The organism is Shewanella sp. 10N.286.52.E4 (assembly GCF_041468785.1).
In the GTDB taxonomy this organism is placed as follows: domain Bacteria; phylum Pseudomonadota; class Gammaproteobacteria; order Enterobacterales; family Shewanellaceae; genus Shewanella; species Shewanella electrodiphila.
Map to the genome: position 1 here is coordinate 57,672 of NZ_JBFRJJ010000001.1, position 45,036 is coordinate 102,707.

28 protein-coding genes (1 of these 28 cut by a window edge) are annotated in these 45,036 nt (G+C 40.8%); 7 read left to right on the plus strand and 21 right to left on the minus strand.

Annotated elements, in window-relative coordinates:
* The 5 genes from AB4153_RS00225 to AB4153_RS00245 all read left to right on the plus strand — a co-directional run.
* A protein-coding gene (locus AB4153_RS00225; RefSeq protein ID WP_371995922.1) for a PfaB family protein crosses the window boundary here: on the plus strand, positions 1-2,057 show its 3' portion. Its footprint begins 175 nt before the window's first position; the window shows 2,057 of its 2,232 coding nt (coding positions 176-2,232); the start codon falls outside the window, past its left edge; the stop codon is at positions 2,055-2,057.
* On the plus strand, positions 2,012-8,116 hold the full coding sequence (locus AB4153_RS00230) for a beta-ketoacyl synthase N-terminal-like domain-containing protein (protein WP_408019746.1): 6,105 nt from the start codon (positions 2,012-2,014) through the stop codon (positions 8,114-8,116). Before AB4153_RS00225 ends, AB4153_RS00230 begins: the two co-directional genes overlap by 46 nt.
* A 10-nt stretch (positions 8,117-8,126) precedes the next feature.
* Positions 8,127-9,755: an eicosapentaenoate synthase subunit PfaD gene (gene pfaD, locus AB4153_RS00235; RefSeq protein ID WP_102527858.1), complete on the plus strand. Its 1,629-nt coding sequence runs from the start codon at positions 8,127-8,129 to the stop codon at positions 9,753-9,755.
* Between the two features lie 180 nt (positions 9,756-9,935).
* The gene (locus AB4153_RS00240) at positions 9,936-10,193 is read left to right on the plus strand and encodes a hypothetical protein (protein WP_102527857.1); all 258 of its coding nucleotides are present in this window, start codon (positions 9,936-9,938) and stop codon (positions 10,191-10,193) included.
* Between the two features lie 501 nt (positions 10,194-10,694).
* Complete coding sequence (locus AB4153_RS00245; RefSeq protein WP_371995926.1) at positions 10,695-12,272, plus strand: methyl-accepting chemotaxis protein; 1,578 nt, start codon at positions 10,695-10,697, stop codon at positions 12,270-12,272.
* A gap of 520 nt (positions 12,273-12,792) precedes the next feature.
* Here the strand turns inward: AB4153_RS00245 and AB4153_RS00250 are convergent.
* On the minus strand, positions 12,793-16,395 hold the full coding sequence (locus tag AB4153_RS00250) for an FG-GAP repeat domain-containing protein (protein ID WP_371995927.1): 3,603 nt from the start codon (positions 16,393-16,395) through the stop codon (positions 12,793-12,795).
* A gap of 583 nt (positions 16,396-16,978) precedes the next feature.
* Here AB4153_RS00250 and AB4153_RS00255 point away from each other — a divergent pair.
* Complete coding sequence (locus AB4153_RS00255; protein ID WP_371995930.1) at positions 16,979-18,460, plus strand: CotH kinase family protein; 1,482 nt, start codon at positions 16,979-16,981, stop codon at positions 18,458-18,460.
* Positions 18,461-18,580: 120 nt separating this feature from the next.
* The gene (locus AB4153_RS00260) at positions 18,581-18,685 is read left to right on the plus strand and encodes a pentapeptide repeat-containing protein (protein ID WP_371995932.1); all 105 of its coding nucleotides are present in this window, start codon (positions 18,581-18,583) and stop codon (positions 18,683-18,685) included.
* Between the two features lie 23 nt (positions 18,686-18,708).
* Here AB4153_RS00260 and AB4153_RS00265 read toward each other — a convergent pair whose 3' ends face one another.
* From AB4153_RS00265 to tssA, 20 genes are all read right to left on the minus strand, one after another.
* Positions 18,709-19,383 carry a 2OG-Fe(II) oxygenase gene (locus AB4153_RS00265; protein ID WP_371995934.1) on the minus strand — a complete coding sequence of 225 codons (675 nt, stop codon included), beginning with the start codon at positions 19,381-19,383 and terminating at the stop codon, positions 18,709-18,711.
* A 733-nt stretch (positions 19,384-20,116) separates the two neighbouring features.
* Complete coding sequence (locus AB4153_RS00270; protein ID WP_303512787.1) at positions 20,117-21,274, minus strand: lipase family protein; 1,158 nt, start codon at positions 21,272-21,274, stop codon at positions 20,117-20,119.
* A 23-nt stretch (positions 21,275-21,297) separates the two neighbouring features.
* Positions 21,298-21,789 (minus strand): DUF6795 domain-containing protein, encoded by a 492-nt coding sequence (locus AB4153_RS00275; protein WP_303512784.1) that lies wholly within the window; start codon positions 21,787-21,789, stop codon positions 21,298-21,300.
* A 95-nt stretch (positions 21,790-21,884) separates the two neighbouring features.
* Positions 21,885-22,736 carry an immunity 49 family protein gene (locus AB4153_RS00280; RefSeq protein WP_303512782.1) on the minus strand — a complete coding sequence of 284 codons (852 nt, stop codon included), beginning with the start codon at positions 22,734-22,736 and terminating at the stop codon, positions 21,885-21,887.
* 2 nt (positions 22,737-22,738) lie between these two features.
* The gene (locus tag AB4153_RS00285; protein ID WP_371995935.1) at positions 22,739-27,751 is read right to left on the minus strand and encodes an RHS repeat-associated core domain-containing protein; all 5,013 of its coding nucleotides are present in this window, start codon (positions 27,749-27,751) and stop codon (positions 22,739-22,741) included.
* 12 nt (positions 27,752-27,763) lie between these two features.
* Positions 27,764-28,702: a hypothetical protein gene (locus AB4153_RS00290; protein ID WP_371995937.1), complete on the minus strand. Its 939-nt coding sequence runs from the start codon at positions 28,700-28,702 to the stop codon at positions 27,764-27,766.
* On the minus strand, positions 28,699-29,868 hold the full coding sequence (locus AB4153_RS00295; RefSeq protein WP_371995938.1) for a hypothetical protein: 1,170 nt from the start codon (positions 29,866-29,868) through the stop codon (positions 28,699-28,701). Before AB4153_RS00295 ends, AB4153_RS00290 begins: the two co-directional genes overlap by 4 nt.
* A gap of 18 nt (positions 29,869-29,886) precedes the next feature.
* Complete coding sequence (locus AB4153_RS00300) at positions 29,887-30,177, minus strand: PAAR domain-containing protein (protein ID WP_102527847.1); 291 nt, start codon at positions 30,175-30,177, stop codon at positions 29,887-29,889.
* Between the two features lie 77 nt (positions 30,178-30,254).
* A complete protein-coding gene (locus AB4153_RS00305; RefSeq protein WP_102527846.1) occupies positions 30,255-30,608 on the minus strand; it encodes a hypothetical protein in 354 nt (117 codons plus the stop codon).
* A 2-nt stretch (positions 30,609-30,610) separates the two neighbouring features.
* Positions 30,611-32,491 (minus strand): type VI secretion system Vgr family protein, encoded by a 1,881-nt coding sequence (locus AB4153_RS00310; RefSeq protein ID WP_102527845.1) that lies wholly within the window; start codon positions 32,489-32,491, stop codon positions 30,611-30,613.
* 71 nt (positions 32,492-32,562) lie between these two features.
* Positions 32,563-33,042 (minus strand): type VI secretion system tube protein Hcp, encoded by a 480-nt coding sequence (locus tag AB4153_RS00315; protein WP_102527844.1) that lies wholly within the window; start codon positions 33,040-33,042, stop codon positions 32,563-32,565.
* A gap of 457 nt (positions 33,043-33,499) precedes the next feature.
* Positions 33,500-36,106 carry a type VI secretion system ATPase TssH gene (gene tssH / locus AB4153_RS00320; RefSeq protein WP_102529475.1) on the minus strand — a complete coding sequence of 869 codons (2,607 nt, stop codon included), beginning with the start codon at positions 36,104-36,106 and terminating at the stop codon, positions 33,500-33,502.
* Positions 36,107-36,125: 19 nt separating this feature from the next.
* Complete coding sequence (gene tssG, locus AB4153_RS00325; RefSeq protein ID WP_371995941.1) at positions 36,126-37,109, minus strand: type VI secretion system baseplate subunit TssG; 984 nt, start codon at positions 37,107-37,109, stop codon at positions 36,126-36,128.
* Positions 37,106-38,935 carry a type VI secretion system baseplate subunit TssF gene (tssF, locus tag AB4153_RS00330; protein WP_371995942.1) on the minus strand — a complete coding sequence of 610 codons (1,830 nt, stop codon included), beginning with the start codon at positions 38,933-38,935 and terminating at the stop codon, positions 37,106-37,108. The genes tssG and tssF overlap by 4 nt, the downstream gene beginning before the upstream one ends.
* On the minus strand, positions 38,932-39,417 hold the full coding sequence (tssE, locus tag AB4153_RS00335; RefSeq protein WP_241904026.1) for a type VI secretion system baseplate subunit TssE: 486 nt from the start codon (positions 39,415-39,417) through the stop codon (positions 38,932-38,934). Before tssE ends, tssF begins: the two co-directional genes overlap by 4 nt.
* Positions 39,418-39,425: 8 nt before the next feature.
* Positions 39,426-40,214, minus strand: coding sequence for a type VI secretion system accessory protein TagJ (locus AB4153_RS00340; protein ID WP_102529479.1), 789 nt, complete (start codon positions 40,212-40,214; stop codon positions 39,426-39,428).
* A gap of 12 nt (positions 40,215-40,226) precedes the next feature.
* Positions 40,227-41,762, minus strand: coding sequence for a type VI secretion system contractile sheath large subunit (tssC, locus tag AB4153_RS00345; protein ID WP_102529480.1), 1,536 nt, complete (start codon positions 41,760-41,762; stop codon positions 40,227-40,229).
* Positions 41,763-41,807: 45 nt separating this feature from the next.
* The gene (gene tssC / locus AB4153_RS00350; protein ID WP_371995945.1) at positions 41,808-43,301 is read right to left on the minus strand and encodes a type VI secretion system contractile sheath large subunit; all 1,494 of its coding nucleotides are present in this window, start codon (positions 43,299-43,301) and stop codon (positions 41,808-41,810) included.
* Positions 43,301-43,801: a type VI secretion system contractile sheath small subunit gene (gene tssB, locus AB4153_RS00355; protein ID WP_303512759.1), complete on the minus strand. Its 501-nt coding sequence runs from the start codon at positions 43,799-43,801 to the stop codon at positions 43,301-43,303. The genes tssC (AB4153_RS00350) and tssB overlap by 1 nt, the downstream gene beginning before the upstream one ends.
* A 34-nt stretch (positions 43,802-43,835) precedes the next feature.
* Entirely contained in the window at positions 43,836-44,942 is a 1,107-nt protein-coding gene (gene tssA, locus AB4153_RS00360; protein ID WP_102529483.1) for a type VI secretion system protein TssA, read from the minus strand.
* Positions 44,943-45,036 lie beyond the last annotated feature (94 nt).

Here is a 45,036-nt window from a genome sequence, read left to right on the forward strand (position 1 = left end):
TTGGTTTGTCAGCTATCGTGCTTGAAATTGATGTCTCATCGTTAGACGACACATCAGCCCCCGCAAACCAAGCTATCAGTTTTAGTGACTATTTAGCCCAAGCAATTGTTCATATAGAACAACAGCAAAGTGTGCTACTCAGCCACCCTGCTATGCCTTATCGTTTATTAATGATGCCAGCTATTGTTGCTGCTAAGCATCGCTGCCACCCCCATGCTTATTTAACAGGTATGGGCGATGATAGTAATGCAAAAACAGCAACCTCTAAGGCATTATCTCAAGCGAAACGCGCTCATATCAGCCCAATCCAAGTGGATGCGACTCATTGCAACAGCTATAAAGATAAGTTTGCTGAATTGATAACGCTGGTTGGCAACATTGCAGCGCGAAGCATGCCTGAAACGCCTGCTAACCTCACTGCAGACAGTTCAAAATACTGGTTCAGCGAAATGCATCAAAGCCGCGTGGCTTGCTTCAATATCACTGAAGGCGCTCATCATCATGCAGCTGTGTTAGTTCAAGGAACTGAGCTTGCCCAGGCAAAATCCATGCTGGATGAAAAGCGGATATTTATCCCTTTATCTGCAGATAATTTGCAAGCGTTCAAATTGCAATTAACAGACTTACACGCCCAACTTGATAGCATGAAATCGCAGTCAGATAACATCATGACTTTAATGCTCACTCAGCTTGAAAAGTTTGCTAACAATAACGCGTTATCGGCCGTGATCATGGCGAACTCGGCAGCTGCAGCTTTTACTGAAGCCGAAGCCATGCTATTGGCTGTTGAAACAGCATTAAATAACAACACAACAGAACTCGATTACAAAACGCCGTCTGGGAGCTGTTTACATACTTCATCCCTACAAAAAGATGCGCATAGTGGCGTCTGTTTTGTCTACCCCGGTGTAGGTACTGTTTACCCACAAATGTTTGCTCAATTACCCAGTTACTTTCCAACGCTGTTTTCACAATTAGAACGTGAAGGCGACGTCAAAGCCATGCTGCAAGCAGAAAGCATTTACGCTGAAAATGCCAAAGTATCAGATATGAGCCTAGATAAACTGGCCATTGCTGGTGTCGGTGTGAGTTATATTTTAACTAAGATATTAACCCAGCACTTTGCTATAAAACCAAATTTTGCCATGGGTTACTCTATGGGTGAAGCGTCGATGTGGGCCAGTCTTGATGTGTGGAAAACACCGCACAATATGATTGAAGCGACTCAAACCAATAGCATTTTCACCACCGACATTTCAGGTCGATTAGATTGCGTGCGTCAAGCATGGCAATTGAATCATGATGAAGATATTGTCTGGAATAGTTTTGTGGTTCGCGCTGAGCCAAGCATCATAGAAGCGGCATTAAGTGACTACCCTCGTGCTTATCTCGCCATCGTTCAAGGCGACACCTGCGTACTTGCTGGTTGTGAGCAAAGCTGTAAAGCGCTACTTAAGCAAATAGGTAAACGTGGGATTGCTGCGAATCGTGTTACTGCGATGCACACCCAACCTGCGATGCTAATACGCGACAATGTGCAAACATTTTATCAGCAACCGCTTCATGATCAGACAGTACTTGATGCACAAGCGGCGCAAATACAATTTATGAGCGCTGCCAGCACTATACCTGTTAGCGTCACCAGCGAAGCAATTGCAGACTCTATTGCTGATACATTCTGCCACCCGCTGAATTTTACGGAATTAGTAAACAATACACGTAAACAAGGCGCCAGTTTATTCGTTGAAATTGGTGCAGACAGACAAACCAGCACCTTAATCGATAAAATTGCCCGCACCACTGAAGCCCCCAATACAGTAATGAATTCAGCATGCCAAGCCATTGCAACTAATGCTAAAGGCGGCGATGACCTAACAGCGCTACTGAAATGTATTGCTCAACTTGTGGCTCACAACGTGCAGTTATCACTCAATTATTTAACTGATGGTTTAACCAACCTTTTGACTACGCAACTTATGAGTGCACAAAAAAGTCAAACTGCGATGAGTCAATCAAACTCTCAGTTAGCCTCACAATTAGAAGGAGAACAATCTTGAGTTCTCAATCGAATACACAACACGCGAGTTTGCCAAAAATTGCGATTGTCGGTTTAGCAACCCAATATCCTGATGCGGATACACCGGCAAAGTTTTGGCAGAATCTATTAGATAAAAAAGACTCTCGCACAACCATTAGCAGCCAAAAACTCAATGCTAACCCTGCTGATTTTACTGGTGTACAAGGTCAGTCAGACCGCTTTTATTGTGATAAAGGCGGTTATATTCAAAACTTCAGTTTTGATGCTAATGGTTACAAAATCCCAGCGGCGCAATTTGACGGCCTTGATGACAGCTTTTTATGGGCAACAGATACTGCCCGCAACGCATTAAATGATGCTGGCATTGATATTACAAACCCACAAAATGCAGCTAGCTTAAGCCGTACAGGGATTGTAATGGGAACCTTATCGTTCCCAACAGCAAAATCGAATGAGTTGTTTGTCCCGCTGTATCACAGCGCGGTAGAAAAAGCCTTACAGCATAAACTGCAGCAAGCTGATTTTACCCTGCAAGCTTTTGACTCTGAAGGCTTTGCAACGCAGGCGACACCGGCCTCGTTATCTAACGGTGCGATTGCTCATAACGCCTCAAAGTTAGTTGCTGACGCGCTGGGTTTAGGCGCTGCGCAATTAAGCCTAGATGCCGCCTGTGCAAGTTCAGTTTACTCGCTAAAACTTGCCTGTGACTACTTGCATACTGGCAAAGCTGACATGATGTTAGCCGGGGCAGTGTCTGGCGCTGACCCATTCTTTATTAACATGGGTTTCTCCATTTTCCACGCCTACCCTGACCATGGTATTTCAGCGCCTTTTGATAGTAATTCCAAAGGGCTTTTTGCTGGTGAGGGCGCAGGTGTTTTAGTGCTAAAACGTCTTGAAGATGCTGAACGCGATGGCGACCATATCTACGCGTTGGTTAGCGGTATTGGATTATCAAATGACGGTAAAGGTCAATTTGTATTAAGCCCGAATAGCGATGGCCAAGTTAAAGCGTTTGAGCGTGCTTATGCTGACGCAGCAATGCACGATGAAAGTGCTGGCTCTGAGCGTTTTGGACCAGACAAAGTGGAAGTGATTGAGTGTCATGCAACAGGCACACCTTTAGGTGATAAAGTTGAACTGACTTCAATGGAGCGTTTTTTCAGTGACAAGCTCAAAGGGAGCAACACGCCGCTCATTGGCTCTGCTAAGTCTAACTTAGGTCATTTACTGACGGCTGCAGGAATGCCTGGGATCATGAAAATGATCTTTGCTATGCGCCAAGGTATGTTACCGCCAAGTATTAATATTAGCGCGCCGATTGCATCTCCATCGGAGATGTTTGGCCCAGCCACATTACCCAATGATGTATTACCTTGGCCAGACAAAGCAGGCAATAAAGCCCGCCATGCTGGGGTATCGGTTTTTGGTTTTGGTGGCTGTAATGCCCATTTATTAGTTGAGTCTTACTTTGCTAAAAATAATGCTAATAACAGCACTAGCACCCCGTCACATTCAACGACTCATTCAACGACTCATTCAACGACAATCAATGCGCAATTACCTATGCATATTACTGGCATGGCATCGCACTTTGGCTCCCTTAGCACCATTAATGCATTCGCTAATGCTGTTGCAACTCAGCAAAATGCTTTTAGTGCATTACCAGCAAAACGTTGGAAAGGCCTTGATAAACACCCTGAATTATTAAGCCAATTTGGCATTGCAGAAACAGCGCCAATGGGCGCTTATATCGACCAGTTTGATTTCGATTTTTTACGTTTCAAAGTGCCGCCGAATGAAGATGACCGCTTGATTTCTCAGCAGCTGTTATTAATGAAAGTGGCAGATGAAGCGATACATGATGCCAAGCTTGAGCCAGGTAGTAAGGTAGCCGTGCTTGTGGCAATGGAAACTGAACTTGAATTGCATCAATTTCGCGGTCGAGTCAATTTGCATACCCAAATAGCAGCAAGCCTTAAGGCCCATGGCGTAAGCTTATCTGATTCTGAATACCAAGCACTTGAAACCATTGCCATGGACAGCGTGTTAGATGCCGCTAAGCTCAACCAATATACCAGTTTCATTGGTAATATTATGGCGTCGCGTATCTCATCGTTATGGGATTTCAATGGCCCAGCCTTTACGATTTCAGCGGGCGAGCAGTCGGTTAATCGCTGTATTGATGTGGCGCAAAACTTATTCTCGATGGAATCTCGTCAAGAGCCATTAGATGCAGTGATTATTGCAGCGGTTGATTTATCTGGCAGCATTGAAAACATGGTGCTAAAAACGGCCAACCTAGCAAAAGCACGGGCGAAAACAGCTCAGCAACAAACGCTTAATATTGGTGAAGGTGCTGGTGCAATTGTTCTGCAAACCGCCACACCAAAAGCTGTTAATGTCGAGTCGTTAGATTTAATTCATCAAGCCTTAGGCGCAGTAGAATCACCAATCACTGAACATGACACATCAATATTACTGCAAAATAGCTACGGTACAATTAATACGTTAGCCTTTGGTCATAGCGAACAAGTCAGTAGCATCAGCGATAACTTGTTAACCCCTGCTGGGTTAGCGGCTGAGCAGATTAATGCCCTGGAGCTTAACCAAGCACCAGATGCACAGGTATTGCCAAATAATATCAGTGCAGTGCAGCAGTTATCGCAAATGTTTAGCCAATCAAGCCCGAGCCAAGCGCAGCAGTGCATTGGCCATACGTTTGCAGCATCGGGTATTGCCAGCTTATTGCATGGCGTTTTATCACTTAAAACAGATTCAACAAGTCAAAATCTTGTTGTAGCCACAATGAGTGAAAACCAATGTTCGCAACTGCTCGTTAGTCAATCAGCGCAGCAATCAACAGCGCTTAAGACCCGAATAAACACAAATATTGGCCAGCAAACCGCCAAAAAACTGAGCTTAGTGAAACAAGTCAGCTTAGGTGGCCGCGATATTTATCAACATATTGTCGATGCACCTTTACCTGAGTTAGACAGTATTCGCGCTAAAACGGCCAAATTAACGCCAGTAGCTAAAAGCACTCCGTTAACGATGGCCGAGCGTAACCAGTTTATTGCGCCAGCAAATACAAATGCTGTGACAGCTGACACTACTCCCCCAATTTCAATGACAACAGAGACTTCTATGCCGTTTTCTGATCGTTCAACCCAGTTTAACCCTAAACCAAGCCAGTCAGCGCCGAAGCAAGTCGCTTCGCCTCAAACCGCCATCAGCCAAGTGCCACCTGCACACTTAACTGCGTTTGAACAAAATCAATGGTTAGCCCATCAAGCTCAGTTAGTATTTTTGAAGAGCCGTGAGCAAGGTTTAAAAGTGGCAGATGCCCTCTTAAAACAAGAGTTAGCCCATGCGAACGGTCAGCCTTATGTTGCCCAATCGATTGCACAAACTGTTGCACCTATCCAAGCAGCAAATGTGTTAGCTCAGCCAGTAGCAACTGCTCCAGTTTTGCGTCCAGATCATGCTAACGTGCCGCCATACACAGCGCCAGTGCCAGCAGATAAGCCATGTATTTGGAATTATGCTGATTTAGTGGAATATGCAGAAGGCGATATTGCCAAAGTATTTGGCCCAGATTACGCTGTGATTGATAACTACTCTCGCCGTGTACGTCTTCCTACAACAGATTACTTATTGGTATCTCGTGTTACTAAGCTCGATGCCACCATGAATCAATACAAGCCATGTAGCATGACAACGGAATACGACATCCCTGAAGATGCGCCGTATTTAGTTGACGGACAAATTCCATGGGCAGTAGCCGTTGAGTCAGGCCAATGCGATTTAATGCTGATCAGCTACTTAGGCATTGATTTTGAAAACAAAGGTGAGCGCGTTTATCGTCTTCTTGATTGTACGTTAACCTTCTTAGATGACTTACCTCGTGGCGGCGATACCTTACGTTACGATATTAAAATCAACAACTTTGCTAAAAATGGCGACACCTTATTATTCTTCTTCTCTTACGAGTGTTTTGTTGGCGATAAGATGATCCTCAAAATGGATGGCGGTTGTGCCGGCTTCTTTACCGATCAAGAGTTGGATGATGGCAAAGGCGTTATTCGCACTGATGATGAAATCAAAATCCGTGAAACAGCATTAAACAACCCGAACAAACCTCGTTTTGAACCACTACTACATTGCGCGCAAACTGAGTTTGATTATGGACAAATCCATCATCTACTGAATGCCGATATTGGTGGTTGTTTTAGTGGTGAACACCACAACCATCAACAAGCTTCGGGTAAACAAGACTCGTTATGTTTCGCTTCAGAAAAGTTCTTGATGATTGAGCAAGTTGGCAACCTGCAAGTTCATGGCGGCGCTTGGGGCTTAGGCTTTATTGAAGGCCACAAAACCTTAGCACCTGATCATTGGTACTTCCCTTGTCATTTCCAAGGTGACCAAGTGATGGCAGGCTCGCTAATGGCAGAAGGTTGTGGCCAATTACTGCAATTCTTTATGTTGCACATCGGCATGCACACCTTAGTTGAAAACGGTCGCTTCCAACCACTTGAAAATGCGTCGCAAAAAGTACGTTGTCGTGGTCAAGTACTGCCGCAACATGGCGAATTAACGTACCGCATGGAAATCACTGAAATTGGTACTCACCCTCGCCCATTTGCAAAAGCAAACATTGATATTTTACTCAATGGTAAAGCGGTAGTTGATTTCCAAAACCTTGGTGTGATGATTAAAGAAGAAGCCGAATGTACCCGTTTCATCGGCGACACTTCTGAGACAAGTGCTATCATTTCAAGCACAGTCCAAAACAACAATAGCCATAACACGCCTGCATCAGCAAATGCACCGTTAATGGCGCAAGTGCCTGACTTAAGCGCACCGACCAACAAAGGGGTTATCCCACTGCAGCATGTTGAAGCGCCGCTGATCCCTGACTATCCAAACCGCACCCCTGATACGCTGCCGTTCACTGCTTATCACATGTTTGAATTTGCCACAGGCAACATCGAAAACTGTTTTGGCCCTGACTTTAGTATCTACCGCGGCTTTATTCCACCACGTACACCTTGTGGTGACTTACAGTTAACCACTCGTATTATCGATATAGACGGTAAACGTGGTGAACTTAAAAAGCCATCATCATGTATCGCTGAATACGAAGTGCCAACAGATGCATGGTACCTTGCTAAAAACAGCCATGCCTCTGTAATGCCATATTCAGTCCTAATGGAAATCTCACTGCAACCAAACGGCTTTATCTCTGGTTACATGGGCACGACTTTAGGCTTCCCAGGTGAAGAGTTATTCTTCCGTAACCTTGATGGTAGTGGCGAGTTACTCCGCGATGTGGATTTACGCGGTAAAACCATTGTTAACGACTCAAAACTGTTATCTACCGTGATAGCTGGCAGTAACATTATTCAAAGCTTCACCTTTGATTTAAGTGTCGATGGCGAGCCTTTCTACAAAGGCAGCGCGGTATTTGGTTACTTCAAAGGCGATGCACTTAAAAACCAACTGGGTATTGATAATGGCCGCATCACGCAGCCTTGGCATGTTGAAAACAATGTTGCTGCCGATATCACCGTTGATTTACTGGATAAGCAATCTCGTGTATTCCATGCGCCTGCTAATCAGCCACATTACCGTCTAGCCGGTGGTCAGCTTAACTTTATCGACAAAGCTGAAATCGTTGATAAAGGGGGCAAAAATGGTTTAGGTTACTTGTCTGCATCTCGCACCATTGACCCAAGTGATTGGTTCTTCCAGTTCCATTTCCATCAAGATCCTGTGATGCCGGGTTCATTAGGCGTTGAAGCGATTATCGAGTTAATGCAAACTTACGCCATCAGTAAAGACTTAGGTAAAGGTTTCACTAACCCTAAATTTGGTCAGATTTTATCTGACATCAAATGGAAGTACCGTGGCCAAATTAACCCACTGAATAAACAAATGTCGTTAGACGTGCACATCAGTGCAGTTAAAGATGAAAACGGCAAACGCATTATTGTAGGTGACGCAAACCTAAGCAAAGACGGTTTACGTATATATGAAGTTAAAGACATCGCAATCTGTATCGAAGAGGCATAAAGGAATAATAATGACTATAAGCACTCAAAACGAAAAGCTTTCTCCATGGCCTTGGCAAGTTGCCCCAAGTGATGCCAGCTTTGACACTGCCACTATCGGTAAAAAATTAAAAGAACTGACTCAAGCTTGTTACCTGATTAATCACCCTGAAAAGGGCTTGGGTGTTTCACAACATGCCCAAGTGATGACTGAAAGTATCAACAGCCAACAAGATTTACCCGTCAGTGCATTTGCCCCTGCATTAGGAACACAAAGTTTAGGCGACAGTAATTTCCGCCGTGTGCATGGGGTTAAATACGCATACTACGCAGGCGCGATGGCGAATGGTATTTCATCAGAAGAGCTAGTGATTGCATTAGGTCAAGCTGGCATCTTATGCTCGTTTGGCGCAGCAGGATTAATTCCTTCTCGTGTAGAGCAAGCAATTAACCGTATTCAAACTGCGCTACCAAATGGCCCATACATGTTTAACTTAATCCATAGCCCAAGCGAACCCGCGCTTGAGCGTGGCAGTGTTGAACTATTTTTAAAACATAAAGTGCGCACCGTTGAAGCATCAGCATTTTTAGGGCTAACCCCACAAATTGTGTATTATCGCGCAGCGGGTTTAAGCCGTGATAGTCAAGGCGAAGTCGTTATCGCCAACAAGGTTATCGCTAAAGTGAGCCGCACCGAGGTTGCGATTAAATTTATGCAACCAGCCCCAGCTAAAATGCTGCAAAAGCTGGTTGATGAAGGCTTAATTACGCCTGAGCAAATGGAGCTCGCGCAGCTCGTTCCTATGGCTGATGACGTAACCGCTGAAGCAGATTCTGGCGGTCACACAGATAACCGTCCGTTAGTCACCTTACTACCAACAATTTTAGCGCTTAAAGATAAAGTGCAAGCTGAGTATCAGTACAAAACACCTATTCGCGTAGGTTGCGGCGGTGGTGTCGGCACCCCTGATGCGGCACTCGCCACCTTTAACATGGGCGCAGCGTATATCGTTACAGGTTCAATTAACCAAGCTTGTGTTGAAGCTGGAGCCAGTGAACACACTCGTAAACTGCTTGCAACAACAGAAATGGCCGATGTCACCATGGCTCCTGCTGCTGATATGTTTGAAATGGGCGTTAAACTACAAGTAGTTAAACGCGGCACGCTATTCCCAATGCGCGCAAACAAGCTTTATGAAATTTACACCCGTTATGAGTCCATTGAAGCCATACCAGCAGAAGAGCGTGAAAAACTTGAAAAACAAGTCTTCCGTTCAACCCTCGATGAGATTTGGGCAGGCACAGTAGCCCACTTTAACGAGCGCGACCCTAAGCAAATCGAGCGTGCTGAAGGAAACCCGAAGCGTAAAATGGCACTTATCTTCCGTTGGTATTTAGGTCTTTCAAGCCGTTGGTCAAACTCTGGCGAAGTTGGTCGTGAAATGGATTACCAAATTTGGGCAGGCCCTGCACTTGGCGCGTTCAATGAATGGGCAAAAGGCAGCTATTTAGATGATTATACCCAGCGAAATGCGGTAGACTTAGCCAAACACTTGATGCATGGCGCAGCGTACCAAGCTCGCGTTAACTTATTGACTGCTCAAGGCGTACCGCTTCCGGTTGAACTGCAACGTTGGAGCCCGCTTGATCAGGTAAAATAACCTGACTGCTAATCCGCAGTTGTTGTTTTACAATATGAGCCAGTTATCAGTTTATGGCAAGTTAGCGGTAAGTCATGTATCAAACAACAAATTGCGTTATCAGCCTATAACTTTGATCTAGGAATAAATAGTCAAGGAATAGGCTGATGATTTGAACAGTAAAGCGAATTAGGTATCAGTATGAGTGAAACACAAAAATTAGATTTTTCAGCGGTCAATGGCACTACGCTTGAGTCATTTAATCAGCAAAAAAATCTGATAAAACGCATGCTAAAAGGCAATAGTGCCCAGTGTAGTGAATGCAATAAACCACTGACACTGCAACTACCGCCTAACTCAGCTAAAGCGAAAGTAAGCACAAAACCCCCTGGTATATATTGCGCCAAAGGTTGTACCGATATTGAACTGGATATGGAAGCCGTTGCGTTGATGAAGTAAGACCAGCGATGTCATAACTGTCATATTATAAAGCACCTTAGGGTGCTTTTTTTGTATGCTTAGATGCTTATAATCTTAGTCAAAGGCCAGTTTATCAACTGTCGTCATGTAAAAAGGCGCAAGACTTTGCTTAGCTGAAATCTTAATGAGTGCATTACAAAGCAAGACATCAGCTTGCATTGAAGCTTGAAACTGCTAACAAAATTAGGAGTAATCCCCTGTTACCTCCTCCAATGGCGAGTATGTAAAGTTTCAATCTGGAATGTCTCTGCGTCACAAGCAGGTTTCAGTTTAAGACTTCAGTATACGTCGATACCAATAGCCCTCTTATTTAAGTGCTCTGTTATAAATGTTCAGTCATATGCGCTCTGTAACAAATCAGCACTATGTCGCACTTTTGCTAACAAAAATAATGCGTTAACAAATATTTGACCTATATCAACAATAAATAACATTAGCTAAGGCAAACTAACTCATTCTTTTTTATGTGGTTATATTTCTATGAGTCATAACAAGGCTAACAACAATATTGAACAACCCCTTACTGATGATTGTATTTTACTTTCTACCACTGACTTAAATGGAAATATAAAGTACGCCAATAAGGCTTTTGCCGATATTTCAGAATTCAGTGCAGAGGAGTTACATGGCAAGCCCCATAATATTGTTCGCCATCCTGATATGCCCAAAGCCGCCTTCAAGTCCCTGTGGGATAATGTAAAAGAAGGTAAACCATGGTGTGGCATTGTTAAAAATAAAACCAAAACTGGTAAGTTCTACTGGGTGAACGCCTATATATCACCCGTTTACGAAAATGGCCGCTTACATGAACTTCAATCTATTCGCCGTAAACCAAGCCGTGAACATATCGCTACAGCGGAAAAAATCTATCAACAACTCAATGACGGTAAGCAACCTGCAGAACTCAGCCCTCCTCTATTTAGTTTTACTGGTGCACTGTGTTTATGGGCTGTATTTATCTCGTTAATCGCCGCTGTCGCGCCCTTAGTTATGCCAATGCTTGTTGCTGCTATTTTTATTCCAATTCTTGCTGGTATTGGGATTTACTTCCTCACCCGACCATTAAAAGATCTTGAAAACAAAGCGACCCAAATAATTGATGAGCCGATTGCTTGTGGTGTTTTTTCTTCAAACCAAAACGAGTTAGGCAAAATTGATTTAGCTTTAAATTATTTAATTACTGAAATGGGTGGCGTGGTTGGTCGTATGGCTGATTCTGCCTCGTCAATCAGTGAAGAAAGCCAGCAACTCAATGACACGATTATTCAGACTCGCGAGCGAGTGCAAGAGCAAACCCAACAAACCAGCCAAGCTGCCACGGCGATGGAAGAAATGACCACCAGCTTTGCAGAAGTGAATGACAATACGCACAATACCGCCCAAGAAATTACCACCAGCCAGGAAGCTGCTAACCTAGGCCATAACAGCATGGTGAAAGTGGTTAACTCAATTGGTGAGCTCAGAAAAGAAGTGGTTCAATTTTCAACTGTGGTTAACACCATCGAGCGCGACAGTAAATCTATTGCTAGCGTGTTGAGTGAAATTAAAGGCATTGCAGAACAAACTAACCTACTCGCACTCAATGCAGCGATTGAAGCAGCAAGAGCTGGAGAAAGCGGCAGAGGCTTTGCGGTGGTTGCCGATGAAGTAAGACAATTATCGATTCGCACCAGTGAATCCACTGCAGAAATTGAACATATCGTGGCTAATTTCCAACAAAGCACTCAAAAAGCCACCCAAGCAATGGAAGCAGGTCAGCGCCAAGTTGATATTTCTGTATCACTAGCAGAAGAAGCCGATGGTGCTTTTGACCAGCTTTTATCATCGATTAATCGCATTCAAGATATGGCAGCGCTCAACGCAGCAGCAATGAGCCAGCAAACTCTAGTAGCGGAAGATATTAGTCGTTCGATTCAGCAAATTGATGAGCTTTCAAACCAAAGTCTAATCCAAACCGAAGATACGCAGAACAAATGTGAACAAATGGGACGACTGGCCAATAAAACCAGCCACCTTTCAAAGCAATTTTGGAAGCAAACTATTGAGCGGACTAAGTAACCTGAATTCAGGATAAGTAAAAACAGCCAAATATGAAAACCGCAATAACACCATTTTGCATATTGTTATTGCGGTTCTCACCTTCAAATAGAACTTGTAATCAGAACTTAAGAGAGTGTAACTAACTCTGTATAACTGCTTATCAAACAGTACTCTGTTCTGGCCTATGTAGATACCATCTCTCAGAACCGAGTACAAACCTAATTCAAAGCTAATGAAGACTGTACTAGCTCAGACCTGATTTGACAGCTAGCTGAACTTTGTCGCCGTTTTAGATCAAGATGCTCTTAGTATTAGAGTTTTAAAATTAGAAATCAGCAATTAGAAACCCAGATATCGCCATATTAATACATTATTTAATTGATGATATATAGAGCCTATGAGACGAACATAAAAAATCCGAACTCTGAAACAGAGCTCGGATTTTAAACTAAAGAATATACCGGCCAATCACTTATTTCATGCTAAGTGAACGGCATTACTGCGTATTGCAAGCTTTTATATACAGCATATAAATAATTTAATTGATGAGGTACATAGCAAGACCTGTTGCCAGTATCATTTGTGTACCATTAGCATCACTATGGCGTACTTTTAAGCTATGCTCGCTTGGTTTCCCGATTAAGCTAGGGCTGCGCCATATGTTATGTCCTGACGCGCTATGTTTCTCTAATAAATAGACATTATCGTCATCCCAATAACTGTCAGTCCCTTGCTGAGTTGTGAGGTAGAATTGCTGCTGATTTGACGTTGACTCATCAATAGCGATATCGATAATTCTACTTTGGTACTCATAATGTTCTTTTTCAACCAACGCATTGTCGTCAATGTCATAAATATAAATATCACTTTTATGGGTACTATAAGTATCACTCACAATACAAAGCACTTCATTGGCCGCATCAGTGTCGTAGTTAATTAGCTGTATCCGGTTACAATTTTGCTCTATAAATGATTGCTCAGATAGTTGACCATTGGTTAATGTCATTACGGACAAGGCTTCTTCTCGAGCAACAATTATATTGTCAGCTTGATTTATCTCAAAATCATTAATAAATGAATCAAAGCTATATTTAGCAATTATTTGCTCATTCTCAATATCGATTAAGTTTAACTTTGAACCATCAATATAAGCGGCATCAATATAACCATCGGCATTAATATCTTCGGCTTTAATCGTGCCAATATCCGAATCATAAGTCGCTGCAGTTTGCCACTGAAAGCTGTAATCAAAGAGTTGTATTACACCAAATGAACCATCATAAAGATCTGTTGTAGGTAGGAAAATGTCACCAAAACCATCTTGGTTATAATCTGTTGTTACTGCAACAGCACTTCTATCCCAATTGGTTGAAATGACATCGCTGATATCATATTCGCCTTGAGGGTCCATGGTTACAATGCGACTGCCGCCATACCCACTGCTTGATTTAGGGATAAAGAAGACTGCTTGCTCATTGTCTTCGGTAATTCGCGACCAACCCGCACCAGTAAATGTGTCTAGATTGATGGATGTAACATCTTCTTTAATCGTCACTGAGGTTGCGGTTAAATCGGCAACAACAAAGATGTTTTCACCTGATGAACCACTGCCACTCCCCCAATGTATTTCATCTTTTCCGTCATTATCTGAATCACCAATCACCACAGAGCTAGAACCATGATCTTGCATATTTACCGACCATAATTGCTCTAAGTCTGTTCCTTCAAGGTTATAAGCATGAATATCGCCCCATTGACAATCACCAATGATAAGTTCATCGGCAGCATCATTATCAATATTACTGACATTGATTGAGCAAGTATTAAAAGACTCTAGACTTGCAATCTGTGACTTATTTTGTGCAGAGAAAAGAGTGATATCTCCCCACGTATTAGCCCCTACAATTTCATTAATACCATCATAATCAAAGTCTCCAGTTGCTATATGGGCATCACTAAATTCCGTGCTACTGATCCATTTATTTACCCCTGTAACAGCATCATAAACAAGACCGTTGTTAGTGATAATTTCAGGACCTGCAGTATCATCCACATCAGCAAAGACCACTTCTCTTGCTTGTTCAACATCTATTGAAAGTAGTGTGTTATTAGGCTCGTTGTAACTAATCACTTCCAGAGTTGAATCATCGTAGTATTCTGATTCCTTATATAAATAACCAATATCTGCCACACCATCATTATCGATATCAGTAATCGCTGCAGAATGAATGGAACCATCGATTGCAAACAATGACGTTGCCAGTGAATTCACACCGTCTATCACACTTATTCCATGTTCAGTGACAACCAATATTTCTTCAAAATCATCATTATCAATGTCAAATGTGAGCAGCTGAATGATATTGCCAGCCGTTGGTAATGCAAATGGATACATCCACTTTTGGCTGTATTGGCCGTTTGACTCTGCTAATAAAAATACCCGATGTAAATTATCTGTAGCCAATACTTCATTATTACCATCATTATCAAAATCGCCTATCATCATAGATTGATTATTTGATGGCACTACAATCCCTGAGCGAGTGACAGGGAAAGCTTTATCAGAGGTAGCATCTATATTAACAACTTGCTGGTCAATCACTTCGCCACTGGCGTTGGTGATTGCAAAGGTAAATTCAAAAGTCTGTAGTGGGAATAAAAAGTCATCGCCAACCTCCCAAGTAACTAAGCCATTGCTGTCAATAGTTGCCCCGCTGGGCCCGGTAAGCAGTTGGCTGCTCTGTTGGCTATTTTGATTGTCAGGATCGCTGAATGTTGCGGTAAATTCAACGCTATCACCAGCATGAATACTGCTAGGCAAATTGGTTAATTCAACTTCAAGCGGGGCATCACCTATAGTAAAAGTGAAATAACTGCTTTCAACCGCTGTGCCGCCGTCAAACACCACCATGCTGACTTTGACATCATCACCATAAACTGCGATGTAAGCGGGTAAAATATTGCTAGTCTGATCTGGGACTATTTGGCCATTAATATACCATCGATAGCTTATTTGTAATTCTTCTATGGGAGTGTCGGGATCACTATAGCTGCCTTGATCTACCACCAGTGGGGTATAAGTAAAGATATTGTATGAACTTCCCCAAGGCGAATAGGCCACTGGCGGCAAAGATAAGCTGTTTAGATCAACCAGTAGTTTATCTGCTGCATTCCCCTGTAGTAGATCGTATAAATTAGAGAAATAAGTACCGACATCATGCAAGCCATCATTATCGTTATCTTGGCTGTATTTAATCAAATCACTGCCGATGTCATTATTAAAATCTAATGCTGTTTGATTACTGCCACTAAGGATAATTTTTCCACTGTAAAAATTAATCCCAAGTGCTTCAGTGTCAATACCGATCCTGCCAATGTCACTAACAAAGTAATCGCCTTGAAAACTTTCTGAAGACGTTTGATTATCATATTGAGTAACATTGGATATTTGATAAAGATATTGTTTTCCAGAAACGTTATAAACTAAATCAAGATCTACACTATATTGATATTCACCTGTATATTCGAAACTATCTTTAATCGCATAAAAACCTGTTAGTGATACAGGGGTTCCCTCTTGAGTCCAAGAGACATTGTCAAAGTAGACATCAAAGCTAAATTCATTATCAAGCATGCTTTTTATCGCTATGGCAAAGTTGCCGCTGGTAAATTTACCATCACTGCTTTGGCAGCGCTCAAATTCAATCGTGACATTACCCAAACCGTTACTATCAAGCTTACCCTTATAGTTAACACTGCCGCTCATTTCACAGGCAGATTTTCCATCAACATCACCATTAGTTGAAGTATAATTTTCTATATTTTCAAGGGTAAGATTGGGTAAAAGAATTCCTTCAGCATTAAAAACTTGCTTAAAAGCCGCTTGTGACTGAATGACATCAAGTTCAGCTGGTTGTTGATTGCCGGTATATTTTTGGCTAACTAATGACTTAGCTGCTGCTTCCAGTTGAGTTGCCGTGTATTGACTAGCATTACTAATTTTTTGCGAGTCAGGGTTGGTGTTGTCTACGGGGATCCCAGAACCATTGTCGGTTTTATCAGAGTCAGAAGATGACCCACCACAGGCGCTCAGTACCAGCGCTAGCCCACAAGCTAACGAAACTTTGGATTTCAATAACATTATTCATCCCTAATTAAATGCTAATTCAAAAACTTAAACTAATTAATTTTTTATAAGTGCTTATTTTTCAGCGCCTTATTTTTCTGCGCTAAGTCTATTAAACCCTACCCAACCAAGCAACCAAAAATTAACAAAAAGGCAATAATTATCCTACACCCTACACCCTACTCCCTACTCCCTACTCCCTACTCCCTACTCCAGAAGTATTGCCGTAACACCTTTTAGCTGATCATGCCAAGGCTGAGTATCATTATCTGAATTCTGAAGTGTTCGGCTTCAAACGTATTACGACAAATATATAACCTAATTAGCCATTAAATTGGATTTGAACTTAAAATCACGCGCTCAAAATTACACTTTTATAATCATGCGCTTAAAAGTATCGCTTACACTCATCATATAAAGTCATCGCTTAAAGTCGCATGTAGCAAGCCTTAGTCACCTGCATCAAATATCTAACACCTTAAATCCATGCTAACTCCTCAGTTTCTGCTCACTCTTTGCACACTCTTTAATTAAGCTATTCATTCGGCATCTTACCCAATGGTAATGGTTTCGAGTGGCTCGATTACAGGAGAGAATTATGTCCACACTAGATCGTTTTTTCGACGTTAATACCCCAAATAACAAACCATATTTATCTATTTTTATTGTGCTGTTGAGCAGCTTACTTTTGTTCACAGGTTGTGGCAGTAGTGATGATGACAGCACCAGTGAAGATACAGTCATCACAGTACCTGAAGAGACTGTAACCCCAGTTATCGATTACGATTCTGATTTCGAAGCAACCGATTGGACAGAAGCCACACACACCAAAGATGTCGATCCTAATTTTGACGAAGTGTTTGACGATACCCAAGTAAAACGCCTAGATTTTGTCGTCACCGAAGCTAACTGGCAAAGCATGCTAGATGACATGACAGCTCTTTACGGCACTTTTGGTCAATCAACGTCAAACAATGGCTTAACAGATACTGATGAAGACCCAATATTTGTCCCCGCCGAAGTATTTTATAACGACACTCAATGGTACCGAGTTGGGATAAGGTTCAAGGGAAATTCTTCACTGCAAACCAGTTGGCAACAAGGGATTTTAAAACTCTCGTTCAAGTTGGATTTTGATGAGTACGAAGATGACTATCCGCAAATTGATAACCAACGCTTTTATGGTTTCAAAAAATTTAGTCTTAAAAACAACTATAGCGACCCTTCTTTCGTGCGTGAAAAAGTCGCGGCTGATGTGTTCTACGATGCAGGACTTGCAGTGTCGCACACCGCATTTTATACCCTCTATGTTGACCATGGTGAAGGCCCTGAATACTTTGGTTTGTACACCTTAGTTGAAGAAGTTGACGGCGAAGTTCTCGACACTCAATTTAGCAGTGATGATGGTAATCTCTATAAGCCTGAAGACGATGGTGCCACGTTTGCTTATGGCAGTTTTGACGAAGAGAGCTTTGAGAAAAAAACCAATGAAGATGATGCTGATTGGTCTGATATCCAAGCATTATTCAGTGCATTACACGATGATACGGCCACCAGCGACCCACAAACTTGGCGGGCTAATTTAGAGGCAGTATTTAATGTTGATGCATATCTTAACTACTTAGCTGTTAATGGCATTATTCAAAACTGGGACTCTTATGGCGTTATGCCACACAACTATTATTTATATAATAACCCTGAAACGTCGCAACTCACTTGGATCCCTTGGGATCATAACGAAACTCTTCAAGATGGAAAAATGGGCGGCGCATTAGCGCTAGACTTCTCTGACTTAAATTCAGCAGATTGGCCACTCATTGGCAATATTTATGCGGATGAGGAATACAAAAATCGTTACAACGAGTACCTGCTTTCAGTGTCACAAACTGCATTTGAAACCAATCAAATACAAGCAAAGTATCAAGACTACCAAGCGTTAATTGAACCTTATGCGACATCTGAGCGGTCGGGGTATTCATTCTTAAACAACAGTAATGAATTTTACCAAGCGATAGATGAATTAATTTCTCATGTAGAAGAGCGTAATGATGCCGTTGAGCAATATTTGGATAATCAATAAACGATAGAATAGATCAACATTGATTAAAGTTTATAGCAAATGGATTAACACCAAAGCGCATTTAAAACCAAGTCACGTTAAACCTAATCGCCTTAAACTAAAGCTACTTAAACAAGCGCCTTGAATAAGAGTGACTTAAACCAAAGCAATTTAAACCAAAGCAATTTAAACAAGAGCAACTTAAACAAGAGCGCCCTAAACCACAGTAGATACACTGTGGTTTAAGGCGACTTAGTAACTAAGTCAAATTACACAGGTGGATCAACTTTATTAGCGACAGAAGTATTTACCCTAAACCAACCTGCTATCGAGCGCCTGTCTCGCTTAGCAGGTAATACTTCATGGGGAAATTCTTCACTTAAAAAAATAACCAAAGAGCCTAACAATGGCACAACCTTGAGGCCTTGTTTATCTTGCTCATTCATATAGAGCACTAACTCACCACCATCAGCACTGGTCCAGCCTGAATTAAAATAAGCGACAACAGAAAGCACCCGATTAGCTTCACCTTTAAAGGCATCACAATGGCGTTTGTAATAATCACCAGGCCCATAATGAGCAAAATGGCTTTCGAAAGAAAACAGCCCTAAGAATAACCGCCGATTCAAATAATCTTGTAACCTGGCTGTCCAATCAAGCCATTGATTAGCCGGTGTTGCGCCTTCTGTAATCCAACAGATTTCATCTGTTCTCACAAATTCATTCTGCAGGTATTTTTCACCGCGACCGATACCCGCACTTTTGAAAGCTTCAGCCTCAATAGATAGTTGATAGGTAAGTAATGATTGGGCTAGCGGTTCAGGCAGTGCACCTAGGCGAATGCTGTAACCTTTTTGTTCAAGATCTTGAGCTATCAGTGAGAAAAGCGTTTCGTCATATGAGCTATTAGCGCCATCTGACGCTAAATGATTAACTGCAACCAATTTTAATACCTTCGGTAAAACTTATATCCTCTTAACTAGAAACAACAAAAAAGAGTAATGCTCACCAAGCAAATCCGCCATCATTGGCATATCAGAGTACAAACGCTTAAGTTAAAAATGCTAACTACTTAAGGGTTTGAATATCCTTAATTAAAGTCGGTATTATCGATTCAGCTAAGTCATTTGAGTATACATCAAGTAATATTTTTATATTGAGAAACAGTTAATTATCATCTTGAGTTTAAAGGAGGAAAGTATCGAGAATCTAATAATTGATATAAATCATCGATGAAAGAAAGCTAAGTAATGTTGGTAAGTTTTCAGCTGAAATGAGCAAAACGTGATGGGTTAAATCTAGATATATTCACGACAGCGTCGTGATAACAACTGCCGCTTTATATATTTATGACTTAAAAATTTTTCACAACGCCCAAATATTCACATTCTTGTGAGTTAATAATATAAAATTTAATTTTTTCATTATGCTTCACTTCCCGCTATCAATGACTTTTGAAATGTTAATTGTGGGTGTTGCTGTTAATTTGAAGGTTAGAGAAGTCATGTTCTATATATTTAACATAATTCTACTTAATCAGTAATAGCAAGTTGAACTTAAAGTTGTTAAAGCTTAGCTAAAATAAAATGCAGTAACGTCATTCCTTTACAACTGCAAAACTAAAATTAAAGAAATTAAAAAAACTAAGCACCGAGCGATGCTTAGCAGTAGTTCAGATTACATATACATTGAAACAGCGGGAATAGCAGCACTAACAACAGTATTAAGCTTATTTAGCATCAATACTAATATATCTTTGATTAATTGGTATGTCATATCGACAATCTTTACGCCTGGTTTACCAACATAATTAAGAATATGACCCAAAATCCCTTTTGTATCCTCTGCATATCTAGACGACATTTGAGAGATTTCAACAAGGCCTCTTGCTAATGCATCATATATAGTTAGAGCACTTCCTACTGCTGCCTGAGTTAGAATACTGGTAATTTTTCCACTATCACGAAGCAAGGTAAGCAGCGCATCCCCTATTTTATCAGCCCAATGAGCATTGAAACTGGCTAAATGTCTTTCCTGATATTTTAATCTTACAATCGCAAGATTTTGGATAGAACCAAGTTGCATTTGTTTGTAGTCTGAATACTTCGATGCGGTGGCGATGTAACCAGGCGCATTACCCAACATCTTATGGGAAGACGCATTAAACGAAACACAAGTGCTTAGGCGATATTCATTACCAGCATGCACAAAGGGCCACACTGGTACCATAGGAACTGGATCGCTTCTATGCACAGCTCGATAGATCCCATTTAGTCTCGTTTCTGTTTGCAATGCAAAAGGGTTAAAACCTACTCTCGGAGCACCAAATGTATACAACTTAACAGGAACTTTATACTGTGATTTAATCCAATTTGCAGCTAAGGTTGCTAATGCACCACCGAGGCTATGCCCTACACAATGGACTGCTCGGTTACCTGCTTTATTAAGTAAAGAAGCTAGCTGAGGTTTTATAGACTCAAATGTCCGATTAAAACCTGCGTGAACAGCTTTATAGTTTGGCCCAACTGTCACTCCGCAATGCAAATCAGTCAAAGTATCAGCTAGCCCTGCAGTACCCCTAAAAGCAATGACTATATCCCCTGCAAATTGACCTTCATTTTTGCCTAAACCAAAAAAACCAAAGCCACTGGCGTGATTTAATAAATGCTCAGCAACTGTACCGCTAACACCATCTAACTTTGAATTTTTAGCGCTAAAAGCGAAGTTCTTATTAATCAACATGCTGGCATCTAGCGCGCCACTTTTATTATTTCTTAAACTTTTATAGGCAAATTCAGCTAGTTCCACAGCAAGGCTAGGAGATAAGATATTCATTACATTCCTTTGTATATATTGTTTTAAAAATTTTCGAAGTAATCGATTCCATCGTCTACTTCATAGATCTCAAAGTCTGTTTCCCAATGGCAAATTCCCGAGCCACTAAAATCTAAATTTCGATTTGTTAGATTAGGAAAAGAAAAGTGTACTTTTGAAGATAATAAATCACAGTCTAAACTTGCTAACTTATTTTTATACTCCACGAGCTCTGTAATGCCCCTTAAACTGGAATTCCAGAGTACGTAAGTTTCCCCATCGTAGGTGACAGTTATAAACTGAGAAGTTGTTTCATGCGAAAACATATCACCTGGGATTTTTGATTTGATATTTATAGCGGGTAAATAAAATTGCCCTTCGGAATCAGTTACTGTTACATCTTCTTTTTCAACTTTATAAGCAAACTCTAAGTTACGATTAATAACTGCACCGACTACAGGATTCCCGTCCAGTAATACAATGCCTTTCACTTCTGAGCACATATGTACATCAAAGCTTTTTATTAAACCAAACATTACACCCCCAAAAAACAGTAACATTGCTAAAAATAGCAATATTTTGTATGGCTTAGTTCAACGAAATAGAACAACCAATGATCTAAGATGCACACTTAAAGGTAAGTCCCTTCAATTAAAAATCGCGGCAATGAGTCGGATTCAACCGTCACGGTGTTGCCTTTGTCATGCCACATGCACGCCATACCTAAAAGCTCTATTGGTAAAAAAGAAGCAACTGGCACTACGTCTTTATCCGCGGCATTCATCCTATACTTTTCTTGATGCACAAGGTTTTTCGCCAGTACTTCATTAAAGTCGAAACCAATGTCGGTGGTTAGCGCTGCGAATGTTTCTAAGTAGCCCATTGCGATACCTAATGCCCAATCATCATTTTGAGCCACCGCTGCACTCATAGTTTCTTGCAATAAGCTCGGGAAATTATCTTTTTTGTGGTGGTATGCTTGAAACACTTCAACAAGCAAATAAGATACTGGGCCAGCTTTGGTACCACTTTGCTTTATTAAGGCCACGGGGAAATTCGCTAAAGTATCCATACTGGCTTCATCGCGTGTTATCACTGCGCAAAAGTATGCCTCGCACCAGTCTGCCGAATTAATTAATCCTGATGCCAATATGCCCTCGCCCGACCAGGTCACCGCCGGTAATTCAGCAATGCTAATGGTATGTTTAAGCTCGGGTTGCTGCGCTATTTGATGAAAAGCCGCTAACATTTTAGCCGCATGTACCAATGCTGAGCTTGACTCTTTGGCTATTCCGGGTGTTTGCTGCTCCCAAGTGAGCCAACGGGCGAGGTTGATTTGGGTATCGGAAAATCGAATCAAATTATCACGACTTTTAACGATATTAACTGGTATTTTTTTAATTCTTCTTCTCGGCGCCTCTAGCCATTCCAATAAAGGGACACATGTCGAAAACTCTGGATCGTATTTTCTTTCTACTTTCATCATTAACCTACTAATTGAGTGGTATCGATATCAAATTCAGATATGCTAACGTCATTGACTGTGCTGCCAGCTGCGGTTTTAGTAATTGGTGTTTCAATATGTAAATACTGAACTTTACTACCATCTTCCGCCGCTTCTTTAATTGCTACAGCCGCTTTTCTGTCGGTGACAGCATTCGCGTTCTTGTTACCTTCCATACTAGCTGTAATCGCCTGCGCATATTTAGTCGTGCCTTGCTGATGATATTCATCATCAATTTTCTTTTTACCCAATGGGCTTTTGCCCCCTTTGGCTTCAACAATAATGACATCACCGTTAGCATTTTGATAAACCATATCAAAATTTCCCGACACTGAAGACGAATTATCTAAATCGTCTGGGTGAATACGTTCAAAGCCCGGGTATTTGTCTTTAACTGCCATATCAGCGGCTTTTTCGCCAATTTTAGCTGATTGATGATTAATTGGGGGGATCTGCTTATTATATTCTGGCGTACCGCGGTCAAACTCATCACGTTTAGTCATTTCTGCGTCACGTTGCTGACAACATTCCTCTAATTCTTTTTGCTGCTTGTCAGTCAGTTTATAAGTTTGAGTTTCATCTTTCTTTTTCGCTTTATTAAGCGGAATATCTTTTTCTTGTACAAAGGAGCCTTTTTTCGCCCAATCTTCATTAACCAATTTTCCGTCAACAAGATGACCACCGGCAAACTCTTCAACGGTTAAAGTAACTTCTCTAACACTGTTTGCCCCTTCAATCTCTTTTGAAATAGTAATCGTGCCCGCGTCTTCATCTAAACCGGTAATATCATATTGATAATCTAACTTGTTCTTACCACCAGGTTTCGTATATTTGACATAAGCATTAGGGTCACCTGCCAAGGCGGCACTGGTAATGGCTGCTTGCAGTATCTTATCTTTTGTTGCTGTATCAATACCTGTATCGTTTACTAGAGTCCCAAGCATTCTTTCTAATTTTTCCTCTCCTTCTTTACACAATAATCCAAACGGATCCACCCAGTTCACATGGTTTGGCGCATATTGATAATGGTTAATACCACCCACTAATCCTATGGGGTCTTGATGAATAAACCGTGCTTGCTCTGGGCTGTAATACCTAAAGCGGTTGTAATGTAAACCTGACTCATCATCAAAGTACTGGCCTTGAAAGCGCAGTAGGTTATCAATGTGATTAGCCACCTCAGCACTATTTTCAATATGTGTTGAGTCAACATGACCAAATACATCGAGATGATTGCGCCATACGGTTTGCGCATTAACATCAGTTAAGCAAATCGGTGTACCGAGTTGGTCTAAATGGTAGTGATAAATTTGACCATGTTTGACTAACGCTACCGGTAAAAAAGTCTCTGGCTGATAGATGTACCAGGTGTATTCTCCTAGGCTGCATTCACCTATTAGCTGGTTATTATCCCAAATAAAATCTGTGCGGCCTTGTTCGGTGATTTTGGAGCTGCGCCGACCTAGTGCATCATATTCATATTGGGCCAGCCGGCCATTAACATTAATATGCACCAGTTGGTTTAAGCCATTAAAGCTGCGCTGCTGTTTATCACCTTTAGCTAATTGGTTAATTTGATTGCCGCTAGCATCGTAACGGTAATCTATACCCGCCATGCTTAACAGACGGTCATTTTTAACAATAACCTCATCAAATGGTGTATTTACAGTTAGCTCTGCTGGGCTATTTTCAGTCGATTTTTTATCAGTGCGATTGTTATCAGTTGCATTGTTAACAGCTACGTTATTAACAGCATGAGTCCCGATAGCCGTTTGCGGATTACCGAAAGCATCCCACTGATATTGGTGAGTGCCAGAACCTGACTTAATCCCTGCAAGCGGTCTGACAATTTGTTCTCTGTCATCAAAGACACTGTTATCAAAGGCACTGTTATCATCGGCGCTAATTTCATGCCCAGCACTTTCATGCACGGCAGTGAATGATTCACCCATACAAGCTGTGACATCTTTAACCAGCTGGCTGATACGGTTATAAGTAAATTGCTTAACCCTTGGCTGCTGGGCTGCTAATTCAGTTGATAATTGATTTAGCTGGTCTTGCTTATCGTATTGATATTGACGATATTCAAACGTGGTGGCATCACATTGGTTGGACCATGTTTGCGCGCTTAATCGTGAGAATGCATCAAACTCTTGGACTAACTCAAGCTGATTTGATTGTTGGCTTTTATGTAAAAGCCCCGAAGGTAGATATTGATAACTAACAAGTGTGTTTAATGTTTGTTTATCAGGCCTTGCTACTGCGGCATCTACAGCCGTTTGTGCTCCATCTACAGCGGTTTGTAAACTAATATCTGTAAGTTGGCCATTGGCATTGTATTGATAGCCAATATTACTGCCATCGGGCAACACAAGATGCCTGCGCTGACCTTTATCATTATATTGATACTCAAGCTGCCAGCTGCCCTGAGTTGATGTTGCTAAACGGCCTTGAACATCATATTTCTGCTCAACTGTACGATGCTGATTATGAGCACGGGTGATTTGGCCTAACTTGTCATATTGATAAAAGTTTTGGGTATTTAATAGTGGTGATAGTGCATTCGCTTCTATTTTGACATGACTACTTTGCTTAACAATGCGCCCCATGGCATCACGGCTTAGCTCAATAAAGCGAGTATCACTGTCATTCACGGCAATCAGCTTATCATTAGCATCGTATTGATATTGCTGCTCGCGCCCATCAAAACCGACTAACTTTTTAGGTTGCTCAGTTGGCGTATAATCAATGGCGTATTCAGAACCATCACTGCGGGCGATGCGTTTAAGGTTACGTTCTTTGTCATAATGAAACTTAAGCCAGCTGCCATCAGCAAAGGTTTGTTCGCTAGGCTGTGATAACCCCTGATAGCTGAGCATGGTGTGATTTAACGATGATTCATCTGATTTATTATCTAGCACATCTGTATTGGTGCTCGTAATCTCATCAGCGTTTATATCAAGTTGGCTGACATCTTGTGAGTGACAAGTCAGCCTCCCCGCATCATCAAACTGAAAGTATTTATTAATCGACTCTTCAGGCGCTGATTGAGGATAAGACTTTTGCTGAACAACTTGGCCTTTGTCATCTCGAATAAATTCGGTGACTAGCCCTTGTGGATCGATAACCGCATTGACTCGGCCCAAACGGTCGTGGCTATATCGAGTGAGTGACTCCCCTACTTGCGTTGCGAGTAGCTCCCCGTCACGATCCCATAAATATTTATGCGTCACACCATCAAACTCAATTTTTTGCGTGACTTGACCAAAATCATTGTATTGATACTGGCGCTGACGACCATCAAAATTAATTTCAGACAAAATCCGACCTGTTGCATCGAATTGCTTTGATAACTTTCGACCCATAGGATCTTGAGTGAGAATACGTTGCCCTAAACGGTTGTATTCAAAACTTGTGACGCCCCCATCAGGTTGAACTATCGAGTCAATTTGACCTAAAGAGTTATACAGGTATTGGGTTTGATTATGATTAGCATCAATCGTGGCAACTTTACGACCCGCTGCATCATACTGATGTCGAGTAATATGCCCATTGGCATTATGATACTCAGTTAATAAACCTTGAGCATTATGAACAAACTCTTCTTTGTTTCCCAAAGAATCAACACAGCTGCTGCGCATTCCGCTTGATTGTTGCTCATAGGCAAAGTGGTAATGATAGGTGTCATTGTCACCCCATTGCTCGATACATTTAGCACTGGCATTATGGCTATCCCATGCAAAGTGATGACTATAACCCGATGCCCGAGTTCTGCGTTTTAGCAGATAAGTCGATGATTTGGGCCCTAGGGGATGTTTGTGTGGCTCAGCTTGTGTTTTAGGTTTAGCTGCGTCGACATAACTGTACCTTTCTACAAGGCCATTGATATCTGTTGCCGCTATTAACGCTTCAGCATCATCATATTGATAACTGGCTAGTAATGATGGATGAACTTCTCGATTACCTTTGTCATTCAGCACATATGATGACACCCGTAACAAATTATTTTGGGCGTTGTAATGTAATAACACCCCACGTTTAGGCCCTGTAGTAATCTGAGCTAAGCGGCCTTTTTTGTCATAGTACAGTTCAAAATATTGACCTTGATGGTTACTGATGGTTTCAAGTAACCATACCGTTTTGCCTTCGATTTCATAAAGCTTGAACGCCCAATGGCTCTCGTCAGGTTTAATCAGTACCTGTCGACCATCCGCTTGATGGACTAACGACCAACCTGTCGAAGTTTGAATGCTTGTTTGACCACGTTTAACGCAGTCAAACACATGTACCCGCCCTTCTTCATCTGTTAATTCATACCATTGCTTTGCTGGTTTTTTAGGGCCAATTTTAGGCGCTTCTTTATATTGATGAGTTAATTGGACACTGAAATTATGTCGCCAACCGAAGCCTAGTCCGATATTGGAATCGATTTTACTAGAGCGATATAAACGTCGCCACGTTAGGGGTAATAGGCCACTGATTTCGAAATCAACCAGCGGTAATATCTCTTCGCCACTTAACATGGAAACAGGATCGCTACGGCACTCTTGCTTATCAATAGCCACTTCTGTTGAGGTATTATTGGTTACAGATCCGGCTGACGCTGCTGAGCTAGCTTTCTTGCCGTTATTCGATTTTGGCGTTTTTTTAGCACTTGAACTTACGCCTGGCGTGGCTGTTTCTGTCGAGTATTGAATTTGCGGTTTAGGCACCTCAACATACACTCTGAGCAATGAACGCTCGATTGCTTCTGTCAGGTTTTTTACAATATTACGTGGCTGTAGCGTGGCAGATAATCCTGCTTGTAAAACTAAATCACGACCATAAATCAACGCGTTACGATCTCGAACTAAATGAGGTGATATCTCATTGATAACGTCTGTTAACTGATTTGCTTTATCAAAGGTTAATAGTTGGAAACCCGCTGGCGTAGACGCGCTTGTTAGCGCCACTACAATATGACGATTTTGGCCATTAAAGCGAAAGTTACTCATTGTCATGCTTGTTTATGCCTCTATCCATGAGTATGTTGCTAATCCTAAATGCAGCGTTTGAGACACTTCAAGCTGTAAACTTTTCCCTGTTACAGCCTGTTGTTCATAACGGTTAAAAAGATGCACAAAATTATATAAACCAGAGACACAACCAATGTCTCCTGTGAAATTTGTTGTCTGTGAAATGTCACTATCTGAATCAATTCTGCCTGCAAGCTGTTCATATGCATTTAGCCAATTATCGGTCACAGTTTGATTAGCACCGGGTAAATACAATTGATTAAAAAGCTCAGGCTCGCACGCTTTATTTGCCTGCTGAAAAAGGCTTTGAATAGTTTGAGTTTGCTGCACTAAACTGCAGTTATTTTGACTTAATAGGTCAATGCTTAAACCAGTGGTATTAACCCTTAAGTTTGTCACCATTGCGGCTTCTGCTGGACGACTGCCAGATCCTTGTTCCTCGGTAATGAGATTTTCTGTCGCTGACAACTCTGCTAAGTCAAAAAATAAGCTATCAACAGAAATTAACACCACACTTTGTGAATCAAATGACATCGCTTCTAGTGCCTTAAAGGCAAACATTAACGAAGCGCTTCCATTAGGAAAAATCCGAGTGAGTGGATGTTCAAAGCAATGTGGTAAATGTTGGTGAAGCACACTCACCCAGTGTTGTAATTCATTGGCAGAAAGGTTTGGCAGCAACCAAAAAACAGGCTTACCCTGGTATGTTTTCCATACAGTGTCATCTTGTAATTTTAATTTAAATAGCAAGTCTACTAAGCGATCAACTTTGCGTTCAGTAGATAAATTTGCCGCCATGACTGCGACAACATTTTGTGAGTTCTGCTGATATGAGAATTCTAACGGCTCACTAAAAGGTAAGTTAATCAATCGTTCAGTGTCGGTATTATCACCAATACTAAGACGGGTATGTTGGACATCTATAATCATGATGCCAACTTGCTATCTGCTGTGCTGGCGATTGCTTTTGAAATAGTGCCGTGCAAGCGATACTGGTGAAGTTGCGCTATTTTTTGATGAACCGGACTTGTTTGTGTCAGCAAGAATTCGATAGAACTCTCATTCACTTCAACACCATTTAGCATTCGGTTGATAGTGTTATTTTGATTATAGTTAAGTGCAATAGCTGGCCAACGGTCAAGCAACTTCGCACTGTAAAACTGTAAATATTCACAACGTTTATCCAAATCGCTTTCAGATTGCCACTGAAGAGAAATTGCTTGTTCAAGCAAGGGACCTAAAATGATTTTGAGTGCATTAAACGCTGCCATTGTTTGCGAGGGTTGTTGCATCGCTTTCGCTAGAAAAGGCACAAACTTAATAAAACCAGAATACCCCATAACCTCAATCACTTTAGCCCTTAATGTATCGTCTTGGCTCATAACATTGAGTATCAAAGTGAGTTGTTCTTCATCTAAGGAGGCGATGTAAAAATCAAATAAAATACTATCTACCATTTCTAATTCAATAACATTTTCGTAGATCTTTAATGGCGCTTTTTTAACTTCCATCAGCAACTCAACATACAGTGTTGTCACTGGCGTTACTGGTGTCATTAACGTATTTAGTCGTTCACTTGCTTGTTTGCGGTTAAGTCTTTGCCCTTGAAAAATACAAAGCAATAAGTATTGATGAATTTGTGCGGCTGTTTTCCCATCGCTACTCAATACCAATGGATGAATTAAATACTGGCTAGCAAGAAGTGCAAGATTGGGAAAGGTCTGTGCAGAATTGATTACGCTGCTATCAAATAATCGTTGAAATAATAAACATTGCTGCTGTGAATTTTGCTGACAATGTAATTTCAAAAATAACTGAATGATGACCAACTGGTTTTGAACGTCATAATCCACTTCAGATTCAAGTGCGCTTACGAGTTCAGTGACATTTTTAGCTTTAAGTAACTGGCTTTGGCTATCATTCTGACAAGCATTCTGGCTATCACTTTGGCTAAGAGCAGCACCTTCATTTAACGCTTTATAACTGATAAATAATGCTTGAGTATTATCTATAAGATTTTTAGGCGCACACTCAAAAGACGACATTATCACTTGTCGTTGCGCTAATAAAAAATCAAATCGCTCATGCAAACTCATCAATACAATCCTTGTCGTTTAACCAATCAGCACGGTAGGGTTACCTACAATGATCTTCCCACCATGCGCAGTGCCATCGCCTAAGCGAGCCGCTGGTTTTCCATTGATGAGTACTGAACTTGAGCCGGCATTGATAGTGTCAGGTGGCCCAACACAAATAAGCTTGTCACCTTTGCGCGCTGCAGGCATAGAACCTATTAACACATTGCCTGAACCCATGATAATTGGCCCGCCAACATGTGGTACTGGGCCTGGATTGGTCTTCGGGCAAACATGCATACAAGATAACGTCGCAGCTGGCATTCCCATCAAATATTCCTTTATTTGTTAGCGCAAATAGCATTGGGTCTATAAACATTTAAAAATGGCAGTTCAGATAATCAGGGTTAATCTGAATCGATTAGAATTACCAATAATTGCTTTCTTTCAATTGCATTGGCTATTGCCGTAATCATCTCAGCTTCTGTTATCTGACTACTGCTAAATTCCTCAGCGTTTAAGTATTGATAAATACGTTGCAGAATATCAGTTTGATTATTCCAAGTATGACGACTTATCAAGAATTGCTCACCAAAAAGGCTGGATGCTGACAATGCTATTTCTGGCTGATTTAGCAGCGGGTCCATTGGCTTATCAATAGGTTTACAAATCAAATAACGATAGCCAAATCGACAAACAATTTCGTGCCCTCGGCAAAATGCGCCTAATTGACCTACGCCAGCATATGATGTCGAGGTCATAACTAATTTAGCTTAATTTGAGCGGCTTTGAGGGCAATACTCGCCCCATTAACTTTAACGTCTGTGCCTTTGATTTTAATATTGGTGCCTTCTATTGAAATCGAACCGTCACTGCTCATTTTGATACTGGCGCCACCCGTTTTAATCACAATTTCATTACCCGCTTCAATATTAAGCACTTTGCCAACTTTAACGGTCTCGTTATTGCCAATATCCTGCTTTCTATCATTGCCAATTTCTAGTGTGCTATCGTTGCCTACTTTTTCATTATCGTTATTGACGACTTCGGTAAACCTGTCATTGCCAACTTTATCTTTTTGGTCATTTTTAACATTTAAATGATGATCTTTCTCGGCCTGAAAAAATAGCAACTCCTTGCCTTTTTCATCATCAAAACGCAACTCATTGAAGTTGTCAGCGCCGCCTTCTTTTGTGCTATGTGACTTAATTCCCGATTGCGTTTTTTTAGCAGGTAAAGCATATGGAGGCATCAAATCAGCATTGTAGACAGCACCACTGATAATAGGCTGGTCTGGGTCGCCATTAATGAATTCAACCAACACTTCTTGGCCAACTCGTGGAAAGAAAAAGGCTCCCCACTTATTGCCAGCCCAGCTTTGTGCGACACGGATCCAACATGAACTTTTTGAATTAAACTCGCCTTCTCTATCCCAATGAAATTGCACCTTAACTCGGCCAAACTTATCAATATGCTGTTCATCACCTGGTTCACCGGTCACAACAGCGGTTTGAACGCCGTTGATTAACGGCTTTTGCATCAATAGAGAACTACGGTAAGGTGTTGAATTGGGAACACATTCAAAATCATTGTGATAGACAGCATGACTACCTGATTGACTCGCACCCGATTGATTAGGCTGTGTCGCTGATGTTCTTAAAGCACTCACAAGAAAAGTCTTACCTTTAAAACTGCTATTCTCATGATCTTTAAAGGTAAAAAACTTACCTACAGTAAAGCTGCGGCAATCGCTTTGACCACTGCATTTATTCATATCTTTTTGAAAAGCTTCTAAATGATTATCTGCTAATGGTTGGGAGCGACTATTTAGTTCAGACTCGCCAAGGTAATCAAATACTTCTAGATTTTTTTGTTCCGGCAAATCGTTTTTCGTATTGCTGCCAGATGGGAATTTTTTAGGTTGAGTATAATCATATCCCTTTTGAGCAAATCCGCCGCTTACCATGCTCATACCACCTTGCCAGTGAGAAACATGTGACTCAGCTAGATGGCCTGAAAAACAACGAACCTGCGCTTCATCGCAGGCGTTATAAGCAGTGATGTCATCAGCAAGGACTAACTTATGATCGCCTATACTGTGGTCGAAAAAGTAAAAAATACCCTCTTGCTGTAATAAACGTGTCACAAAATCAAGATCTGACTCAAGGTATTGAACACAATATTCGTATTTGGGATAGGTACGGGTTGTCTTATTTTGAAAACTGACGGCATGTTGACCAAATATGTCAGTAAGAATATCGATAACAGACTGATTTTGAAAAATTCGGCAGTTAGTTCGCTGCTTCATTAACGCAGCTCGAGGAACGATAACCGCTTGATAGTCAATATAGTCTTGTGCCACATCTGCAGCAGCGGTTCGCATTCCAGCAGATTCAATATGGCTTATTACGCCATGGAAGTATCTAGCTGCACCATCGCTTTCGGCATTTCTCAATGAGATACAAACATTTTTGCCGACTAAGCTCTCAAGTTTGATTTGAGTACCAATAGTAAACATTGAAACACTAATTGAGAACAGCTGGGAAATCGCTTCAGAGGCAGTAAAATGTGTTAGGTAGAGCGTATCTTTACCTAATGGAGTCGTAATACTAATGATATTGTTTTTTTGCGTAGCCTTTAGCATTCCTTGCCTCAGTCTTTATAGGTAAAGATCTTGGAGGAATTTCTCCTCCAAGATACAAGATCACAAATGGATTACATTTGTTGACCTTTAACACCGCTGTAGCCATAACGTAGCGCTGCAGTGATGTTGTTTTTGTCATCTGTAGGTGTAACTGCCATCATCATCTCTGTGTAGCTGATAGTGATAGTTTCAACAGGGCGGTCACCTTGAATTGACACGCTGTAGCTTGAAATCATTGCATCAGTTAATTCGATCTGCATGATTTCTTCGATTTTGTCACCTTGTTTGGTGATATGGAAAACAGCTTTTTTACCTTTACCGATTGTTGCTTCTTTAAAGATATCTGTTGAAGCATTATCTTGAAGTTTAGTGATTGTAACGTCACCTAAACGAGTTGAACTTGCTTCACGATCTTTAGCAGTACCAGTGAAAGAAGAAATCTCACGGCTTACATTCCAATCTACAGATAAGACAGTGATCATGTCTTTGAATTCTGCAGCAGTTGTTTCGCCTTTAATACCTTCGTAATCTAAATATGTATTCGCTTGCATTATTAATGCTCCTTTTGCGTAAATATCATCCATTAGTGGATAGGTTTATATAAGTTTAAATATAAACTTAATTCAATTTATTAAAAATGCATTCAGACATGCCAAAGTTATTAATGTGGCACATCTAAAATTAAACTCGCGTTTTAAAGCAACGAGATTATATCAAAGACCTTTTTATTATCAACAATACTTTCAATGTAATTTAAAAATAAAAATAACATCAAAATCAATAACTTAAAAGACAAACCATTTGATAGCTTTTTGTGTAATACTTTATAACTATCTAACTAAAGCCTCAAACTAATACTTTGTAATAGTATTAATAAAACCTATAGGTGTAAGTAACACTATTTCACGTAAAATTATTTTTCACGTAAAATAGTAGTCATATTATTTAAAATACAATATTAATACTTAATAATATTTTTAAGAACGTCACACACCTATAAGTATGTATTTAGACTTTATAATTAAATTCTTCTTTTTCAATATTCACTTTGACATTTGTGGTTTTTTTATTACCAGCCATGTTTTGTAAAATTTTAATAGAAAGATCAGGCAACATGGTGTTTTGCAAAATATTGTGAACGTTACGTGCACCAGAACCAGCATCCTGGCACATTGAAACAATTTTCGTGACCACATCTTCGCTATAACTAAACTTGGCTTGATAATGATGATTTAATCGCTTACCCACTCGTTGTAATTGCAAAGTCGTAATGTCATTGAGCATAGATTTACTCAGCGGGATGTATGGGATGACATTAAGTCTCCCCAAAAATGCAGGTTTAAAATAAGCTAGCAGGTCATCTTGTAATGCTTTACGTAGGCCATTAATTGAAGGGATGGTTTCCTCATCTTCAAATAATGACATTGTGGTATCTGTACCTGCATTAGATGTCATGATGATAATGGTATTTTTAAAATCAATATCCCTACCTTCACCATCCTTAATCATTCCTTTATCAAACACTTGATAGAATATATCTTGCACACCTGGGTGTGCTTTTTCCATTTCATCAAGCAAAATCACACTGTATGGTTTTCTGCGAACCGCTTCAGTTAATACCCCACCTTCACCATAACCGACATAACCTGGAGGTGAGCCTAGTAACAATGAAACCTTATGCTCTTCTTTAAACTCTGACATGTTAATAACAGTGACATTATCTTCACTGCCATAAACCTGTTCAGCCAAGGTCAATGCGGTTTCAGTTTTACCGACCCCACTTGGGCCAGCTAATAAGAACACGCCTATTGGACGTTTTTCATCGCCCAGTTGTGCACGAGATGTTTGAACTGTTTTAGCAATTAAATCTAAAGCATGATCTTGGCCAATTACGCGTTTTGACATACTGGCTTTAAGATCTAAAATCGTCGCTATTTCATCATCTTGCATTTTACCCGCAGGTATTCCTGTCCAGTCAGAAATCACTTCAGCCACTAATTGTTCATCAACTTGCCAATGCACCATAGGTTGCTTGTTTGCAGCTAAAGTCTGCTTTAGCTTGGTCAATTGAGCCAGGTAATCTGTACAGTCATCATTCTGCGTTTGGATCTGTTCAACAAGCTCCGAGATTTGTTTCACCGTGGCTAATTCAGATTCCCATTGTTTGATTAATGGTTTTAAGCTTTTTTCAAAGCCTTTTTGTGCTTTTGATAGCTCGGCCAATACTTTCTTGTGATCTGAACCGTTTTTTTGTTCGCGAGATAAGATAGCTATTTGGGTATCAAGCTGTTGGATTTGACGTTGTAATGACTCAACAGCGCCTGGTGTTGAAGCTTGGCTCATCGCGACTCTGGCACACGCAGTATCAAGAAGGCTGACCGCTTTATCAGGTAACTGGCGTCCCGTTATATAACGATGTGAAAGGTTTACTGCTGCACATAATGCTTGATCTGAAACTAAGATCTTATGATGCGTCTCCATAACGGGTAATAAACCACGCATCATGGCGACCGCTTGCTCAGGACTAGGCTCTTCAATTTTGACGACTTGGAATCGGCGAGTTAGTGCTGCATCTTTTTCAAAAAATTTCTTATATTCTGCCCATGTTGTTGCGGCTATCGTCCTTAACTCACCACGTGCTAATGCAGGTTTTAGTAAGTTTGCAGCATCATTTTGCCCAGCTGCGCCACCACTACCAATCATGGTATGCGCTTCATCAATAAATAGAATTATTGGCTTAATTGAGCTTTTAACTTCATTAATCAGTGCTTTAAGTCTATTTTCAAATTCACCTTTAACGCCTGCACCAGCCTGTAATAATGCTAAATCTAGAACATGAATACTGACATTAAGCAGTGCATCAGGGACTTCTTGTTGTGCGATTTTTAATGCTAAACCTTCAACAACAGCCGTTTTGCCCACTCCAGCTTCGCCCGTCAGGATAGGGTTATTTTGACGTCTGCGGGTAAGGATATCTATCATCTGCCTGATTTCATTATCACGGCCTAAGATAGGGTCAATTTTACCGAGTTTGGCTTGTTCAGTCAGGTTTTGAGTAAACTGATCCAAGCTAGGTGTTTTACTCGGGGCACTCTGAACTGCTTGTGTTTCTTCAATATCAGAGCTTGATACTTTATGCTCTGTTGACTGCCTAGCCAGTTGGGGCCAAGCATGTTTGAGCTGTGCAGGGTCTATCTTCATTAACTGCTTGGCAGAGCGAGAAACCAATGAATTTAAAGAGTCATCTGTTAATAATGTAAAAATGATATAAGCGGCTCGGATCTCATCATCATTAAATTCAATCGTGGTGTTCAGCCATGTTTGACGCAGTAAGTTAACAATATGCGGTGACAAACTTGGCGCGGCACTATTACCTGTTTTGAACTTTTCTAGTCCATTTCTCACTTCACTTATGAGTTGTTCTTTTTGAATCGAAAAGCTGGCATTAATAATGTTTAAATCACCAGAATCACCTTCGAGTAAAGCAAGTAACCAATGCTCTATTTCGACGGTAAACTGACTGCGACTATGGCAAATACTCGCGGCAGATTCTAAAGATTTTCGACACACTGGATTCAGTTTTTCAACCAGTTTACTTAAGGTCATCGCTGACATGTTTATAGTCCTTTATTATTTATATCATTAGGCGTTTAAGTTGTTGTCCATTATCTGCGCGACTTAATAAACCGCATCCTAGTCCCAGTGGGACAGCAGACATAGACAATTGCGCTTTAGGCGCATCTTGCTGTTTTATTTCTAAATAAACTTTGTGTTTTACTGATTTACCTAAGTAGTTATCCACTAATTCTTTAAGCGGAAGGTACCCAGGTTCTCCAGGTAAAAAAGAAGCAACAGAACCTTGTTCACTGGGTTTGATGTTAATCGTAATACTGGAGTTAATGTCCCACACTTTACTGCCAATACTGGCGTCTTTTCCTAACTGAGCATATTGCCCCTCAGGCATAGCGCGGCTCACCATTCTTGTCTGCTCAGTGTTAGCTAATGACTGCCATCGCCCTTCGAAAGACTTTATCTCGACGATGCACCCCGTAAAATCTTCTAACATCAGCCTCAATGACTCTGCACTAGGAGACTTTCTTTGACTGAAACCACTGTAATAACGGCTATGAGTGCCTCCGCCACTTAATTGGTTCAACACATGACTGAAACTGTCTGATGTGCTTTTTTGTGACGAATCATAATTGACTGCAAAGCGATATTTTTCCCAGGCTCGATAAAACAAGGAAATTAACCGATGATTGAATAAGTCGTAGAAATCACGCATGCCAGTATCTTTTAGGCGCAATCGTTCAAGGACTAATTCGGTATAATGTTGCGGCAATACCCCACTTGGCCCAGTCATCCCCATAAAGGACACATGCATTTCGGCGGCTTGCTTACCTGTACGCTGGCTAAGTTTTGCGTCAATTTTGCTAATTGCTTGGCCTGGGAAACCTAAATGCTGATCCGATTTAAATCGAATTAGTTCTTCAGATGGAATCGCATCGTGACCGACTCTATAGCCTTTATCTTGATGAGATAATTGCAATTGGAATTGATATACCGCTTGATAAAAATCAAACTCAGTCGGCGCTTCAAGGATGGCTTGTAGATTCATAACAGCGGTATCTTCCCTGAACGTGCTGGCCAAGTATGATAAATGGCGTCTTGATCTTTAAATCGCATACTTAAGCGGGTAAAACTATTTACCACTGAAAACTGTGAGAAAAAATGGTCCAAAATACAGCAAAAGAAAAATACACCACTGCCTGAGTAGTGATCTTTAATAAAAGTAATTTCGATATGACTTCCGCTGCAAAAGCTGATTCGGCCATTCTGATTGACTCGAGCAGTATCTTGGCTCACTTCTACATGATGTATATTTTCTATTAAATTTTTATTTTCTGGTGAACACTTAAAGTCATATAACTTAAGCGTTTCTTTTAAGTTGTTTAATGCATTTGGTCCACTAAAACTGTCAATAGAAAGGTGTCTAATTAGCTGCCACCTTGAGGCATCACCTAATGTGGCTCTGACAGGTAAAGTTGGCGCTAATAAGCATTTAACTTGTTTAATGATATCTGCACGCTCTGGTACAAACATCTTAGGTTCGTCAGTGCCAAAAGGTAAATGCGCTGGCAAATTTCGATTACTGCATTGCGCAGTAATACTTAATACCCAAGCGCCGTAATCTTCTTCTGGAGTAAAGCCTTTAAAGTTATGGTCGACTAATGACAAATAGGAGTCTGTGCCTTGTTCAGTGTAGCCACCAGCCCAACTTGCAGATTCTCTTCTTACATTCCAAAACAGATTGTTATGGCCTAAGTATTGAGGATGAGACTCACCGTAAAATGGGGTAACTTCAACTTTATTATCCTTAGGGTCATAAGCAATCACCTCTTGTATATTGATGATTTCAGAGACTTCGGCATCGGCATACTTAGCCGCTAACTTATATTCATATTGAGCGCCTTCAATACTTACAGACTCTAGCTTTTGCTCGAATAAATTGATAACTGGCGTACAACCCAATAAAAAATGGCTGGCAGAGACTTGCTTCTCTAAATCTTGCGAACCTTCTTTTAAGTAGATATAAAGTGAAAATGAGGCATCAATCCCCTTCCATGAATCTTCTAAATCATCGATATCAAAGAATAAAAATTTCTCAGGAAAAATAAAGTTCTCAAGCAATAAACGGTAACCACTGCTACTGCGTTGACTGTAAGGAATAACCTGCTCTTCATCATCAAAACCAACAGTTTTTAAATGACGTTTGGTTAAAAACTTGCACACTGATTGGCTTTCATTAACTAAAGCAAACCCTAGACTATGCTCAAAAAGAAGTTGATATAGCTGGAAGGTTTGATGATCTTGTCCATTAAGAAAAAAACGTAACTTACCAAGCCCCAAGTTTTGCATGCTCATTTCTTCAAATTCACAGGCAATATCAAGCTTAATAATGGCTTTAGCACGTTGTGGCCATTGTGGCTCAGGAGCTGTAAAAGGCGCATTCTGAAATTGAGCTTTTGTCACTTCAATAGGCCATAATTTCATGTCGTAACATGTTTGAAAATGACAGGTTTTCATTCCTTCGACTTGCGTATCAACCTTGGTATTTTTAGGTAATAACACACCTGTCGTCGACAGGTTTTCAGTCGTCACTTGAATAACAGACATCGAAGGTATCGGTGCTTGATAATCTGGGTATAACTGCCCTAGCAATGCTTCAGTTAACTCAGGAAAACTGTCATCTAGCTTTTGTCTAATTTGCGCTGTTAACAAAGAGAAAGCTTCAATCATTCGAGAAACATGTGGGTCTTCAACATGCTCATCACTTAATCGTAATCTGCCTGCGACTTTAGGGTATTGCTCAGCAAACTCTGATCCCATATGCCTGATATAAGCGAGCTCACGATTGTAATATTCTAATAATTCTTGGTTCACAATGATGCCTCATTTACTATCATGGCGAGATGAATAGGTTCTACTTCTGAGTCAAAGGTAATAAATTCAGGTTCTGGATCTGCATATAGCAACGCATTGATTTTCAATCTAAGCACTCGGTCTAATGGCTGTTCGTTATCAACGGTTTCAACCATGACTTCTAAAAATCGAGGTTCAAAGCGTTTGATAGTGTCAGCAACCTGCTGACACAACATTTGACGACCATCTAAACTTGCAACTGGCATTGATGAAAAATCTCTTAGGCCGTAATTCATTAATGACTTATCGAGTTCAGCTAAATGATCAGGCCATGTTTGCCATTGCAATTTAGCATTGAGTAAATTTTCAAGATCCCGACGAACATTAGCCCTAAGTTGGCGTAAATTAAGTCCGCGATGACTATCTTTAATGTCTTGTTCATCAGGCGCATCATCGATTAATCTATCGAGTACGGATGCCATAATTGGTTGAGTGCTTTTCATGAGTTAATTTATTGCAGAGCAGGAGTGTTAATTTTTTGGATTTGATTTAATGCCAAGGCATTATCATCAACAAACCACATTTTTAACCCTTTGCCCGACATGACATTTGTTGCCACTTCTTCCCAATCGGTTTCGCGGCCAAGCTTTTGCGCATCTGTTTCACTGCCGCCATAGACCATAGGAATATGTGCTTCACCACTAGGGCCATCTTTAATCGCGAGCTCAACACGTCGCCAAACGGTTTCCACTAATGACGAGACGGGTTTGAAGTGGATATAATCAATTTCTGAATGTTGAGCTAGATAGTAATGACCATCGGTGCCAAATATTTCAATAAATCCACCTAAGGTGTCGTCTAGATCTCTAATTTCTTCTTTGGTATTTTCGTCAAAAACTAGGCTAACTTGTGGACGATGGCTTTCAAGGTTTTCAGCACAAACAGTCACATCATCCTGAGCATCAGTTAACGCTAATCTAAGTTTGATTAATGCTTCAGAGTGGGTATCAGTTTGGGAAAACAATTTCGGTGTCGCTTGACCTGACATAAAGTCTTGCCTAGCTTGCTCCGCTCTAATGAGTTGACGCAGATTTGATGCCCCAACAAGGAAATCAGGGTGCTTCTGAACTAATAAATTAAGCTGTTTATCAGCACGTTCAAGTGATCCATTGATACATAACAATTCTATTAACGCACTTTTCAGATCGACATTCATCGGATCTTCTTTCAGTTCTGTTTCAACGAATGAAATAGCTTGTTGTAATTGGCCATTATTAAGCATTTGGTTGATATTTTTCATTGTAATCCTTTACTAATTTCTTGACGTAAGTTCGGTCACTAACTTGATGCTAGAAACCATTTGATCTAATTGAAAATGCGGTTGAAGTTGTATAATTGAATAGAAATGACCTGGCTTTCCTCGCATTTCTTTAACTTGCACTTGAGCATTTCGAAGTGGGTATTGACTACGTACATCATCAGATGAAACTTCAGATGCTGTCGTGTATTGGTGTAACCACAATTGTAAGTCTCGTTGACATGCTTCAGCAGAATTCAAAGAGCCAATTTTTTCACGGCCAATGACTTTGATGTAATGTGCGAACCGAGAGACGCATAAAATGTATTGCAACATTGACGATAATTTAGCGTTGATGTTGTCTTCTAAAAGCTCATATTTCGGTGGCTCTTGTATGGAGGCGTTACTGTAGAAAACTAAGTGCTCACACCCGGATACTGGAGATAGGGGGATAAAGCCTTGATCAGACAATGCCTTTTCAGCTCTATCACTCACAAGTAAATCCACCGAAGGTTTGTTCCTTTTACGGTATAAATCAGTCTCATACTGACAAACTGCAAGGTCACAAACGAGTCCTTTCTTTCGCGCTCCTGGTTCTAAGCCACGAATATGGCCAAACCAACCAGAGTCACTAAATGAGCGAATAATTATGCCGCCAAAGGCATATGCCGCGTTGCCCCATAAATGGTCCTGATTTGGATTTTTAATCGACTCTTTAAATTTAAAGCCTTCACTGCGAGTGCCGTCTATCAAATAAGGTGAACGCATTAAAATATTTGGCAGGGTTAAGCCTATAAACCGTGCATCGTCCATTTTTCTTAATGAATTCCATTTCAAATATTCATGTTGTTCAAATATTTTGCCGATATTCATATGAGCAGATAAATCAGTAAAATCGTCTGCCCCAAATAATGAAGGACTTGCTGAGGTTATAAAGGGGGCAAATGCCGCTGCAGCTGTGCGAGAAATATCCTTTAAAACATCAATATCGTTTGTCGATACTCCCGGACGATTTTTATGGCTCATTTGATAGTCGCCTATCAACGCACCAAAAGGCTCTCCACCCGACATATCATATTCGTTGTTATAAATGAGTTTAAAAAACTCACTTTGGTCGAACTCTATCGCACGATTAATATCTTTTGATAATGTCAGCCAACAGCAATCTAACAGCTTAACTTTGACCTTTTGGTCTTTATCATGCATTTCTTGCTGGTTAACGATATACAAAATTCCACGCCAACTCGCTTCTAGGGCTTGAAAGGATGCATGGTGAATAATGGTATTTATTTGTTGCTCTAACTGCCTGTCTATTTCCTCAATTGCTTTGATCAAAAAAGGTAATACCGATACTTTATCGAATCGTGACAGTGAATGGTTTGAATTCTCAAGCCATAACAAAAGCGATCTCGTTGAATCAGACTCCCTGAGGAATCGTTCAACAAGATGCTTATTTTTAAGCTTTTGAGGAGTAGAAGACACCGATGTGGGGACATCGGTGCCTTCTTTAAAGATTTCACTTGTAACAAATGAAATAGCTTCTTGCGTCATCGTTTGTTTCTATCCTTGAAAACAAATCCGGCTATCTTTCGCTGATTAGCCTACTTTCGGAATTTTAGCGACTAAACGCAAAGAAGCAGTTAACTCTTCCATTTGTAACCAAGGACGAAGCCATGCAACTGCATTATAAGAACCCGGTTGACCTGGGATCTCTTTAACCTCAACCTTCGCATCTGCAAGTGGATATTTAGAACGAATGTCTTGCCCACCACCTTCAGATGCATTCACAAATGACAGAATCCATCTGTTTAGCCAAGCTTCTACATCATCAGCTTCCATAAAGCTGCCGATTTTATCGCGGGCCATTACTTTTAAATAATGAGCAAAACGAGAAGTCGCCATTAAGTAAGGTAAGCGTGATGAAATTGCTGCGTTAGCGGTTGCATCATGATTTGAGAATATTTTTGGCTTCTGACAAGATTGAGCGCCAAAAAAGACTGCGTAGTCAGTATGTTTATAATGACATAAAGGTAAGAAACCTAACTTACTCAATTCAGCTTCGCGGCGGTCAGTAATGCCAATCTCTGTTGGACACATTAAGTCTGGGTCACCATCATCGCTGGTGAATACATGAGCTGGTAGTCCTTCAACTTTACCACCACCTTCAGCACCACGAATTGCAGTACAGAAACCGTATTGACTAAATGCCTGCCCCATATTGGTCGCCATCACATAAGCCGCATTCATCCAGCAGTAATCGTCATGACCAGCCACTTTTGAGCGCCCGCTTGCTTCGTCAATATCAAACTCTTCGTAGCAAAACTCTTCAACAGGTTTAGTGGCTGAGCCATATGGTAAACGTGCTAATACGCGCGGCATTGTTAATGTAACGAAGCGAGAGTCATCACTGTCTCTGAATGAACGCCATTGCGTATATTCAAGAGACTCGAATACTTTCTCTAAATCACGCGGTTTGCTTAGTTCAGTCCAATCATCAAAACCAAATAAAGAAGCGCCAGATGCTGAAATAAATGGACAGAACCCTGCTGCTGCCACATTCGACATGAGTGAAAGAGACTCAACATCTTCTGGATGGTTACTGAATTCATAATCGCCGACTAAACAGCCATATGGTTCGCCACCTGGTGTGCCAAATTCTGCTTCATAGATTTTTTTGAACATTTGGCTTTGATCAAATTCAACCGCTTTGCTTAAATCTTTATGTAGCTCCTTTTTAGACAAGCTCATCACACGGATTTTCAATGTCGCATTGGTTTCAGAATTCTTAACCGTATGATGAAGTCCACGCCAGCTACCTTCTAGCTTTTGTAGCTCATCGTTATGCATAATGGCTGATAGCTGTTTAGAGATAACTTCATCTAATTGGCTTATCGCTTTATTAAAGGTAACAGTAAGGTTTTTATCCCATTGCACGGTGCCTTTAAGGGCTTCTTCGGTGAGTGAACGAATGAGTTCTTCAGCACGAGTTGAATCAGTCTGTTTAGTGGCACCGATTGCCTGTTCAAGAATCGATGTTTCTATTGTTTGCTCTTCAGATGTCGCATCTAATGTGGCTGCTTCCATGCTCATTACTCTGCTCCTTTAAGGTTAAGTTCACCTGCAAGTTTGTCTAAGCTATTTGTATTGCTTAGTACTTCTTCCAGAATGTTCTCAAGGTTTTCAGAGCGATCGACTTTCGTCATCAAGTCACGCAATTTATTACGCGTTTCCATTAATTTTTTTAATGGCTCAACTTGATTAACAATGGCTGCAGGTTCGAAATCTTCCATGCTATCGAACTTAAGTGAAACATTCATTTCAGAATCATCATCAGCCAATGTATTTGGCACTGCGATGTTTAACTGAGGGCTCATACGCTTTAATACATCATTAAAGTTATCACGATCAATTTGCACAAAGCGGCGATCTTTTAATGGCTTAAGCGTTTCAGTGTTATGTCCAGAGAAGTCACCAGTGATACCGATAACAAATGGCAATTCTTTCTTAACTACTGTGCCTTCAGTTTCAACATCATAGGTAATGTGGACGCGTGGCTTTCTCACTCGTTTTAATCGATCATGTACACTCATTTGAACTCCTTTCAATAATATTGTGAGTAATCAACTAGGGATTATCTTCTGCTTTAATTCCAGATAGTTTGAAGAAGCCATTCCTCGCTTCTCCGTCTTGGATTAGTTCTTGTAGCAACTCAGGTAAACTTAAATCACTCCAACGAACCACTTGTTCAATGGCATAGGACATTGGAGAGTGAGGTTCGGTTTTTTTAAAAAAGGTCGCTATCATTTCTAGGTTATTTATCGCTTGCGCACGTGAATTAAGCTGTTGGCTCATTCCGTTTTGCCCAGCATCACTCACAACACTGTCACTTTCACTCGCTTCGCTTGGGTCAACATCTTCGCTGACATTAACTTTCTCGATAATGGGTGCTGAAATAGTGCGGATCTGTAAAGCGCATGCCTCTAACGCTTTACGGATATAGCTAGTAGGTTGTGGTTGGCCTGACATTGCGCTGTCCATGGCTTCGGACAAACGTAAAAATGCAGCAATGGCATCATCAATGTCTTGATTCAAATCTATATAGAAACTATCTGGCGTTTCTTTAATGCTCAGTTCAACTTCTTCAAGTGATACGGCACCTGAGTCAAAGCGCTTTTCCTGCTTATCTTTATCTAAACGATCCACTTCTAAAGCTTGTTCATATTGCCAAGTGGAAAAGGCATAGCCGCCTTCAGTGATCGGGATTGTTTTAATGGGCTGAATGAGTGAACCTTCACTTTCAATGCCGTTTAGGCCAATAAGTGCAGCTATCCTTTCGGATAAATCATTAGGTTCAGGTGTGGGGTATAGGTTTTCCCAATAGGTTTCAATCAATTCAGCTGCAAGTGTAAAACCAAAACTCAGTCCTTTAAAGCCATGTAACCGACAAGCTGCTTCAATAAACCAAGCAATATATTCAATGTCTTTGGTTTGGTCTTTGAGTACGCCAGGAACTTGTTCAAAAATAGGACGCCAGTCTACTGCGACAGATAAGAGGTCTTCTTCATCAATCAGAGCTTTTCGCTCTTTTGCACGTGCATTATTCCTTACATCTTTTAGTAAGTAATAAGTCGACGTCGGGCTGATATCTTCACGGGGATCAATACCCGTTGCTGAATCTTCAGCAATAGGTAATATTAAATCATTAATGAATAATTCTTTTAGCTGGTTCAATTAAATTCAATCCTTGAATTATAAAAATATTGTCTCTTCCGAATAACTAATACTTTTTAGTGTATTCCTTACTTTAAATAGACATAAATAACAC

Coding starts and splice junctions, on each gene's coding strand:
- AB4153_RS00245 (WP_371995926.1), top strand. CDS start 10,695: ATGAGTCATAACAAGGCTAACAACAATATTGAACAACCCCTTACTGAT.
- AB4153_RS00280 (WP_303512782.1), bottom strand. CDS start 22,736: ATGAAAGTAGAAAGAAAATACGATCCAGAGTTTTCGACATGTGTCCCT.
- AB4153_RS00305 (WP_102527846.1), bottom strand. CDS start 30,608: ATGACCTCGACATCATATGCTGGCGTAGGTCAATTAGGCGCATTTTGC.
- AB4153_RS00270 (WP_303512787.1), bottom strand. CDS start 21,274: ATGAATATCTTATCTCCTAGCCTTGCTGTGGAACTAGCTGAATTTGCC.
- AB4153_RS00250 (WP_371995927.1), bottom strand. CDS start 16,395: ATGTTATTGAAATCCAAAGTTTCGTTAGCTTGTGGGCTAGCGCTGGTA.
- AB4153_RS00285 (WP_371995935.1), bottom strand. CDS start 27,751: ATGAGTAACTTTCGCTTTAATGGCCAAAATCGTCATATTGTAGTGGCG.
- AB4153_RS00310 (WP_102527845.1), bottom strand. CDS start 32,491: ATGCTAAAGGCTACGCAAAAAAACAATATCATTAGTATTACGACTCCA.
- AB4153_RS00290 (WP_371995937.1), bottom strand. CDS start 28,702: ATGATTATAGATGTCCAACATACCCGTCTTAGTATTGGTGATAATACC.
- tssG (WP_371995941.1), bottom strand. CDS start 37,109: ATGAATCTACAAGCCATCCTTGAAGCGCCGACTGAGTTTGATTTTTAT.
- pfaD (WP_102527858.1), top strand. CDS start 8,127: ATGACTATAAGCACTCAAAACGAAAAGCTTTCTCCATGGCCTTGGCAA.
- AB4153_RS00255 (WP_371995930.1), top strand. CDS start 16,979: ATGTCCACACTAGATCGTTTTTTCGACGTTAATACCCCAAATAACAAA.
- AB4153_RS00315 (WP_102527844.1), bottom strand. CDS start 33,042: ATGCAAGCGAATACATATTTAGATTACGAAGGTATTAAAGGCGAAACA.
- AB4153_RS00240 (WP_102527857.1), top strand. CDS start 9,936: ATGAGTGAAACACAAAAATTAGATTTTTCAGCGGTCAATGGCACTACG.
- tssC (WP_102529480.1), bottom strand. CDS start 41,762: ATGACGCAAGAAGCTATTTCATTTGTTACAAGTGAAATCTTTAAAGAA.
- tssC (WP_371995945.1), bottom strand. CDS start 43,301: ATGAGCATGGAAGCAGCCACATTAGATGCGACATCTGAAGAGCAAACA.
- AB4153_RS00295 (WP_371995938.1), bottom strand. CDS start 29,868: ATGAGTTTGCATGAGCGATTTGATTTTTTATTAGCGCAACGACAAGTG.
- AB4153_RS00300 (WP_102527847.1), bottom strand. CDS start 30,177: ATGGGAATGCCAGCTGCGACGTTATCTTGTATGCATGTTTGCCCGAAG.
- AB4153_RS00340 (WP_102529479.1), bottom strand. CDS start 40,214: ATGAAAAATATCAACCAAATGCTTAATAATGGCCAATTACAACAAGCT.
- tssH (WP_102529475.1), bottom strand. CDS start 36,106: ATGTCAGCGATGACCTTAAGTAAACTGGTTGAAAAACTGAATCCAGTG.
- AB4153_RS00275 (WP_303512784.1), bottom strand. CDS start 21,789: ATGTTTGGTTTAATAAAAAGCTTTGATGTACATATGTGCTCAGAAGTG.
- tssE (WP_241904026.1), bottom strand. CDS start 39,417: ATGAAAAGCACTCAACCAATTATGGCATCCGTACTCGATAGATTAATC.
- tssB (WP_303512759.1), bottom strand. CDS start 43,801: ATGAGTGTACATGATCGATTAAAACGAGTGAGAAAGCCACGCGTCCAC.